41 protein-coding genes and 3 pseudogenes are annotated in these 46,268 nt (G+C 66.4%); 19 read left to right on the forward strand and 25 right to left on the reverse strand.

The annotated features are described in order from the left end of the window. From Q0Q02_RS15965 to Q0Q02_RS16010, 10 genes are all read right to left on the reverse strand, one after another. A partial coding sequence (locus Q0Q02_RS15965; protein ID WP_293810737.1) for an NAD(P)-binding domain-containing protein occupies positions 1 to 723 on the reverse strand: 723 nt, incomplete at its 3' end. A 2-nt stretch (positions 724 to 725) separates the two neighbouring features. Beyond that, entirely contained in the window at positions 726 to 1,961 is a 1,236-nt protein-coding gene (locus Q0Q02_RS15970) for an ATP-grasp domain-containing protein (protein WP_293810738.1), read from the reverse strand. Between the two features lie 532 nt (positions 1,962 to 2,493). After that, positions 2,494 to 4,872, reverse strand: coding sequence for a caspase family protein (locus Q0Q02_RS15975; RefSeq protein ID WP_293810739.1), 2,379 nt, complete (start codon positions 4,870 to 4,872; stop codon positions 2,494 to 2,496). Between the two features lie 155 nt (positions 4,873 to 5,027). After that, positions 5,028 to 6,047, reverse strand: coding sequence for a Gfo/Idh/MocA family oxidoreductase (locus tag Q0Q02_RS15980; protein WP_293810740.1), 1,020 nt, complete (start codon positions 6,045 to 6,047; stop codon positions 5,028 to 5,030). After that, on the reverse strand, positions 6,047 to 6,949 hold the full coding sequence (locus Q0Q02_RS15985) for a sugar phosphate isomerase/epimerase (protein WP_293810741.1): 903 nt from the start codon (positions 6,947 to 6,949) through the stop codon (positions 6,047 to 6,049). The genes Q0Q02_RS15980 and Q0Q02_RS15985 overlap by 1 nt, the downstream gene beginning before the upstream one ends. Beyond that, entirely contained in the window at positions 6,946 to 7,782 is an 837-nt protein-coding gene (locus tag Q0Q02_RS15990) for a carbohydrate ABC transporter permease (protein ID WP_293810742.1), read from the reverse strand. Before Q0Q02_RS15990 ends, Q0Q02_RS15985 begins: the two co-directional genes overlap by 4 nt. Beyond that, a complete protein-coding gene (locus Q0Q02_RS15995) occupies positions 7,779 to 8,678 on the reverse strand; it encodes a carbohydrate ABC transporter permease (protein WP_293810743.1) in 900 nt (299 codons plus the stop codon). Before Q0Q02_RS15995 ends, Q0Q02_RS15990 begins: the two co-directional genes overlap by 4 nt. 67 nt (positions 8,679 to 8,745) lie before the next feature. Then, positions 8,746 to 9,966 carry a sugar ABC transporter substrate-binding protein gene (locus Q0Q02_RS16000; RefSeq protein ID WP_293810744.1) on the reverse strand — a complete coding sequence of 407 codons (1,221 nt, stop codon included), beginning with the start codon at positions 9,964 to 9,966 and terminating at the stop codon, positions 8,746 to 8,748. A 23-nt stretch (positions 9,967 to 9,989) separates the two neighbouring features. Continuing rightward, positions 9,990 to 10,919: an alpha/beta hydrolase gene (locus Q0Q02_RS16005; RefSeq protein ID WP_293810745.1), complete on the reverse strand. Its 930-nt coding sequence runs from the start codon at positions 10,917 to 10,919 to the stop codon at positions 9,990 to 9,992. Beyond that, positions 10,916 to 11,560, reverse strand: a complete 645-nt coding sequence (locus tag Q0Q02_RS16010; protein ID WP_293810746.1) for a GntR family transcriptional regulator — start codon at positions 11,558 to 11,560, stop codon at positions 10,916 to 10,918. The genes Q0Q02_RS16005 and Q0Q02_RS16010 overlap by 4 nt, the downstream gene beginning before the upstream one ends. An 89-nt stretch (positions 11,561 to 11,649) precedes the next feature. Here Q0Q02_RS16010 and Q0Q02_RS16015 point away from each other — a divergent pair, with 89 nt between their 5' ends. Next, entirely contained in the window at positions 11,650 to 12,774 is a 1,125-nt protein-coding gene (locus Q0Q02_RS16015) for a mandelate racemase/muconate lactonizing enzyme family protein (RefSeq protein ID WP_293810747.1), read from the forward strand. Positions 12,775 to 12,796: 22 nt separating this feature from the next. Here the strand turns inward: Q0Q02_RS16015 and Q0Q02_RS16020 are convergent, their stop codons facing one another. Then, complete coding sequence (locus tag Q0Q02_RS16020; RefSeq protein ID WP_293810748.1) at positions 12,797 to 13,135, reverse strand: hypothetical protein; 339 nt, start codon at positions 13,133 to 13,135, stop codon at positions 12,797 to 12,799. A gap of 373 nt (positions 13,136 to 13,508) precedes the next feature. Here Q0Q02_RS16020 and Q0Q02_RS16025 point away from each other — a divergent pair, with 373 nt between their 5' ends. Then, complete coding sequence (locus tag Q0Q02_RS16025) at positions 13,509 to 13,934, forward strand: hypothetical protein (protein WP_293810749.1); 426 nt, start codon at positions 13,509 to 13,511, stop codon at positions 13,932 to 13,934. A gap of 211 nt (positions 13,935 to 14,145) precedes the next feature. Here the strand turns inward: Q0Q02_RS16025 and Q0Q02_RS16030 are convergent, their stop codons facing one another. The 3 genes from Q0Q02_RS16030 to Q0Q02_RS16040 all read right to left on the reverse strand — a co-directional run bounded on the left by Q0Q02_RS16030 (position 14,146) and on the right by Q0Q02_RS16040 (position 18,106). Then, positions 14,146 to 14,346: a hypothetical protein gene (locus tag Q0Q02_RS16030; RefSeq protein ID WP_293810750.1), complete on the reverse strand. Its 201-nt coding sequence runs from the start codon at positions 14,344 to 14,346 to the stop codon at positions 14,146 to 14,148. Between the two features lie 305 nt (positions 14,347 to 14,651). After that, entirely contained in the window at positions 14,652 to 16,502 is a 1,851-nt protein-coding gene (locus Q0Q02_RS16035; RefSeq protein ID WP_293810774.1) for a KUP/HAK/KT family potassium transporter, read from the reverse strand. A gap of 104 nt (positions 16,503 to 16,606) precedes the next feature. Beyond that, a complete protein-coding gene (locus Q0Q02_RS16040; protein WP_293810751.1) occupies positions 16,607 to 18,106 on the reverse strand; it encodes a PLP-dependent aminotransferase family protein in 1,500 nt (499 codons plus the stop codon). A 124-nt stretch (positions 18,107 to 18,230) separates the two neighbouring features. Between Q0Q02_RS16040 and Q0Q02_RS16045 the strand changes: the two genes are divergently transcribed. Beyond that, complete coding sequence (locus Q0Q02_RS16045; RefSeq protein ID WP_293810775.1) at positions 18,231 to 18,893, forward strand: GNAT family protein; 663 nt, start codon at positions 18,231 to 18,233, stop codon at positions 18,891 to 18,893. A gap of 52 nt (positions 18,894 to 18,945) precedes the next feature. Here Q0Q02_RS16045 and Q0Q02_RS16050 read toward each other — a convergent pair whose 3' ends face one another. Further along, a complete protein-coding gene (locus tag Q0Q02_RS16050) occupies positions 18,946 to 19,833 on the reverse strand; it encodes a DMT family transporter (RefSeq protein ID WP_293810752.1) in 888 nt (295 codons plus the stop codon). A 259-nt stretch (positions 19,834 to 20,092) separates the two neighbouring features. Here Q0Q02_RS16050 and Q0Q02_RS16055 point away from each other — a divergent pair, with 259 nt between their 5' ends. Beyond that, positions 20,093 to 21,673, forward strand: a complete 1,581-nt coding sequence (locus tag Q0Q02_RS16055) for an ABC transporter substrate-binding protein (protein WP_293810753.1) — start codon at positions 20,093 to 20,095, stop codon at positions 21,671 to 21,673. Beyond that, the gene (locus Q0Q02_RS16060; protein WP_293810754.1) at positions 21,670 to 23,178 is read left to right on the forward strand and encodes a M81 family metallopeptidase; all 1,509 of its coding nucleotides are present in this window, start codon (positions 21,670 to 21,672) and stop codon (positions 23,176 to 23,178) included. Before Q0Q02_RS16055 ends, Q0Q02_RS16060 begins: the two co-directional genes overlap by 4 nt. Before the next feature lie 168 nt (positions 23,179 to 23,346). Here Q0Q02_RS16060 and Q0Q02_RS16065 read toward each other — a convergent pair. Continuing rightward, a pseudogene (locus tag Q0Q02_RS16065) lies at positions 23,347 to 23,550 on the reverse strand (amidohydrolase family protein); the annotation flags it as partial. A gap of 47 nt (positions 23,551 to 23,597) precedes the next feature. Then, positions 23,598 to 24,614 (reverse strand): GlxA family transcriptional regulator, encoded by a 1,017-nt coding sequence (locus tag Q0Q02_RS16070; RefSeq protein WP_293810755.1) that lies wholly within the window; start codon positions 24,612 to 24,614, stop codon positions 23,598 to 23,600. A gap of 101 nt (positions 24,615 to 24,715) precedes the next feature. Between Q0Q02_RS16070 and Q0Q02_RS16075 the strand changes: the two genes are divergently transcribed. From Q0Q02_RS16075 to Q0Q02_RS16125, 11 genes are all read left to right on the forward strand, one after another. After that, positions 24,716 to 25,969: a sarcosine oxidase subunit beta family protein gene (locus tag Q0Q02_RS16075; protein WP_293810756.1), complete on the forward strand. Its 1,254-nt coding sequence runs from the start codon at positions 24,716 to 24,718 to the stop codon at positions 25,967 to 25,969. A 9-nt stretch (positions 25,970 to 25,978) separates the two neighbouring features. Then, complete coding sequence (locus tag Q0Q02_RS16080) at positions 25,979 to 26,281, forward strand: sarcosine oxidase subunit delta (RefSeq protein WP_293810757.1); 303 nt, start codon at positions 25,979 to 25,981, stop codon at positions 26,279 to 26,281. Continuing rightward, the gene (locus Q0Q02_RS16085) at positions 26,278 to 29,277 is read left to right on the forward strand and encodes a sarcosine oxidase subunit alpha (protein ID WP_293810758.1); all 3,000 of its coding nucleotides are present in this window, start codon (positions 26,278 to 26,280) and stop codon (positions 29,275 to 29,277) included. The genes Q0Q02_RS16080 and Q0Q02_RS16085 overlap by 4 nt, the downstream gene beginning before the upstream one ends. 11 nt (positions 29,278 to 29,288) lie before the next feature. Next, complete coding sequence (locus tag Q0Q02_RS16090) at positions 29,289 to 29,813, forward strand: sarcosine oxidase subunit gamma (RefSeq protein WP_293810759.1); 525 nt, start codon at positions 29,289 to 29,291, stop codon at positions 29,811 to 29,813. Positions 29,814 to 29,829: 16 nt separating this feature from the next. Further along, complete coding sequence (gene glyA, locus Q0Q02_RS16095) at positions 29,830 to 31,098, forward strand: serine hydroxymethyltransferase (protein ID WP_293810760.1); 1,269 nt, start codon at positions 29,830 to 29,832, stop codon at positions 31,096 to 31,098. Positions 31,099 to 31,172: 74 nt separating this feature from the next. Then, complete coding sequence (locus Q0Q02_RS16100) at positions 31,173 to 32,567, forward strand: L-serine ammonia-lyase (RefSeq protein WP_293810761.1); 1,395 nt, start codon at positions 31,173 to 31,175, stop codon at positions 32,565 to 32,567. Positions 32,568 to 32,569: 2 nt separating this feature from the next. Beyond that, on the forward strand, positions 32,570 to 33,427 hold the full coding sequence (gene purU, locus Q0Q02_RS16105) for a formyltetrahydrofolate deformylase (protein ID WP_293810762.1): 858 nt from the start codon (positions 32,570 to 32,572) through the stop codon (positions 33,425 to 33,427). A 634-nt stretch (positions 33,428 to 34,061) separates the two neighbouring features. Beyond that, complete coding sequence (locus tag Q0Q02_RS16110) at positions 34,062 to 35,081, forward strand: ABC transporter substrate-binding protein (protein WP_293810763.1); 1,020 nt, start codon at positions 34,062 to 34,064, stop codon at positions 35,079 to 35,081. Positions 35,082 to 35,106: 25 nt separating this feature from the next. After that, positions 35,107 to 36,228: an ABC transporter ATP-binding protein gene (locus Q0Q02_RS16115; protein WP_293810764.1), complete on the forward strand. Its 1,122-nt coding sequence runs from the start codon at positions 35,107 to 35,109 to the stop codon at positions 36,226 to 36,228. Between the two features lie 2 nt (positions 36,229 to 36,230). Then, positions 36,231 to 37,463, forward strand: coding sequence for an ABC transporter permease (locus Q0Q02_RS16120; RefSeq protein ID WP_293810765.1), 1,233 nt, complete (start codon positions 36,231 to 36,233; stop codon positions 37,461 to 37,463). Between the two features lie 4 nt (positions 37,464 to 37,467). Further along, entirely contained in the window at positions 37,468 to 38,277 is an 810-nt protein-coding gene (locus tag Q0Q02_RS16125; RefSeq protein WP_293810766.1) for an ABC transporter permease, read from the forward strand. 45 nt (positions 38,278 to 38,322) lie between these two features. Here Q0Q02_RS16125 and Q0Q02_RS16130 read toward each other — a convergent pair whose 3' ends face one another. The 3 genes from Q0Q02_RS16130 to Q0Q02_RS16140 form a co-directional block, all read right to left on the reverse strand. Further along, positions 38,323 to 39,219, reverse strand: coding sequence for a LysR substrate-binding domain-containing protein (locus Q0Q02_RS16130; protein ID WP_293810767.1), 897 nt, complete (start codon positions 39,217 to 39,219; stop codon positions 38,323 to 38,325). A 237-nt stretch (positions 39,220 to 39,456) separates the two neighbouring features. After that, positions 39,457 to 40,671, reverse strand: a complete 1,215-nt coding sequence (locus Q0Q02_RS16135) for a M24 family metallopeptidase (RefSeq protein ID WP_293810776.1) — start codon at positions 40,669 to 40,671, stop codon at positions 39,457 to 39,459. Positions 40,672 to 40,765: 94 nt separating this feature from the next. Next, a complete protein-coding gene (locus Q0Q02_RS16140) occupies positions 40,766 to 40,963 on the reverse strand; it encodes a hypothetical protein (protein ID WP_293810768.1) in 198 nt (65 codons plus the stop codon). A gap of 77 nt (positions 40,964 to 41,040) precedes the next feature. Between Q0Q02_RS16140 and Q0Q02_RS16145 the strand changes: the two are divergent. The 3 genes and pseudogenes from Q0Q02_RS16145 to Q0Q02_RS16155 form a co-directional block, all read left to right on the forward strand. After that, positions 41,041 to 41,260, forward strand: a pseudogene (locus Q0Q02_RS16145) (DDE-type integrase/transposase/recombinase); the annotation flags it as partial. A 32-nt stretch (positions 41,261 to 41,292) separates the two neighbouring features. Then, positions 41,293 to 41,598, forward strand: coding sequence for a hypothetical protein (locus Q0Q02_RS16150; RefSeq protein WP_293810769.1), 306 nt, complete (start codon positions 41,293 to 41,295; stop codon positions 41,596 to 41,598). Between the two features lie 23 nt (positions 41,599 to 41,621). Further along, positions 41,622 to 41,720, forward strand: a pseudogene (locus Q0Q02_RS16155) (transposase); the annotation flags it as partial. 20 nt (positions 41,721 to 41,740) lie between these two features. Here the strand turns inward: Q0Q02_RS16155 and Q0Q02_RS16160 are convergent. The 5 genes from Q0Q02_RS16160 to hutH form a co-directional block, all read right to left on the reverse strand. Next, the gene (locus tag Q0Q02_RS16160) at positions 41,741 to 42,553 is read right to left on the reverse strand and encodes a PhnD/SsuA/transferrin family substrate-binding protein (RefSeq protein ID WP_293810770.1); all 813 of its coding nucleotides are present in this window, start codon (positions 42,551 to 42,553) and stop codon (positions 41,741 to 41,743) included. Further along, positions 42,550 to 43,494 (reverse strand): ABC transporter ATP-binding protein, encoded by a 945-nt coding sequence (locus Q0Q02_RS16165; protein ID WP_293810771.1) that lies wholly within the window; start codon positions 43,492 to 43,494, stop codon positions 42,550 to 42,552. The genes Q0Q02_RS16160 and Q0Q02_RS16165 overlap by 4 nt, the downstream gene beginning before the upstream one ends. Continuing rightward, entirely contained in the window at positions 43,491 to 44,150 is a 660-nt protein-coding gene (locus Q0Q02_RS16170) for an ABC transporter permease (RefSeq protein ID WP_293810772.1), read from the reverse strand. The genes Q0Q02_RS16165 and Q0Q02_RS16170 overlap by 4 nt, the downstream gene beginning before the upstream one ends. Position 44,151: 1 nt before the next feature. Further along, positions 44,152 to 44,775: an ABC transporter permease gene (locus Q0Q02_RS16175; protein WP_293810777.1), complete on the reverse strand. Its 624-nt coding sequence runs from the start codon at positions 44,773 to 44,775 to the stop codon at positions 44,152 to 44,154. A 2-nt stretch (positions 44,776 to 44,777) separates the two neighbouring features. After that, positions 44,778 to 46,268 (reverse strand): aromatic amino acid lyase (gene hutH / locus Q0Q02_RS16180; protein ID WP_293810773.1); only part of this gene is annotated, 1,491 nt, incomplete at its 5' end.

Consider the following 46,268-nt stretch of genomic DNA (forward strand, 5'->3'; position numbering starts at 1 on the left):
TTGCGTCAGGGCCCAGGCCTTGGGGCTGCCGCCCAGCGCGGAGACCGGCCAGCGGATACGCTGCCAGAGCGTCGGCGTGCGGCTGCCGCGGGTCATCCACAGGGTCGACGGCTTGCGGATCAGCAAGCGCGGCGCCGCGCCGGCTTCATGGAGCAGTGCCGCGGCTTCGAGGGCGGACTGGCCGGAGCCGACGACCGCGACCTCGAGCCCCTGGAAGGCGGCGAAGCTGTCGACCTTGGCCGTATGCGTGGCGGCGGCACCGGGCAGGGTCCGCAAGGCGTGCGGCATCCTGGCGAAATTCGCCAGCCCGGTGGCGACGACGACATCGGATGCCTCGACCGCCTCGCCATTGCTGAGCGTCAGAAAATAACCGTCTCCCCATCGGGAGACGCTCGCGACGTCGACGGGCTCGATCCGTTCGACATGCCGTTCCTGGAACCAGAGGCCGTAGGCGACGAAATTCGCGATGGAGCAGGGCTCGAACGTCTCCAGGCCGCGCGGCTCGTTGTAGTCGGCGAAGGTCGAGCCCGGGTCCGGCGAGGAGATATTCGTCCCGAAGCAATAGGACTTGAGATAGCGTTGGGATCCCGCTCGGGCGATCTGGCTCCAGAAGGCCATGGGCTGTCCGAATATCCGGTGCGGGACATTGCGGGCCGCGAGATGGCTTGCGAGCGAAAGCCCGTAAGGCCCGCCGCCGATGATCGCCACGAGTTGCCTGCTCATCGTCACAGCCCGCGCGCAACGAGGGGAGAGGACGGCAGCATGGTCCGCACGAAGCGCGGCGCCGCCCGGAAGCCGAGATAGAGCTCGGACAGGACATGGATGATGCCCGGTAGCGGATCGCCGCGATCGAACGCGAAACGAACCATATGCGCGCGGTTCTGCTTCGCCCAGTTGCGCCAATACGTCAGATCCTTGAGGTGAGCTCGCATGCAGAGTGCCTGCGCCAGAAGGATCGCGTGCAGGGTGAAGCTGTCGCAGAAGACCACCTGTTCGGCCGGGTCCTCGTCCTGTGCCGTGGCCGCGAGCGTCCGCAGGGCATCGGCTTCTCCGAGCGCATCCAGATAGGCCAGCATCGGCAGGGGTAGCCCGCGGCGCAGATCGAGGCCGATCTGGTTGAACAGGCGCGGGTTGAAATCGATGACCGTCCAGGCGCCGTCGTGCAGGATGAATTCGATCTCGAACAGCCCGAAATAGCCGAGCTCGCGACACAGGCGATGGACCGCCAGCGACAGGGCGGGGTCGGCCGGGCGCGACTCGTAGCATACGCCGACGCCCACAGGCCGTGAGCGCTGGAGGATCTTGGTCGAGCGCCGGGTCACGAACACGTCGGTGCTGCGTCCGATGAAGCCCGAGATGGACACCACGCCTTCGCGCCCGATCTCGACGAATTTCTGGATCACCGGCCGCACCGCATCGGGTGCGCGCGGCGTCTCGTCGAAACGGTAGCGTTCGCGAGCCAGGAAGCGCGGATACTCCGTCGCGAGCTCGTCGGCAGATCGCACGACCACGCCCTTGTCGTTGCGCAGGCGATGGACATGGGTCCGCGGCTTGATCAGGACCGGATAGGGAAGCTGCGGCGCCAGTTCGGCGAGCTCGTCCAGGTTCCGGGGATCCCAGCTTGGCAGGACCGCGACACCGGCGCTCGTCGCGGCCTGTTCGAGCAGCGCCTTGTCGAGGATGCGCCTGATGGTGTCGACCGGCGGCTGGTACAGGCGGAAATAGCGCGCGAGGAGCGGCGCGTTGGTGGTGTAGAGCCAGACCAGTTCGTCGGATGTCGGTAGCAGTACCTGGCCGGGATCGGATTTTCCGATGGCGAGCAGCCGGTGGAGATAGCGCACGCTGTCGCTTTCGACCGGTCCGGCATGGCGGCGCCCGGTGCAGCGCGACCACCCGGCCGGACAAAAGGGATGATCGACGATGACATTGACGCCGACACCGTAGCCGGTGAGGTGTCGCATCGCCGCGATCGTTCCTCCGGAGGAGGCCGACCCCAACAGAACGGAGGGCTGTTTCAGTAGGGGGTGACGCATGCCCAGCCTCGTTTTTCGACACGTCCCTTCAGCCGCAGGCCACTCGCGCGCGTGGGCGGCTCCCCTTAAAAACGCGCACGATGCCGTTGCGGCACGGACGGCTCGAAAAAAAATGGTCGGCTAGGGCATCGGCCCGAAAAGTGGCACGCGGTTTTCGGGAAGAGCCGATGCTCCAGCGAGATACGATGGACCTCGCAGCCTGGGGCGCGTGGTGTCGAGCTTCGCCTCGGTCGCTACGATGCTGCGCTCTGCAAGAGGCAAGCGGGGGGATTTTCGAAGGGCGCCCAGCGGCAGGAACAGAGGTCGTCCTGCCGATCAAACGCGCAACCCGTTGCGTTTTGCAGGCCCACGCCGCGAAAGAGCGTACAGCCCTTCCGTCGACAGTTGGCTGGCGGCGTGCGGTTGATCGCACGCCGCCGAGCGACGACGAGAGGCAGGCCGTCTGCGTTGCTGCCTGAACTCAGCGGCAGAACGGCTGGCCGGGCGGGCAAGGCCGATGCTGCGGAGCGCGCGCCGGCTGCGGTGCAGCATGCGGGCGGGCCATCATCTGGCTGCGCTGCTGGGCCTGCATCGCACGTTGCTGTGCCTGTCGTTGCTGCTGGGCCTGCACCTGCATGGCCGCCCTTTGCTGAGCTTGCTGCTGGGCTTGCATCGCGCGCTGCTGAGCCTGTCGTTGCTGCTGGGCCTGCGCCTGCATGGCCGCCCTCTGCTGAGCCTGTTGCTGGGCTTGCATCGCACGCTGTTGAGACTGTCGCTGCTGTGCGGCCTGTGCCTGCATGGCTGCGCGCTGCTGGGCCGCGCGTTGCTGTTGCGCCTGAAGCGCTCCGGCCTGCTGCGCACGCTGTTGTGCAGCCCGCTGCGCTGCTGCCTGTCGCGCAGTCTCGGCGGCAGCGCCCTGCGGAGCCTGAGGCGCCATGCGTGGGCCAGCCGCGACCGGGCGGTTCGGCTGGGAGATGCCGGGCGGTGCGGCGAGACGTTGCGCGGGGGCGGCCGGCAAGGCGCCCGGCATCGGCAAGGGCTTCACGCCGGTCGGCACGGGGGCCGCAGGACCGCGCCCCGCCACCGGCAGGTTCGGTTGCGGCAACGGCCCGGGGCGCAACTGGCCGGGCCCGGCAGGCAATGCCGGCTGCCGGCCGGGCTGAAGCGCGGGCACTGATGGCGGATTGCCTTGCGGCGGACGCACCTGCTGCTGCCGGGCGCGCAAGACGGCGGCGGCGGGCAAGGCGGCTGCGGTTGCCGCAAGGGCCGCGGCTGCAGCCGGATGCTGCTGGATCAATTGCTGGGCACCCGCCACGAAGCCCGGCTGTCCGGGCTGGGAAACCGGGACTGCCGGGGCCTGAGGATTACCCATGAGTGCCGGCGGCAAGGGCGGCTCGGGCCGGCCCTGCGGGTTCGTCACCACCACGGATTGTGCGGTCGGGTTCACCACCACCGTGTTGTGGATGTTGGCGTTGATGATGTTGACCGGCGGCGGGACGACATAGCGCGGCCGTTCCACCCAGAGCGGAACCGGGTGATAGATCGGGATCGGCAGCACGAAGGCGGCGATGGGCGGGGGTGGCGGCGCCAGGTCGACATAGTAGACCGGCCGCGGCGGCAGGAACAGGGCCGGCACCGGCGGCGGCGGCAGGTCGTAGACCGGATCGGCGAAATAGACGACGGGGCGCTCGACATAGACGATCTCGTCGGGCGGGGGCGGCGGCACGTCGTAGGAGAGGGCGGCAAAGGCGGCCGGAGGCTCGAAGGCGGCGGCGAAATGCGTCAGCCTGCGGCGCGCATCGCCGGCATGGGGACCGCGCGGATAGCGCCGCAGATAGGACCAATAGGCGTCCGGGGTATCGGCGACGGCGCTTTCGCGCCAGACGATCGCCTCGCGCCGGGCGGCCAGGATCGCGCGGACGCGCTTCGCCAGCGGGTCGCCCGGATAGGCGGCGAGGAAGTCCTCATAGCCGCGCATGCTGTCGCGGGCGAGCGCCGCGAGATAGGCGTCGCGCGCGTCGAAATCACGGATCGGCTTGTCGCGCAGGTCGAGGAAACGGCTCTGCGCCGGCGGGGCGGCGTTCGTGCGCTCGAAGAACAGGAAGGGCGCCTGGACCTTCGATGCCTGCCAGGGAATCCCGGCGCCGCCGGTCAGTTCGCTGGTGCGCAGCCGCACGCGCTCGAACAGGTCGTCGAGCGGCAGGCCGCCCTCCTTGATCATCTCCGACAAGGCCGTGGCATAGGCGCTGTAATCCTTGCCCTCCGGCGCGATGGTGCCGGGTGCGGCATTGAAGGCGATCAGCGCGCCCGGATCAGGCTGCATCAGGGCAAGCCCGCCGGCGAGCGGCTGGCCCGAGCGGGCGAAGGGGTTGGCGCGGCCTGCGTCGAGCACGATGATCCGCGCCTTGAGCGGGAGCGTCGCCAGCGGCTTGACGAGATCGGTCAGGCGGATGGCGGCCAGCGGCACGTCGGCATCGCGCGTGATGCGGGCATCGACGGGGGCGAGATAGTTCTCGCCTTCGAACTGCAGCCCGTGCCCGGCATAATAGACGAAGGCGACCGTGTCGGGTCCCGAAGCCGCGGCCTTGTCGAGGAATTCGCGGAAGGTGGAACGCAGCGTCGTGGTGTCGAGGTCGCGCGCGCCGACGACGTCGAAACCGGCGGCCTGCAGTGTCTGTGCGATCAGGCCGGCATCGTTGGCCGGCGTCGCCAGGGCTCCCTCCGGATAGGCGCCGTTGCCGATCACGAGCGCGATTCGCTTCTCGGAGGATTGTGCCTGAGCGGGCTGTCCGCTCAGCAGCGCAGCCGCAAGGACAAGACCGCAGACGACACGCCAGAGCACCATGGAAACCTCACGCAATAAGGCCGCTCGTCGCAGAATCAGCCTTCCAGCCTGAACGGAGATTGAATGAAATTCGTTGAAACCACGAGTGGCTGGGACCTCAATCGGGGTTGAACGTCACTGCCGATACCAGAACCCGAGCCGGTTGCTTCGCTTGATCTCCGGAGCCTGGATCACCGGCGCCGATCGGTCTCGGCGGACGCGACGGCCTGTTCGAGGAGTGCGAGCGCGCGCGCGCCGGCAACGGCATCAGGGACGTCGAGCTTCTCGCCACGGGCGGCCCGGACAAAATCGCCGAGGATCGCGTGATAGCCCTTGTGGTCCTCGTTGGCGGCGACCGTGAAATTGGGCTCCCAGACCAATGTATCCTCAATATCCACCAGGGTGGCGTCGCCGCGCGACACCTTGAACGGCGGAGCTCGGAAATAGCGGACCTCGTGCAGGTTTCGCACCTCGACGCGGCGATGGTCGCCCATCACCTGCCACCATTCCATCGGCGTGCCGCGCGACTGATGCGTGCCCATCACGAGCGTTCCGATGCCGCCGTTGCGGAAGCGGAAATCGACATGGAGGAGCAGCTTGCCGGGCTCCAGCTCGTGCCGGCGCGCGCTGACCGTCGCAACCTCGCCCATCAGATGTGGGATCAGGTCGAAATAATGCACACAGTGATGCAGGTAGAAGCCGGTGTAGTCGACGTCTTTGGCGAAGTAGGTCGGCGCGGTCATGTACTGGCCAAGGAAGCTCGCCGTTTCCCCGAATTCCGGCGCATGGATCACGTTGGCGGCGATGCGGTTGGCGGTGGAATAGCGCTTCATGAAGCCGACGACGACGGGAATGCCGCGAGCCTTGGCGGCATCGGCCAGCTCCTGTGCCTGCTGCGACGTCGCCGCCGGCGGCTTCTCGATGAAGAGCGGCAATCCGCGGGCGATTGTCGCGAGGCCGACCTCGTAATGCTGCTGCGGCCCCATGGCGAGGCCGACGGCGTCGATATCCGAGCGGGCGAGCAGGGCGCGCCAGTCGCCCAGCTGGTTCTCGGGCGTGACGCCGTAGCGCCGACCGGTCGCGGCGAGGTTTTCCGGTGAGATGTCGCAGATCGCCTGCAGGACGACGTCGTGCCGGGTGACCTGCGGCAGCAGCATCTCGTTGGCATGCGTGCCGCAGCCGATCCAGCCGAGGCGAAGAGGGGATGTCATCACGCGATTCCCTTCGTCGTCGCGAGCCGTTCGGCGAAGGCGAGCGTCGCCCTGAGGTAGTCGATGCTGGCCGTGAGTTCGGCATCCTCGTTGCGGGAGGGGGCACGCCATTGCGCCAGCGTCACGCCCGCCGCCTCGTCGTCGCGGCGGAACGGTTCCAGCACGATCGGGCCCTTGTAGCCGCTTGCGGCAAGCGCGCGGGCGATCGCCGGCCAGTCGATATGGCCGGAGCCGACGAAGCCGCGGTTGTTCTCGTTCGCCTGGAAATGCACGAGCCGCGACCCGGCCAGCCGGATGGAGGCGGCGAGATCGTATTCCTCCATGTTCATGTGGAAGGTGTCGAGCATCACGCCGACGGCCGGCGAAGCGACGGCCTCGACATAATCCAGCGCGTGCCGGCAGGTGTTGCACATGTCGGTTTCGAAACGGTTCAGCGGCTCGACACCGAGGACGACGCCTTTGTCGGCGGCGCGTTTCGCTGCCTGCGTCAGGCCGCGCACGACGGCCTCGACCCGGCGGCGACGCTCGGCCGGCTCGACCGGATGCGGCGCCCGGCCGGCGAAGACGAGCGGCGCGCCGTAAAGCGGCCCGCCGACGATGCCCGCCCCCAGCGCGGCGGCGATGTCGACGCATTGCTCGAGATAGGCGATGCCGGCTTGATGCGCGGCCGGATCGGCGCTGGCGAGATCGCGGGTCAGATTCACCCGCGCCGCGAGCACGATCGAAAGGCCGGCATCGGCTGCGGCGGCCTTCGTCTCGGCGAGGTCGAGTTCGCCCGGCTCCGGCACCAGCAATTCGACCACATCGGCGCCAGCCTGCTTCATGCGCTGGAAGGTCGGGAAATGCTCGCGCCCAAAGGGGCGCGCATAGAACATCGAGATCACCCCGATCGCATTGGTCATGATTTGACTGCTCCTGCCGTCAGGCCGCCGACGAGGCGCTTCTGCACAAAAAGGAAAAGAATGGTAACGGGAAGCGCGATGATCGTTCCGCCCGCGGTGAGGATGCCCCACTGCACCGTGAATTCGCCGATGAACAATTGCAGGGCGACGGTCACCGGCCTGACCGTCTCGCCCGAGAGCATCATCGCGAACAGATATTCGTTCCACGAGGTGATGAAGACGTAGATCGCCGTGGTGACGATGCCCGGCATCACCAGTGGCAGCACGACCAGCCGGATCGTCTGCAGGCGCGATGCGCCATCGATCGTCGCGGCTTCGTCGAGATCCCTGGGGATCGCGTTGAAGTAGCTGACCAGCATCCAGATCGAGAACGGGATCGAGAAGGTCGAATGGCCGATGATGACGCCGAGAAAGGTGTCGATCAGCCCGAGCGTCCGCATCAGCACGAAGAGCGGGATGATCAGCAGCACGATCGGGAACATGTTGATGACGAGGAAGCCGGTCATCAGCGTGCGTCGCCCGGCGAAGCGGAAGCGCGAGAACGAATAGGCCGCCGGAACGCTGGTCGCGAGCCCGAGCAGCACGGCGCCGCAGGCGATGATCAGGCTGTTCAGCAGATTGACCGGAAAGCTCGTGCGTTGGATCAGCGTCCGGTAATGCTCGAAGGTGGTGCTGCTCGGCAGGTAGCGCACCGGAAACTGCGAGAGGTCCGCATTCGGCTTGATCGAGGTCAGCAGCATCCAGGCGAAGGGCGCGAGCGCGAAGGCGAGCACCAGCAGCACGGGGATCTCGACCTGGATCAGATTGCGGATGAAGGAGCGACGCCGGATCATCTCTCCATCTCCCCGGCCTGTCGGCGGACATAGAGCCAGACGATGCCGAGCAGGATCGCAGTCAGCATCAGCGAAAGCGAGGCGGCATAGCCGAATTCCATGCCGGTATAGGCGCGCAGGAAGGCATAGAGCGGCAGCGTATGCGTGGCATAGCCCGGCCCGCCTCCGGTCATCACCAGGATGACGTCGAGCGAATTGGCGACCCAGATGATGCGCAGCAGCACGGCCGTGGCGACGATGCCGGCGATCGAGGGCAGGGTGACGTGGAGGAACTGGCGCCAGGTGCTCGCGCCGTCGATCTCGGCTGCCTCGTAGAGCTCGCCCGGCACGGTCTGTAACCCCGCCAGGATGGTGACGGTGAAGAACGGAAAGCCCTGCCAGACCAGCGCCAGCATGATGCAGGCGAGCGCCGTCGAAGGCTGGGCGAGCCAGGGATGAGGCGCCGAGATCAGGCCGAGGCGCAGCAGGATGTCGTTGAAGACGCCGAGATTGAAATCGTAGATCCAGGTCCACATCAGGCCGATGATCACGCTGGGCAGAGCCCAGGGGATGATGACGAGCGCGCGCGCCAGCCCGCGCCACCAGAAGCTCTGGTTGAGCAGGAGCGCCGCGCCGAGGCCGAGCAGGAGCTGGAGCGAGACGACGCCCGCGACCCAGATCGCCGAATTGAGCAGGGCTATCCAGAAGACCTCGTCCGAGAGGGCGGTCGCGAAGTTCCGCAGGCCGACGAAACGGAAATTGTCGGGGTCGTAGAGAACGTAGTCGTGCAGGCTGTACCAGGCCGTTTGCAGGACCGGGAACAGGATGACCAGCGCCGTCACCAGCAGTGCCGGCAGCAGAAAACCGTATGGGGTCGCGGCGCGAACCGTGGCGCTGGTCGCCGTTGCCTTGTTCATGGCATCGTCCCTTGGATCGATGGGCAGCGCCGGGGGGGCACCCGGCGCCGCGCGATGCGATCCGGCCTCAGCCGTAGAAGGTCTGCTCGACCGCCTTCATGAGGTCGTCAGGGTTCATCCCGCCGGTCAGCGCCCGCTGCAGATTGGTCGGCAGGACGCGGCCGACGAAATCCGGCGTCTTCACATGGTCCGGCAAGGGCTTGGCGATGGGCAGGGAGGCATCGCTCGCCTCGACGAAGCGCTTGGGATGCACGGTCCAGCTCTTCGCATCCGAGATGGTGATCGGCAATTGGCCGCTGAGCTTGGCCTGCTCGGCATTGTTCTCGGCGCTCGACAGGAAGCTGATCCAGCGGAAGGCCGCTTCCTTGTTCTTGCTTCCCGCGAAGATCGCGTTGGATTCGTCGCCGAAATAGGTCCAGCCGCCGCCGTCCGGCCCGCGCGGCACCGGCACGGCCGAAACCTTGTCGCCGAGCGCGCCGACGACCTCGGCAACCGAGCCGATATGGTGGATCGCCATGCCGGTCCGGCCGGCCTTGAAGGCGTCGACGATCTGGCGGAAGGCGTCGGTCGGTGCCGAGGGCGGCACGACCTTGTGCTTCACGGCGAGGTCGACGAACCAGCGATTGGCAGCGAGCGCCTTCTCCGTGACCATGCCGCCCTTGTCGAAGCTGGCACCGCCACCCAACACGAACGGGCCCCAGTTGTCATGGCAGCCGGCGCCGCCGCGCATGCCGTAGCCATAGATGCCGTCCTTGGTCAGGGCCTGCGCGGCCGTCAGGAAATCACCGAAAGTCTTGGGCGGCTGGAGCCCGGCCTGCTGAAGCAGGTCCTGCCGGTAGTAGAGATAGATCACCACGTAGTGCAGGGGCATGTAGTACTGCTTGCCATCAGGCGAGCGGTTGATTGTCCAGACGTCCTCGGCGATGTCGCCGCGACCCTTCCAGCCGGCGAGGAAGCCGTCCAGCGGCTCCAGCGCCTTCATCTGTCCGAAGCGCGAGAGATAGGACAGGCGCACCATGGCGCAGTCCGGCTGGTTGCCGGCGACCAGGGCCGAGAAGATGCGGTTGATGTAGTCGGTGCCGCCGCCCCATGGGATCGGCTCGGCCTGGATCTTGATGTCCGGGTTCTCCGCCTCGAATTTCGCGACGAGGCTGGCCGGCGTGTTCTGCGGATTGTCGTAATGGTACCACCAGCGCACCGTCGCCTTGCCCTGGGCGATGGCTGGTCTGGCGGCTTCGAAGGAGAGCGCGGCCGCTCCCGCGAGTTTCATGAAAGTCCTGCGTTCCATGACGTTTCACTCCCCTGATGTTTTTATAGTCTTTCGGTGATGTAGGCCGCCGCGGCGTCGATCATGGCCTGGGCCGGGGCGAGCTTGCGGCTCATCCGCAGGCAGCCATGGACGACGCCCGCCACATGGTCGTAACGGAAGGCGACGCCTGCCGCCGCGAGACGATCGGCCAGGCGGATGGTGTCGTCGGCCAGCGGATCGAGCCCGCACGCCGAGAGGTAGAGCGACGGCAATCCGGCAAGGTCGGCATGCAGCGGCGTGGCGAGGGACGGCGGCGCGTCGAAGGCGGCGCCGAGATAGTTGCGCCAGTACCAGCGCATGTTCGCCGTGGTCAGGATGTAGCCTTCCCCGAACCGCGCATGGCTGCCGGTGTCGAAATCGGGGGCATAGCAGCCATAGAACAGGGCCGCCGTCGCGGGGAGGGCAAGCCCGGCGTCGCGGCGCTGGATCATCGCCGCGAGCGCGAGCGTCGCGCCGGCCGAGTCTCCCGCAAGCGCCCAACGCCGCGTGTCGACATCGGCGCCGAGTTCGCCGCTGAGCCCGAAGGCGATGGCGCCGAGCGTATCCTCCAGCGGGATCGGATAGGGATGTTCCGGCGCGAGGCGATAGTCGAAGCCGAAGACGGCGCAGCCGGAGGCCGCCGCGAGGGTCCGCATCGTGCCGTCATGGGTGTCGACCGAGCCGAAGGTCCAGCCGCCGCCATGGACATAGACGATGAGAGGCAGGGCGGTTCCGGGCTTCGGATGATAGAGCCGCCCGCGCAGCGAGGCGCCGTCGACCGGCACGGCAATCTCGCGCACTGGCATATCGGGCGCGCCTTCGTTCCAGGCGATGGAGGCGGCGTCGGAGGTGGCGCGGGCCTCCGCGATCGGCAAGGCCTTGAGGTCGACGCCGGGCGTCGCCGCGAAAACGGCGAGGATCCGGGCCATTTGCGGGTGGATGAAAGCGCTCATGCCGCCACCTCGTCGCCACCCTGAATGACGATCGTATCGATGTGGGAGCCGAGCGCCGCGGCGAGCCCAGCTCCATCGCCGGCCGCAAGGCGCTCGTAGAGAACATCGTGGCGTCGTGCCGTCTCGGTCAGGGGGCGGCGATGCTCCGGCGCCCAGAGCTTGAAGCGGTTCGAGTGCATGATGCAGCGTGCGAGGATCTGCCCGAGGGCATCGAGGCCGGAGAGGCGGAACAGGGCAAGGTGAAAATCCTTGTCGGCTTCGATGACGCGGTACTCGTCGCCCTCCGCGGCGGCGTCCTTCATCGCGGCCAGGATGCCGCGCAGGTCGTCGAGCGCCGGGCCGTCGGCATTGTGCACGGCCTTCAGTGCGCCGCGCGTCTCGATGCGGCGGCGCAGGGCCAGCATTTCATCGGCTTCCTCGGCCGTCAGCCGCGTCACGATCGTTCGCCGCCCCGAGCGGACGACGAGGCCGTCCTCCTGCAGGCGCAGCAAGGCCTCGCGGATCGGCCCCTGGCTGCAGCCGATCTCATGGGCGAGGCCGAGCTCCGTCAGCACCGTCTCGGGCGTCAGCTCATTGAGGATGATCCGCCGCTTGACGATGCCATAGACCAGATCGGAGGGGCGGCTGAGCTTCGGGATCAAGGCGGGCGCCTCGCTGGACAAGGTCTGTTGATGTGAATATCGATATCATTATTGATAATGATGTCAATTCGGGTGCCGGGAGGAAGAGGATGCGTCACAGGATCGGGAAGATCGACGTTCACCTCGTCTCAGCGCCCGTCCTCGGCGGCTTCGCCGATGCGACGCGCAAGGTCGAGACGATCGGCTTCGTGATCGTCCGCATCACGACGGATCAGGGGCTGGAGGGGATCGGCGTCACCTATCACGAGGTCGGAGGCGAGGCGACCTGCGAGCTGATCAACCGCAACATGACGCCGAGGTTGATCGGTCGCGACCCGCTCGAAACCGAGGCGATCTGGCAGGAATTCTTCCACTACCTGCGCGGTGTCGGCCGCAAGGGCCTGATGTATTGCGCGCTGAGCGCGGTCGACATCGCTCTGTGGGACCTCAAGGGCAAGATCGTCGATCTCCCCGTCTACAGGCTGCTCGGCGGCGACCGGACCAAGGTGCCGGTCTATGCCAGCGGCGGCTGGACCTCCTATTCCGACGATCAGCTCGTCGACGAGATCAAGGGCATGGTCGCGCGCGGCTTCACGACCGTGAAGTTCAAGGTCGGTTTCGATGGCGGCCGCAATCCGAGGCGCGACGCCGAGCGCGTCCGCAAGGTCCGCGAGGCGGTCGGCCCGGACATCAACCTGATGGTCGACGCAAACAACTCCTTCGATGCGGCGACGGCGGTGCAGCTCGCCAATCGCATTCGCGAATACGACATCTTCCTGTTCGAGGAGCCTGTCTTCGCCGACGACATCCCCGGCCTCGCCCGCTTCAAGCGCGGCACCGACATACCACTGGCGACCGGCGAGCACGAATACACCAAGTTCGGGGTCAGGGACCTGCTCATGCACGACGCCGCGGATATCGTGCAGGTCGATGGCGCGCGGGCCGGCGGCTATACCGAGATGCTGAAATGCGCGGCGCTCACCCAGGCCTGGAACGTCAAGTTCGCGCCGCACGCGATGGAGAACCTCCACCTGCATCTGGTTGCGGCCGTCCCGAACGCGCTCTTCCTCGAACGCCTGCTGATGTTTGAGGACATCACCGCCCAGGTCTTCGACGGCGCGCCTTTGCCGATCGACGGCCATATGCACGTGCCCGACCTGCCGGGCCTGGGTCTCAAGCTCAACATGGATTTCATCCGCGAGCGGGACGAGACCTCGCCGGCGAGCCATGCCTGACGCCATCCCCTGACGCGTACGCTCAAGGGGACGAGCCGAAGCGGCGCAGGATGCGCTCGCACAGCATCGCGGCGCCGGCTCCGGCCGCCGCGCCGGCCGTCTTGATGATGGCATCATGCGGCCTGCCGTGGCGGGTCGCTTCCAGGGTCTGCAGCCATTCGAGTCCGAGCGCGATCGCGATGATGGCGCCCAGCACGATGAGGCGCCGGCGCGGATAGGCGAAGCCCAGCGATGCGCTCGCCGTGAAATACGCCAGGAAGCGCTCGCCATCCGGTCGGATGCCGGCAACATGCGGTCGCAATTCGATGGGAGACAACGTCGCGAAGACGATCGCTCCGACAGCGGCCCAGCCCAGGATCAAGGCTGCGCGGCGAAGTTTTTCAAGCAATATGGCCAAGGCGGCAGCCCGATGGTCGACGCAGGTGCGAGATGTGGCCCGTCATGGTTGCGGCGTGGCCACGTCGGCGCAGGGTAGACGGCGCTGCCTTGCCCGAGAATAGCGATTTGTCCCCCTCGGCGGGTTTCTCCCCGTCGGAAGCATCAAATCGTGAAGGTTCCAACGCGGATTGGATGCATGGCGCCATTCGGGCCGGCCTTGGGCAGCTATTCCGTGCCCGCGGATTGAGTGGGATTCTCAGGCTGGATACCGCGCTGAGCCGCAGTTCGACCGCTCGGGCGCCCCCAGGGCGGCGATTGGCACGCGGGATGCTCGATCCGTATCGAAGTAACCTCGGATGGCGATTGATATGGGCTGGATCCCCGCTATGTGCCTAGAGAAAAAGGAGCGCCCTCCTTCCGCCGGACGTCACCGGCCGGGTTTGCGACGCCACCGCCGCAGGCGGCTCGCATTGCTGCTTGTTCTGGTTGCGCAGCCGCTTTCGCAAGCTGCCCGGGCCACCGACTGGCGCTATTGCTATGCGGGATCCGATGCCGACCGGCGCTTCTATGCATCCCAGCCGTTCGCCACCTCGAAACCGTTGGAGGCGATCGAACGGCAATGGTTCCTCTGGCTCGGGCGCCAGGGGATCAGGTTCGAAACGACGGCGTGCCCCCGCGGAAGCGATCGTACTGCGATCGAGGATTCGATGAGATCGGCGGCTCGCTACAATCAAGGGTTCGGCAAACGAACGGTTGATCTCGATTGGACGCCCGAAACGTGAGGAGCGGCGGGCGAACGAAAGCATGAGCCGATCGGCGCCGGTCGCTCGAAGGATATCGGCTGCGCACTCCTCCTGGCATGCGATCCCACCAGTGCCCAGCGAGACCTTTCCGGGTCTTGTGGGTGGCTCTTGGCTCGGACCGCGCGGCTGGGTCGACTCGGGGCGAGACCCATTCCGATGGCCGCGGAGCGGCCATCGTCGCTCTGCCGGCTCAGGCGGCCTCGGCGACAACCAGTCCCAGCTCGACCAGAATGGCGCGCGGGCACAGGCAACCCGCCTCGTTGGGGGCCGGTCCCCAGGCGCCCTGCCATTCGAGATGGCCCTGCTGCCAGGCCTCGACGATGGCCCGCCACTGCTTGCGCAGGTCGGAGGATTTTCGACGGCGAACCGAGCCGCTGTTCCGCTTCGCCATGTCAGTCTCTCAATTCTGCTGCGGCGCATCAATGATTGTGCAACGCAGCATAATATGGGGATGACCGGGCCGGCGGCTACCCTTGTTTCGACAGGGCGAGCATGCGTGCGGAAGCATGGCAGGAACGCAATCGATCCCCACACGCGGGCTGCCCCTGATCGAGGGCGGCTGGTGGCGTTGGTCGACGACGTCATCTCCAGCGGCGCATCGAAGGCTGTTTCGCGAAACCGCTGCTCGAACGGGGGCGGATGGCCTCCGGTCCGGCCAGGCGCAATGACGCGAGGTTCCGTTGCGATCAGCGCGCCCTAGATCTCGATCTCGACGCCGACCTCGACGACCTGGGTGGCGGGAATATGGAAATGCGCGGCGGAACGCTCGGCGTTGCGCTGCATGAAGGCGAACAGATGTTCGCGCCAGACCGCCATGCCCTCGATCTCCTCGCGCGGGATGATCGTCTCGCGGCCGATATAATAGGAGAGCTCGTTGAGCTGCACGCCGGGCAGCATGCCGCGCTCGACGCCGCAGCGCAGCCCGTCGGGAAAGCGTGGCGTCTCCATGAAGCCGAAATGCAGGATCACCCGCGTCATACCCGGCGCCAGCTCGACGAGCTCCATGCGCTGATCGTCCGGGACGCGCGGCACCTCCTCCGGTTTGCCTGTGACGAGGAAGATCTGCTCGTGCAGCGCGTGATTGTGGCGCACGAAATGCGAGAGCGAGAGCGGAACGCCGCGCGCCGCCGAGGCGAGGAAGGCGGCCGTGCCCGGCAGGCGCATCGGCGGCTTCGTCGCCAGCATGGACAGGAAGTCCTTCTCGGATTCGCGTTGGCGATTGCGCGCCGCCTCCACCAGGGCGAGGCCGCGCCGCCAGGTCAGCATGATGACGGTCAGCACCAGCGCCATCAGCAGCGGATACCAGCCGCCATCCGCCAGCTTCACGAGATTGGCGGAAAAGAAGATCAGGTCGATCAGCAGGAAGAAGCCGTTCACCGCCAGCACCGCCGGCAGGCTGTAACCCCATTTCAGCGCGATCAGCGCGGCGAGGCAGGTGGTGATCGCCATCAGCAGCGAGACGGCCACGCCATAGGCGCCGGCCAGCGCATCGGAGGAGCGGAACATGAAGACCGAGATCAGGGTCGCCGCGCAGAGCATCCAGTTGACGATCGGGATGTAGATCTGCCCCTTCTGGTCGTCGGCGGTATGCGTGACATGGACCGAGGGGAACAGGCCGAGCTGCATCGCCTGCTGGGTGAGCGAGAAGGCGCCGGTGATGACCGACTGCGCGGCGATCACGGCGGCGGCGGTGGCGAAGACGATCAGCGGGTAATGCGCCCAGCCCGGGGCGAGCTGGTAAAACGGGTTGTCGACGGCGCCGGGATCGGTCAGGAGCAGCCCGCCCTGGCCGAAATAGTTCAGCATCAGGCCTGGCAATACGATGCTGAACCAGGCCAGGCGGATCGGCTGCGGGCCGAAATGGCCCATGTCGGCATACATCGCCTCGCCGCCGGTGACGGCGAGAAATGTGGCGCCGAGCACGACGAAGCCGACGAGCGGCGAGGTATGCGTGATGAAGTAGAGGGCGGCGAAGGGATTGATCGCGGCGAGGATGCCGGGCGCCATCAGGATGCCCCTGATGCCCAACAGCGCGAGCGCGATGAACCAGAGCAGCATGATCGGCCCGAAGAGCTGGCCGATGAAGCGCGTGCCTTTCCGTTGAACGAGGAAGATGCCGAGGAGGATCACGGTGGTGATCGGCACCACGGCCGGAGCCAGGATCGGCGCGTCGAGCTTGAGCCCTTCCACGGCCGAGAGCACCGTGATCGCCGGGGTGATCGCGCCGTCGCCATAGAGCAGGGCGGCGCCGACGAGCCCGAGCACCAGAATGTACGCGCGCGGCGTTCCCGGTTTGGCGTGGCGGGCCTTGAGCAGGGCGATCATCGCCATGATGCCGCCTTCGCCGCGGTTGCCGGCGCGCATGATCAAAAGCGCGTATTTGATCGAGATGACGAGGATCAACGCCCACAGGATCATCGAGACGCAGCCGATGACGGCTCGCGGATCCAGCGCGCCGTGGCCGCTCGCCGCGCGGACCGCTTCCTTCAGCGCATAGAGCGGGCTCGTGCCGATATCACCATAGACGACGCCGAGCGCGCCCAGCATGGCGAGGCCGACCGGGGAGCGAGGTCCGTGATGAGCTTGTGGCCCATCATGGGTCTCGATGGCTGCTACCTTGGACAAAGGCCGCCCCCCTTTTCTTCTCTTGGTTACTCTCGGGGTAAGCCATGAACGGTGCCGGCCGCAAGTGCTTCCGGAGAGGCCGGTCCGGTGCTCCAGCCGCCGCCGGATTTCAGAAGCTGGGCGAGCCGCGCCACATCGGCCTCGACATGGGCCGGTACGACGCGCGCGATGCCGAAAACCAGCCCCGGCCGCGCCGGCCCGAGATGGAAGCGCGACATCGGCTGCATCGCGAAGCCATTCGCCAGCAGGCGTTGGGCGATCGCCCCGTCGTCGACATCCGGGTCGCGGAACCAGGTCGCCAGCTGGAGCCCGCCGGCGGCCCCTTCCCCGATTTGCAATATGTCACTGCAATGGCGCTGGAGCGCCGCGACGCTCGCCGCCATTCGCGCGGCGTAGAGCGACTTCATCTTCCGGACATAGCCGCGCAGGCGGCCGTCCCGCATGAAATCGGCCAGGGCTGCCTGGATATGGATCGGCACGACGGCACCCTGTAGCTGCAAGGCGGCCGAGACCTTTTCCAGCAGCCGCGGCGGGACGATCGCATAGGCGACGCGCACTCCGGGAGCGAAGATCTTGGAGAAGGTGCCGAGATAGGCGACGAGGCCGTTGCGGTCGATGCCCTGCAATGCCGCGATCGGTCGCGAGCCGTATTGAAACTCGCTGTCGTAATCGTCCTCGATCACCACAGCGCCATGCGCTTGCGCGACGTCCAGCAAGGCGAGCCGCCGTTGCAGGCTCATGGTCGCGCCCGTCGGATATTGATGCGAGGGCGTCACATAGATCAGCCGGGGCGGGGGGCCTGCTGCCCTTGCGACATCGACCCCGGCCTCGTCACCGGGCACCGGCACGATGCTGGCACCGGCGGCGCGCAGCAGCGCCTGTGCCGTGGGATAGCCCGGCTCCTCCATCCAGGCGACATTGCTCCTGGCGTCCCCGGACCGCATCAGCACATGAAACATGAGGTTGATGGCGGCGCGAGTCGAGGGCACGACCATCACCTGCTCCGGTCGCGCAAAGATGCCCCGCGTCTTGGCGACATGGTCGAGGATCGCCTCTCGCAACGCCGGCAGGCCATCCGCTTCGCCATAGCCGAGGTCGTGGATGCGCAGCGAACGTGCGCGCGCGCCCAGATAGCGCGCCCAGCTCGCATGCGGGAAATCGGCGAGATCGGGAATGCCGGGCGCGAAGAGCCTCGCAGGCTCGGGCGGATCGGGCGGTTTGGCTGGGCTAGCCATAGGCTCGGGCGCGTGTGGGAGCAGCCCCGTGCCGATCGCGGCGACACGCGTGGCCGAACCTGCCTGCGCCAGCAGGTAGCCGTCGGCCTTCAGGCGCTCATAGGCCTGGATCACGGTCGAGCGGGCGATGCCGAGCGCCGTTGCCAGATGGCGCGAGGACGGCAGGCGTTGCCCGGCCGGCATCGTGCCGTCGAGGATGCGGTCCCGGAAGCCGCGATAGAGCTGTCCTTCCAGGTCGCCGGCCGTCCGGTCCAGCGGCTGCCAGGCGAAGGTCCTTGCCGGGATCGTCATATCGCGAACTGGTTTGGTCAGATTGAAAGAAGTGGCAGTGTACATCACACCGCTGAACCGGCCAACGATGGGCGGCTGCGGCTTTAGCCGCATCTGCAACCACGTATGGCATCAGGGCATCGTCATGGACCTGTCGGACTGGAAGGGTGTTCCGCGCCCCGGGCGGATCGTGCTGGAAGGGCGTTATGCGCGGCTCGAACCGCTCGATCCGGTGAAGCACGGCGAGGACCTGCTCGCCTCGGCCCGCGAGCCCGGCGCCGATGATCGCTTCCGCTATCTGTTCGAGGAGGCGCCCGCCGACAGGGCGGCGCTGAATACCTGGCTCGATAAAGCCGCGACCTCCGCCGACCCGCTCTTCTTCGCCGTCATCGACAAGCGCACCGGCCGGGCTGAGGGCCGGCAGGCGCTGATGCGGATCGATGCGGTGCACGGCGTCATCGAGATCGGCAACATCCTGTGGGGCCCGGCGATCGCGCGCAGCCGTGTCGCGACGGAGGCGCTCTACCTCTTCGCGCACTACGCCTTCGATACGCTGGGCTATCGGCGCTTCGAATGGAAATGCAACAATCACAACGAGCCATCGAAGCGCGCGGCGCAGCGCTTCGGCTTCACGTTCGAGGGCGTCTTCCGCCAGCACATGGTGCAAAAGGGCAAGAACCGCGACACTGCCTGGTTCGCGATGGTCGATGCCGACTGGCCGCGCCTGAAAGCCGGTTACGACGCCTGGCTCGCGCCCGGGAATTTCGACGAAAATGGCCAGCAGCGCGCCCGGCTCGATTTTGCCTGATGGATGATGACAGCCTTGCGCAGGGCCGCAGCTGCGCTTCCGGTGAAGAAGCTCAGGCCTTGTCGCGTCGGAGCTCGGAGAGGGTGTACCAGACGACCGCCGCGAAGATCACCGCGCCACCGACGATGGTCGCAAGGGGCGGTGGCTCCGCGAAGAGGAGCCAGACCCAGACGGGCGTCATGACGACTTCGGTCGTGCCGATCAAGGCCGATTCCGCCGGCGGCAGGTGCCGCGCGCCGATGATGAAGAGCACCAGCGCGATCGAGAAATTGGTCGCTCCGAAGGCCGCCAGCACGACGAGGTTGTGGGCGTCGAGCGAGCTCCAGGAGCCGAACGGCGCGAAGAGCAGGAAGGTGAGCACCGCGCTGATGAAGATCGGCGGCATCGCCGGCAGGTCCGGATCCAGCCGCGGGATGACGATGACGAAGGCGAATGTCACCGTCATCAGCAGGGCGAGCAGGTCGCCGATGATGCGCCCCGCGCCCAGCGAGGCCGAGATGATGATCCCGACGCCGACGAGGCAGGCGAGCCCCGCCACCATCGTCCGCAGGACGATGCGCTCCTTGAGGAGCAGCCAGCCGAGAACGGCGGCGATGAAAGGGGCGGTCGCGTAGATCACCGCGACATTGGCGACGCTGGTCGTGTAATAGGCGCCGATGAAGGCGGCCTGGCTGATCGTCTGGAACGCGATCAGCGCCAGCCCGGTCGGCCCGAACGCCTTTTTCCAGCCTTGGCGCGTCCCGGCGCCGCCGAAGATCGTCATCGGCACGATCAGGAAGATCGCGGCGAACAGCGCTCGCCAGGCGATGGCGGTCAGGGCATCCGTCGTCAGCAGGCGCGCATAGATGCCGCTGGCGCTCCAGGCAACGGTCGCGGCGAAGACGAGCAGGACGCCACGGGAATGGGCGGTCGGGGAAGACGTTCTGGTGGTCAAAGTCACACGCGCAGCAAGGATTGGGCAGCACTGCTCGCATATCGAGTTTCCTCGCGGAACATCGCCCCGCGAATAGCGATATGTTGGCAGGAACATGCCGGCCCTCTCGCGTGGGCGACTTCGCGTGGGCGAAGGGGCGCCCCTGCGCCCAGCGCCGGCCAGACCGCTTGCGCCGGTCAATTCCGGCATCCTAGGATCGCGGCATTGGGCTTGCAGTGACGCTGCCTTTGCAGCTTTTCCATCTCCTCGGGCGAGGGATCACGGCATGAAGCGTCGGACGTTTCTGGGTGTTGCTGCGGGTGCTGCGGTCTCCGCTGTGGCCAAGCCTGCTGTCGCGCAGCGGGCGAAGGTGCTGAAATTCATCCCGGAATCGGATGTCGCGATCATCGACCCGGTCTGGACGACCGCGACGGTCACGCGCAATCACGGCTATCTCGTCTTCGACACGCTCTACGGCCAGAACGCCAATTACGGTTTCGAGCCGCAGATGGTCGCCGGCCATACGATCGAGGATGACGGCAAGCTCTGGCGATTGACGTTGCGCGAAGGCCTGCGCTTCCACGATGGCGAACCGGTCCGGGCGCAGGACGTGGTGCCGAGCATTCGCCGCTTCTCGGCCCGCGATGCCTTCGGCCGCGCCCTGATGGATGTGACGGACGAACTCTCGGTCGAATCCGACCGTGTCGTAAAATTCCGGTTGAAGCGTCCCTTCCCGTTGCTGCCGGCGGCGCTCGGCAAGACCGGCACCTCGATGCCCTGCATCATGCCGGAGCGCTTCGCCGTCACCGACCCCAACAAGCAGGTCACCGAGATGATCGGCAGCGGGCCGTTCCGCTTCAAGGCCGATGAACGGATTCCCGGCGCGCTGACAGTCTATGAGCGCTTCGACGGCTATGTTCCGCGCGCCGACGGCTCCGCCACCTTCACCGCCGGCCCGAAGCACGTCCATTTCGACCGGATCGAGTGGCGCATCATTCCCGACCCGCAGACGGCGGCGAACGCGCTCGCCAATGGCGAGGTCGACTGGTGGCAGAACCCGACGCCCGATCTTCAGGGCACGCTGAGGGGCAAGCCCGGCCTCAAGCTGGAGGTGCTGGACCCGGCCGGCGGCATCGGCTGCCTGCGCTTCAACACGCTGCATCCGCCCTTCGACAATCCGGCCATCCGCCGGGCGCTGCTCGGCGCCATCGACCAGAGCGAATGCATGACGGCGGTCGCCGGCGACGAGCGCTCGCTCTGGAAGGACCATGTCGGCGTCTTCAGCCCGGACACGCCGATGGCGACGACGGCGGGCACCGAGGTCCTCGTCGGCAAGCGCGATTTCGCTGCCGTCAAGCGCGCCCTGGAAGCCGCCGGCTACAAGGGCGAGCGCGTCGTGCTGCTCGACCCGACCGACTATCCCTCGACCCATGCGCTCGCGGCCGTGGCGGCCGACGCCTTGCAGAAATCTGGCGTGAATGTCGAATTGGTCTCGACCGACTGGGGCACGGTCGTCCAGCGCCGTGCGAGCCGCCAGCCGATCGACAAGGGCGGCTGGAGCATCTTCTTCACCTATCTGAATGGCACCAATAATTTCGATCCGGCGAGCCAGCTCGGCATCCGCGGCAATGGCGATCAGGCCTGGTTCGGCTGGCCGAAATCCCCGCGCCTCGAAGAGCTTAGGCTCGACTGGTTCGCCGCCAGGGATCTCGCGACGCAGAAGGCGATCTGCGCCGAGATCCAGAAGCAGTTCTTCATCGACGTGCCCTATATCCCGCTCGGCGCCTATTACGAAAAGACGGCCTATCGCGGGATATCGGGCATGCGTATCGGTTTCGCTCAGTTCTACGACGTCAGGCCGCTGTGACACATTCCAAGCTTCGTATCGCCGTTCTCCAGTTCGCTCATGAGACGGTGACATTCCTCCCCAACGACACGACGCGGGAGGACTTCATCTATCCGGGCTCTCCGGCTTCCGGCGAGGACCTGCTCGCCACCGACCCGAAGGGCTATATGGGCGGCTTCGTGCAGGTCATCAGCGAATTCGAGGATGTCGAGCTCGTCGGCATCACCTCTCCGCTCTGGCCGCGTACCGGGACGGGCTCGGGCTGGGTCACCGAGGATGCCTACGAGCATTTCATGGGCATCATGATCGCAGAGCTGAAGGCGCAGCCGCAGCTCGAGGGCGTCTATCTCGCGCTTCATGGCGCGCTCGCGGTGCGCGGGGTGCCAAAGCCGGAAGCCGATATCGCCCGGCGCGTCCGCGAGGTTGTCGGCGACAAGGTCTTCATCACCGCGACCTTCGATCCGCATGGCAACGAGGACGAGGCCTTCCTCGAACAGGCCGACATGGCGTTCTGCGTGAAGTACTTCCCGCATTACGACATGCATCTGCAGGGCGAGCGCGCGGCGCGCATGCTGGTCCGGGCGATCCGCGGCAGCTTCAAGCCGGTGCATCGCACCCTTCGCATTCCGATCATCGCGCCGACCGTGGTGATGTGGACCGGCGCCTCGCCCTGGTCCGACCTCATCCAGCGCGCGCTGATCTGGGAGGCGCGCGAGCCCGACGTCTTCATCAACGTCTTCTTCGGCTTTCCCTGGTCCGACGTTCCCGATGCCGGCATGTCGCTGCAGGTGCTGACCAACAATGATCCGGCCCTCGCAGAGCGCGTCATCCGCGATATGGCGGAATGGATCTGGCGGCGGCGCCAGGCGCTGCTGGACACCGTCAGGATCTACAAGACGAAGGAGGCGGTCGACGAGGCCCGCGCAGCGGTGGCGGAAGGCAAGGGCCCTGTCCTGCTCGCCGATTACAGCGACCGCTCGGGCTATGCGACCTGGCTCCTCCAGGAGATCATCGCGCAGAAGCTCGAACGCACGCTGGTCGCGACGATCGCCTCTCCCGAGGCGGTGCGTTCCGTCATCGAGTCCGGCGCCAAGCCGGGCGATGCCTTCGACGGGGAAATCGGCGGCCTCTTCGATGAATCGGCGGGAGCGCCGATCCGCATCTCGGGAACGCTGCGCTCCGTGGGGCCGGCGACGACCGCGCGCGGCAACGGCAAGGACTGGATCTGCGTCGAATTCGGCAAGGGCAACCTGCTGGTTCTCAGCCCCTATCTCGTCCAGATCGTCGAGCCTTCGGAACTCTGGCAGCTCGGGCTCGAACCGAAGGATTTCGATGTGATCGCGATCAAGTCGCGCGTCCATTTCCGCCGTGGCTTCGACGATAGCGGCTTCACGCCCACCATCCTGCTGGTCGAGCCGCCCGAGCCTTTCATGGGCACCGTCCATCTCGACGCGCTGCCTTACGAGAACCTCGCCTTGAAGGACTATTATCCCTATGGCAGCCCGCGCTTTTCGCCGGAGGGCTGAGCCCACCGTCGCATGCGGGAGGCCCAATATGCGACCGCTCCGTGAAAATCCTCATCGATCTTCGTGAGGAGCTGATCCAGTTTCATGGCGTCTGGAGCGTCGGACTGGAAGACCGTTCCATCGCTTCCGCGGTAGCCGTCGCACTTCAGATCGCCCTTGGGGTCAGACGGCATCGATGCTCACCGCCCGCAGCGCGGCCTCGACCGGGATGCGCTCCTCCGGGAAGAACACCTCGCCGCCCTCGTTCATCACGCGCGTCACGGCATCCTCGACGCAGCGCAGCGGTTCGATCGGCGTGACGTTCCAGTCGGAATGCAGCGAGATCCGTAGATTCGCGGCGAGCGTCGAGGCGCACGGATCATCGAGACGGGAGCTACGCTGACCACTATCGCCGGCGATCTCGTACGGCCTGCAAATCCCTACAGTTCCGATGCTTTGCGCTTCGGAATCTCGGCCTGTTCAGGCGCAGTTGGCGTTGTCCAAACCATTTTTCGAAAGGCGTCCGGGGTCATTCCCTCAGCTGCCCTGAACACGCGGATGAGATGGGGCAGGTCGCAGAAGCCGGTATCCGCCGCAACCTGGGTCGCCGATCGCCTTGTCGTCCTTAGCAGATGCTTCGCCTGTTCGACCCGGATCAGCCGGTCGGCTTCGAGCGGCGTCATGGCCAGGGCCTCGCGGAAATGCCGTTCGAGTTTGCGCCGGCTCACCTCAAGCAAAGTGACCACCCGCGCTACGGAAAGCGGCGCGTCGATCGATTGCTGCATCAGGAGCAGAGCCTTTCGCACCAATGGATCATCGGCAACGAGTGCTAGCGGCATGCCCGGTTGAGGCTCCTCGGCCGCCATCGCCTCGTCGATGATCATGATGTGCAGGCTCTTCGCCGCACGGGCGCGTCCGAGATGGCGCTCTACAATGAAGGCGGCGAGATGGGCGGAGGAGACACCGCCCGAACAGGTCAGCCGGTCGCGATCGACCACGAAGATCTGGTCCGAGACCGGCTTGAGCCTGTCGAACCTTTCGAGGAAATCCGCGTGGTGGAACCAGCTGACGCAGGCGCGGTAGCCCTGCATCAGGTCGGCCCGGTGCAGGATGAAGGTGCCTGTGCAGACGCCGACCAGCGGGACGCCTGCCGCCGCGGCCTGCTTGAGGAAGTCGACCGTGTCCGGGTGCAGGTTCTCGATCTCGTCGACCAGACCACCGACGACCACGAGATAGTCGAACCGTGCGGGGTCGCCGAGGCGTTCCTCCGGCTGGACGGTCACGCCGCAGCTCGAGGCGATCGCTTCCATCGTCGGCGACAGGACACGCCAGGCGCACAGGATGGGGCGTGACCGGTCGCCTTCGTCCGCCGACAGGCGCAGCACGTCGACGAAGTTCGCGAAGGCGCAGAGTGTGAACCGACGCGCCAGGATGAAACCCACTCTGAGCTTCGCCATGCAACCTCCGTGGCGTCAACATACAGCACATCTGCCGGATTCATACAGCACTCGATTACAGGAATCCGGCATGCATAGCCGGAAGAGTTCGGGAGGCCGGGATGACGCACTTCTCTTTCGCCCAGGTCATCAAGGGCGCGCTGAGCGGCCAGAAGAATTGGACGCCCCAGTGGCCGGACGCTGAGCCCAAGGCCGCCTATGACGTGATCATCGTCGGCGCCGGCGGGCACGGCCTCGGCGCGGCCTATTACCTGGCGAAGGAGCATGGGATCACCAATGTCGCGGTGATCGACAAGGGCTGGCTCGGCGGCGGCAATACCGGCCGCAACACCACGATCATCCGCTCGAACTATCTCTACGACGAGAGCGCGCGCCTCTACGACCACGCCCTCGATCTCTGGGAGAATCTCTCCCAGGACCTGAACTACAACGTCATGTACTCCAAGCGCGGCGTGATGATGCTGGCGCACAACGTCCATGATGTGCAGTCCTTCCAGCGCCACGTCCATTCGAACCGCCTGAACGGCGTCGACAACCAATGGCTGACGGCGCAGGAGGCGCAGCGCTTCTGCCCGCCGCTCGATATATCGCCTTCGGCGCGCTATCCGGTCGTCGGCGCGGCCCTGCAGCGCCGCGCCGGCACCGCACGGCACGACGCCGTCGCCTGGGGCTATGCCCGCGGCGCGGCGGCGCGGGGCATCGACATCATCCAGAACTGCCCGGTGACCGCGATCCGCCGCGGCCCGGACGGGCGGGTCATCGGCGTCGAGACGCCGAAGGGCTTCATCGCTGCGAAGAAGGTCGCGGTCTCCGCCGCCGGCCACACCTCGGTCGTGATGGAGACCGCCGGCGTACGCCTGCCGCTCGAATCCTACCCGCTGCAGGCGCTGGTCTCCGAGCCGGTGAAGCCGATCTTCCCCTGCGTCGTGATGTCGAATTCGGTGCACGCCTATATCAGCCAGTCCGACAAGGGCGAGCTCGTCATCGGCTCCGGCACCGACCAGTATGTCAGCTATTCACAGCGCGGCGGCCTGCCGCTGATCGAACACACGCTGGCGTCGATCTGCGAGATCTTCCCGATCTTCCGGCGCATGCGGATGCTGCGCAAATGGGGCGGCATCGTCGACGTGACGCCGGATCGCTCGCCGATCATCGGGCTGACGCCGGTCCCTGGCCTCTATGTCAACTGCGGCTGGGGCACCGGCGGGTTCAAGGCGACGCCGGGCTCGGCGCATGTCTTCGCGCACACCATCGCCCGCAATCAGCCGCACGCGATCAACGCCCCGTTCACGCTCGAACGCTTCACCACCGGCCGGCTGATCGACGAAGCGGCCGCCGCCGCTGTCGCGCACTGAGGTCCCGCCATGCTGCTGATCCGTTGCCCCTATTGCGAGCAGGACCTGCCCGAGCTCGAATTCGCCTATGCCGGCGAAGCCCATATCGCCCGGCCGCAGGACCCGTCGCAGCTCACCGATGAGGAATGGCGCGACTTCCTCTTCATCCGCTCGAACCCGCGCGGCGTCCATTTCGAGCGTTGGCGCCACGTCAACGGCTGCGCCCGCTTCTTCAACGCGGCGCGCGAGACCGTCTCCGACCGCTTCCTCTGCACCTACAAGGCGGGCGAGGCCCGTCGTGACATCTCCGCTCTGACGGGAGGCGCCGAATGACCAGTTACCGCCTTGCGAACCGCGGCCGCGTCGATCACCGCAAGCCCGTCCGCTTCACCTTCGACGGCAAGCGCTATCAGGGGCTCGCCGGCGATACCCTCGCCTCGGCGTTGCTCGCCAATGGCGTCCACCTCATGGGCCGTTCCTTCAAGTACCATCGCCCCCGCGGCGTGGTCTCCGCCGGTTCCGACGAGCCGAATGCGCTGATGGGCACAAGCCGCGGCCTCGGCCGCTTCGAGCCGAACACCCGCGCGACGATCCAGGAACTCCGCGACGGTCTCGAAGCGACCAGCCAGAACCGCTGGCCCTCGCTCGCCTTCGATGTCGGGTCCATCAATGACCGGATGGGCTCGCTGTTCTCGGCCGGCTTCTACTACAAGACCTTCATGTGGCCCCGAGCCTTCTGGGACCGCGTCTACGAGCCGGTCATCCGCAATGCCGCCGGCCTCGGCATCTCCCCGACCGAGCCCGACGCCGATCGCTACGCCAGCCGCTTCGCCCATACCGACGTGCTCGTCATCGGCGCAGGTCCCGCCGGCCTTGCCGCGGCGCTCGCCGCCAGCCGTTCCGGCGCCTCCGTCATGCTCGTCGACGAGACGGCAGAGCCCGGTGGCAGCCTCCTCTCCGAGCCCTCGGTGACGATCGAGGGCAAGCTGGCCTGGGACTGGCTGTCCGCCACCCTCGCCGAGCTGGCCGCGCTGCCGAACGTCACCATCATGACCCGGACGACGGCGATCGGCTACTACCACCAGAACCTCGTCGGCCTGGCGCAGCGCCTGACCGACCACCTCGCGACACCGCCCGCCGATGCCCCGCGCGAGCGGATGTGGAAGGTCCGCGCCGGCCAGGTCGTGCTCGCCCAGGGCGCGCTTGAGAAACCCCTTGCCTTCGACGGCAACGACCGCCCCGGCGTGATGCTGGCCGGTGCCGCCCAGACCTATCTGCATCGCTACGGCGTCAAGGTCGGCGATCGGCCGGCCATCGTCACCACCCACGACTCGGCCTGGTTCGCGGCCTTCGATCTCGCGGAGGCCGGCGCCAAGCCCGCCGTCATCGTCGACATCCGCGCGAGCGTCGATCCGGTCCTCACGGTCCGTGCGCGTTCCGTCGGTATCGAGGTTCTGCTCGGCCACAGCGTCACCGGCACCTCGGGCCGCCTGCGGGTGAAGTCGCTGCGCGTCAGCCGGCTGGAGAAAGGCGGCGCGGGCACCGCCCGCAAGATCGCCTGCGACTCCGTGCTCATGTGCGGCGGCTGGACTCCCAGCCTGCATCTCTTCAGCCATACCAAGGGCAGCCTCACCTGGGACATCGAGCTCAAGGCGTTCCTGCCGGGCAAGAAGACCGAAGCCGTCCACATCGCGGGCGCTGGCCGCGGCCTCTGGGGCATCGCCGCCGTGCTCGACGACGGCGCCAATGCGGGCACCGAGGCCGCCCGCGCCGCCGGCCGGAACGTGACGGCGCAGAGCTATGCCGTCACCGTCGACCGCACCGGCTCCGGCGTCACGGTCAAGGAGCTCCCGACCGACCGCGATCCGGCCGCCGCCAAGGCGTTCATCGATTTCCAGAACGACGTCACCGCCAAGGACATCCGCCTTGCGGTCCGCGAAGGCATGCGCTCGATCGAGCACGTCAAGCGCTACACCACCAACGGCATGGCGACCGACCAGGGCAAGATGTCGAACATCAATGGCCTGATGATCGCTGCCGACGCCCTCGGCAAACAGCCGCCGCAGGTCGGCCTCACCACCTTCCGCCCGCCTTACACGCCGACCACCTTCGGCACCTTCGCCGGCTACCACCAGGACGCGACCTTCGAGGCCACGCGCAAGACGCCAATCGACCCCTGGGCCCAGGCGCATGGCGCCGCCTTTGAGCCTGTCGCCCTCTGGCGCCGCGCCTGGTACTTCCCGAAGGCGGGCGAAGACATGCACGCCGCCGTCGCCCGTGAGTGCCGCGCGGCCCGCAGCTCTGTCGGCATTTTCGATGCCTCGACGCTCGGTAAGATCGAGGTCGTCGGGCCGGACGCCGTCACCTTCATGGAGCGCATGTATACGAATCCCTGGGCGAAGCTCGGGGTCGGGCGCTGCCGCTACGGCCTGCTGCTCGGCGAGGACGGCTTCATCCGCGACGACGGCGTCATCGGCCGCCTGGCGCAGGACCGCTTCCACGTTACCACCACCACCGGTGGCGCCGCCCGCGTCCTCAACATGATGGAGGACTACCTCCAGACCGAATGGCCCGACCTCAAGGTGTGGCTCACCTCGACCACCGAACAATGGGCCGTCATCGCCCTGCAGGGTCCGAACGCGCGCAAGCTGATCGAGCCCTTCGTCGAGGGACTCGACATCTCCGAGGCCGCCTTCCCGCATATGTCGGCCGCAACCTGCACCGTCGCCGGCTTCCGGGCCCGGCTGTTCCGGGTGTCCTTCACTGGTGAGCTCGGCTTCGAAATCAACGTGCCCGCCCGCCATGGCCGCGCCCTTTGGGAGAAGCTCTGGCAGGCCGGCCAGTCCTACGGCATCACCCCCTACGGCACCGAGACCATGCATGTGCTGCGGGCCGAAAAGGGCTACATCATCGTCGGCCAGGATACCGATGGCACGCTGACGCCGGATGATGCCGGCCTGAACTGGGCGATCGGCAAGGCCAAGCCCGACTTCGTCGGCAAGCGCTCGCTCTCGCGCCCCGACATGGTGGCGAGGGGCCGCAAGCAGCTCGTCGGCCTTTTGACCGACGATCCGAAGGTCGTGCTGCAGGAAGGCGCCCAGATCGTCGCCGACCCGAACGAGCCCAAGCCAATGACCATGCTCGGCCATGTGACGTCCTCCTATTGGAGCGAGGCGCTCGGCCGCTCGATCGCGATGGCGGTGGTCGCCGATGGCCGCGCCCGCGACGGAGAGACGCTGCACATTCCCATGCCGGACCGGACGATCACCGCCCGTGTGGTCAAGAGCACCGTCTTCTACGATCCCGAAGGCACCCGCCTCAGCGCATAAGAGGAAACGCCATGACCGTCATGACCGCCTCGTTCGCCGCGGCAACGATCACCGAGCTGCCGCCAAGCGCCCGGTTTTCGCTACGCACCACCGATCCCATTGCCGCCAGCGCCAGCCTCGGCCTCGAACTCCCGACGAAGGTCGGCGCGCGCGCCGCCGCTGGCGCCCGCACCGCACTGTGCCTCGGCCCCGACGAATGGCTCATCGAGGCGCCGGAGGCGGAGACGCCTGCCCTCATCGCGACCTTCTCCAATCTTGAGGCCCGCCTGCCACTCAGCGCCGTCGAAGTCTCGGATCGCGAGATCACCCTCGCGCTCTCCGGCCCCGCCGTCCTCGACCTGCTTGCCACTGGCTGCCCGCGCGACCTTGCGAAGCTCGCGGTCGGCTCCGGCTGCCGCACGCTCTTCGACACCGTGCAGGTGGTCCTGACCCGCGAGGCCGAGGACCGGTTTCACCTGACGGTCTGGCGCTCCTTCGCGCCCCACCTTCGCGCCCTTCTCGACATTGCCGCCCGCGAACTCGCCGCCGGCCTTTGAACATCAGGGAAACCCCATGCTCGATATCGCCGCCTCCCGCCTCTCCGACGAGGCCGTCGCCGCCGCCATCGGCCGTGAGCTCGGTCGCCAGCAGAACCAGATCGAACTGATCGCCTCGGAGAACATCGTCTCCCGTGACGTCCTGATCGCCCAAGGCTCGGTCCTGACCAACAAATATGCCGAGGGCTATCCCGGAAAACGCTATTACGGCGGCTGCGAATATGTCGACGAGGTCGAGATCGTCGCGATCGAACGCGTCAAGCAGCTCTTCGGTGCGGCCTATGCCAATGTCCAGCCGCATTCAGGTGCCCAGGCCAACCAGGCCGTGTTCCTCGCGCTGCTGCAGCCGGGCGACCGCATCATGGGCATGTCGCTCGCTCATGGCGGACACCTGACCCATGGCTCGCCGGTCACCATGTCCGGCAAATGGTTCGATGTCGTCGACTATCAGGTCCGCGAGGCCGACCAACTGATCGATATGGAGGCCGTCCGCGCCCGTGCGCTCGAAACCCGGCCGAAGCTCATTGTCGCCGGCGCTTCGGCCTATCCGCGCCAGATCGATTTCGCTGGTTTCCGGGCCATCGCCGACGAGGTCGGGGCCTGGCTGATGGTTGACATGGCTCACTATGCCGGCCTGATCGCCGCAGGTCTCTATCCCAATCCGGTGCCCCACGCCCACGTCACGACCTCGACCACCCACAAGACCCTACGTGGGCCGCGCGGAGGCCTGATCCTGACAAACGACGCGGAACTGGCGAAGAAGCTCAACTCCGCCGTGTTTCCGGGCAACCAGGGCGGCCCGCTGATGCATGTCATCGCCGCCAAGGCGGTGGCCTTCGGCGAGGCGCTGCAGCCGTCCTTCCGCGACTATGCCTACCGCGTCATCGCCAACGCCCGGGCGCTGGCCGCGGCGCTGAAGGCCGGTGGCCTCGACATCGTCTCCGGCGGCACCGATTCTCACATGGTGCTCGTGGACCTGCGCCCGAAGGGGGTGAAGGGTCGCGATGCCGAGAGGGCGTTGGAGCGCGCCGGCCTCACCTGCAACAAGAACGCCATTCCGTTCGACCCGGAGAAGCCGTTCGTCACCTCCGGCGTCCGCCTCGGAACCTCCGCCGGCACTACCCGCGGCTTCGGCGAGGCTGAATTCGCCCGCATCGGCGCGCTTGCTCTCAAGGTGGTGGATGCACTCGCTGCCGCCGGGCCCGAAGGCGATGCGGCCGTCGAGGCCGAGGTGCTGGCCGAGGTCCACGGACTCTGTGCCGCCCATCCGATCTACGTTGACTGACGGAGTGCCGGCCACCTTCATCTCGCCCGAGAGCGGTGCACGCCGCTCCCGCGATCCGCACCTTTGAGAGCCCGATGTTCCTGAGCGTCTTCGATATCTTCAAGATCGGCGTCGGCCCTTCGAGCTCGCACACCATGGGCCCGATGCTCGCCGCAGCCCGCTTCCTCGACGCCCTCCGCGAGGACAAGGGCCGCAAGCCCGGCTGCCGTGTCCCCGTTCGGATCGAGGCATCGCTGCACGGCAGCCTTGCCTTCACGGGCAAGGGCCACGCCACCGACCGCGCCGTCGTCCTCGGTCTTCTCGGCTACCGGCCGGAAACTCTCGATCCCGAGGAAGCCGAATGCCGCGTGACCGCTCTTAAAGTCGCACGCAGCATCGACATCCCGGGTCTCGGTCCGCTCGCCTTCGATCCGGACAAGGACGTCGTCTTCGACTACGGCCCGCCATTGCCCGGCCATGCCAACGGCATGGTCCTGCGCAGCTTCGATGCTGTCGGCAATCTCTACCTGTCCGAGATCTATTATTCGATCGGCGGCGGCTTCGTCCTGACCGAACGCGAACTCGGAAATACGGGCCTGAAGGGGAGCGACGCCGAGGTCAGCCGGCCCTATCCCTTCGCCACCGCTGCCGAGATGCTGGCCATGGGCGAGGCTTCCGGTCTTGGCATCGCCGCGATGAAGCGCGCGAACGAAGCGGCTGGCGGCGATTCCGCGCTCGATGCAGGTCTCGATCGCCTATGGGTGGTGATGAACGCTTGCATCGACCGCGGCCTCGCCACCGACGGCACGCTGCCCGGCGGCCTCAAGGTCCGACGCCGCGCCCGCGCCATCCATCAGACGCTGCTTGCCGAGCGCGGCAGCAATGCCGTCCAGCCGCATGCCGTCAATGACTGGCTGTCGGTCTACGCGATGGCGGTGAACGAGGAGAATGCGGCGGGCGGCCGTGTCGTGACCGCGCCGACCAACGGCGCCGCCGGCGTCGTGCCCGCGGTGATCCGCTATTACCGCGACCATTGCGTCGGCGCCTCTCACGACGGCATCCGCGACTTCCTGCTGACCGCCGCCGCCGTTGGCGGAATCATCAAGACCAATGCCTCGATCTCCGGCGCCGAGGTGGGCTGCCAGGGAGAAGTCGGTTCCGCGGCAGCGATGGCGGCTGCCGGCCTCTGTGCCGCGCTGGGCGGCTCCAATGCGCAGATTGAGAACGCCGCCGAGATCGCGCTCGAACATCATCTCGGCATGACCTGCGATCCGGCGCGTGGCCTCGTGCAGGTTCCATGCATCGAGCGCAATGGGCTCGGCGCCATCAAGGCCGTCGCGGCCGCTTCACTCGCGCTCCGTGGCGACGGCATCCATGTCGTCCCCCTCGACGCCTGCATCGAGACCATGCACCAGACCGGCCTCGATATGAGCGTGAAGTACAAGGAGACTTCGACCGGTGGTCTCGCCGTCAACTTGCCGGGGTGCTGAACATGTCGGATAGCTCCTTCATCCTCACGCTCACCAGCGCTCCCTTGCCGGGAATCATCGCTGCCGTCGGCACTACCATCGCCGAGCTCGATGGCAACATCATCGAAACGAACCAGCACTGGGACCGGGGCACAGATCGCTTTTTCCTGCGCGTCGCCTTTGTCGGGCCAGCCCGTCTGACCGGGCAGGCGGTGGAACAGGCGCTTGGTCCGGCCGTCGCGCGGTTCGGTCTCGAGTTCCGGATTGCCGACGCTTCCCACCGACCGTGCATCGTCGCCATGGTCTCGAAGTTCGACCATGCGCTTCTGCATCTGCTGTATCAGATCCGCGTTGGCTGGCTGCAGGCCGAGGTCGCCGCCATCGTCTCGAACCACGAAGGGGCCCGCACGATCGCCGAGGCGGCGGGCATCCGCTTTGTCCATCTGCCGATCACGCCGGCGACCAAACCAGCGCAGGAGGCCGCCCTGCTGGCGCTCCTCGACGAGACTGGTGCCGAGGCCGTCATTCTCGCCCGTTACATGCAGGTTCTGTCCGACGACCTCTCACGCAGGCTTTCGGGCCGCGCCATCAACATCCATCACTCGTTCCTGCCTGCCTTCAAGGGAGCCAAGCCCTATCATCAGGCGTACGAGCGTGGGGTCAAACAGATCGGCGCCACCGCCCATTATGTCACCGGCGACCTCGATGAAGGTCCGATCATTGAGCAGGACGTCGCCCGGGTCAGCCACGCGGATACCGCCGAGGATCTCGTCGCGATCGGCCGCGATGTCGAATCGCGCGTTCTCGCCCGCGCCGTCAAACTCCATCTCGAACGGCGGGTGATGCTCAGCGGCAGTAGGACCGTCATCTTCGGGAAATAGGCGCTCCAAACACGGCATAGGCAACGCATCCGGGCTCAGCTTGCAAGGAGAGCTGCTGGTCGGCGCGAGAGGCGAAGGGTTCCCGCGTATGAGCATGCCCGGAGGGAGGCGCCGCCTAGGATCCGGGCTCAATTGAGCCAGTATGTGCATGTGGTGGCGAATAAGGCGGCTGAGAGGTGGTTCCGGGCGAGCTTGTCGTAGCGTGTTGAAGCGGAGTCGTCAGTTTTCGATGACGATGCTCGTTTTGGTCCGGGTATGGAATATCTTGCTTTCGAGAAATTTATTGCAAAGCGTAGCGTTAAACAAGGTAGTAAGCCTGTTAGATTAGGGGCTTTTGGTACAATATAAGCGGCCTTAGCGCTGATCGCTCCGAACTATATCTGAGCGGTATTTACGTTGTGCTCCGGCCGTTGCTTGTTGGCTCTGTGTTGTTTCTGGCCATCATCAGCTTGCAGGGCCGCCGATAGTGATTCCTCATGGAGCCATGCGATGTACTTATTTGCCGCGATCTCCACCGTAAATTACCGTCCAAACGTGGCCGGGGACTTCAGAAAACCAAACTAAGGCCGGACGTTTCAACCGAAAAATGGGAGTGGTGAAAATGGGATATCGCGCTGCCGGGCGAATGCTCGCCATGTCATTATTCGCGCTTGCGCCGCTCTGCACGAAGCCGGCTCTGGCACAAGATGCCCTATCGGTCATGAGCTTCGGCGGCGCATACCAAGAAGCGCAGCGCAAGGCGTTGTTCGAGCCTTACGCCACCGCCACCCGCATCAAGGTCAGCGAGCAGGAATACGGTGGCGAAATCGCCAAGATCAAGGCCATGATCGAGTCCGGCAACACCACCGTCGATGTCGTCGACGTTGACGCGCCTACCCTCCTGCAGGGCTGCGACGAGGGCATCTTCGAGAAGATCAACTGGTCGGCCGTCGGCCCGAAGGCGGACTGGATCAGTGGCACGACTTCCGACTGCGGCGTCGGCACCATCGTCTATGCGACGACGCTCGCCTATGACGGGGCCAGGCTGACCAATGGTCCGACCACGATCAAGGACCTGTTCGACACGCAGAAATATCCCGGCAAGCGCGGCTTGTGGAAGAATCCGGCAACCAATCTCGAATTCGCTCTGCTCGCTGACGGCGTGCCGCCCTCGGAGGTTTATAAGACGCTGGCGACGCCCCAAGGCGTCAATCGGGCCTTTGCCAAGCTCGACACGATCAAGGGGAGTATCGTGTGGTGGGAAGCGGGCGCGCAGGCGCCGCAGCTGCTAGCGTCGGGCGAGGTCGTCATGACCACTGCCTGGAATGGCCGCGTCTACAACGCCAACAAGGAAGGCAAGGACTTCCGCATCGTCTGGGACAACCAGATCCTCGATTCCAATTTCTGGGTGATCCCGAAAGGTGCCAAGAACTCGGCCGCCTCGCTCGCCTTCATCAAATATGCGGTCGAACCCAAGGTCCTGGCCGGCCTGACCAAGTACATTCCCTACGGCCCGGTGCGGAAGTCGTCCGCCGAATTCGTGGCGCCGAAGGACGCCAAAAACCTGCCCACCAGCCCCGAGAACCTGACGGCGTCGCTGACGCTGGACAATGCCTTCTGGGCCGATAACGGCGACGAGCTCCGCAAGCGGTTTACGACCTGGCTCGCTCAGTAAAACGAACGTGTGGAGGAGCGCGTCCGTGAATTTTTCTCAAAAAGTCTCTGTTGTGGCAGATGTTCCGGCCGATGCTCTCGTTCGCTTCGAGGGCGTGAAGAAGTCCTATGACGGCATCAACTTCGTCGTGAAGGACCTCAATCTCAACGTTCGCCGCGGCGAATTCCTAACCATGCTGGGGCCTTCGGGCTCCGGCAAGACTACCACGCTCATGATGCTCGGCGGCTTCGAGCGCCCGACCCTTGGCCACATCACGCTCGACGGCAAGCCCGTCGAGCGTCTGCCGCCGGAAAAGCGCAACATCGGTTTCGTGTTCCAGAACTACGCCTTGTTCCCCCACATGACGGTGGCCGAGAACGTGGCATTTCCGCTCCGCTATCGCGGCATTAAGGGAGCTGCGGCACAGCAGAAGGTGCAGGAGGCGCTCGGCCGCGTCAGCCTCGATGCCTTGGGCAACCGCCGCCCGGCCCAGCTCTCCGGCGGCCAGCAGCAGCGCGTCGCCCTGGCGCGGGCGCTCGTATTCGAGCCGTCTCTGGTGCTGATGGACGAGCCGCTCGGGGCGCTCGACAAGCAGTTGCGCGAGCGTATGCAGATCGAGATCAAGCAGCTGCAGACCTCGCTCGGCATCACCATGGTCTACGTCACCCACGACCAATCGGAGGCGCTGACCATGTCGGACCGCATCGCGGTGTTTCACGACGGACGTATCCAACAGTTGGCCGACCCCGAAACGCTCTACAACGAACCCGCGAACCGTTTCGTCGCCTCCTTCATCGGTGAAAACAATACCGTGCCCTGTACCCGGCTTGGCGCCGAGGGCGATGTCGCCGTGATCCGCATGGGCGACGGATCGACCTTCCGCGCCGCCGGGACGGATGCCGTCGGCGCCGACGGCAAGGTGACGATGTCGGTTCGGCCCGAAAACATCGGGCTTGCCGCCGCGGGCGACCGCCCCCACGTCAACCGCTTCGCTGGCAAGGTGCGCGAGGTCTTTTTCCTGGGTGACCATATGCGGCTGACGGTAGAAGCCCTCGGCGGTCAGCTCGTGACTGCCCGGATTCCGGCCAGCCGGTCGCGATCCTTCGCATCGGGGGACGATGTCGTGCTCGAATGCTGCGTGTCGTCGTGCCGCTTGCTGGAGGCATGACCGTGAGTGTCGTGGATATCGACCGCATTGACGTCTTCATGGCCGTCCGCCGGGCCGAGCGGCCGGCGCGGCGCGCGGCTTTCTCGCTCGCGCTGCCGCTGATCGCCTTCCTGGTGCTCGCCTTCCTCGCACCGATTCTCTACTTGCTGGTCACGGCCGTGGCCAATCCCGAAACCCGCGCGGTGCTGCCGCGCACGCTGGCTGCCCTGGAGAGCTGGCACGGGGTGTCACCGCCGGACGAGCCGGTCTATGCCGCCCTCGCCGCCGATCTCAAGGCCGCCAAGGACGGCAGCACCGCCGCCCTTCTCGGCAAGAGGCTGAACTATGAGATCTCCGGCATGCGCAGCCGCGTGCTCTCCGCTGCCCGGATGGTCGATCAGTTCGAGGTCGGCCCCTACAAGGAGAAGTTCGTCGCGTTGCACAAGGATTGGGCCTCACCCGATGTCTGGGCCGTCATCAAGCGCAATGGCGCATCGCTGACGCCCTACTATCTCCTCACCGCGCTCGATCTTCGGCAGGCCCCGGACGGGACGCTGGAGCGAGCGGCCGGCGACCAGGCGATCTTCCTCAACGTTCTCGGGCGAACCTTGTTCGTGGCGGGCTTGGTCACACTGTTCACGCTTCTTCTCGGCTATCCCGTCGCCTATGTGCTGACCATCGCGCCCAAGGCGATCGCCGGCATCATGATGCTGCTGGTGCTGCTGCCGCTATGGACCTCGCTGCTCGTGCGCACCACGGCATGGGTCGTGCTGCTGCAGTCGAACGGCGTCATCAACGATCTCCTCATGGCGCTGCACCTGACCAGCGAGAAGATGCAGCTCATCTTCACCCGGATCGGGACGGTCACGGCGATGACGCACATCCAACTGCCGTTCACCATCCTGCCGATCTACAGCGTGATGCGCTCGATCCCGACGACCCAGCTTCGCGCGGCACGCTCGCTAGGGGCTGGGCCGTCCTCGGCGTTCTGGCGTGTCTATGCGCCGCAGACGCTGCCCGGCGTGGTGGCCGGCTGCCTGATGACCTTCATCCTGTCGCTGGGCTATTACATCACGCCGGCGCTGGTCGGCGGACCGCGCGACCAGATGGTCTCGAATTTCATCTCCGTCTACATCAACCGCGACCTCAACTGGGGCCTGGCCGCCGGCCTCGGCGGGGTGCTGCTGGTCGTGACGCTCGCCATCTACCTGCTATTCCTGCGCCTGGTCGGCGCCGACAAGATCAAGTTGGGGTGACGACATGTGGCTGCCTTCTTATGCAACGCCGTCTGAGCGCCTGGCGCGCACCCTGGTGGTGGCTCTGGCGGTCGCCGTTCTCCTGTTCCTGATCGCGCCGTTGTTCATCATCGTGCCGCTGTCCTTCTCCAGGGATCCGTTCTTCACCCTGCCGGTGCGGGAATATTCGCTGCGCTGGTATGAGGACTTCTTCGGCAACGCGCGCTGGATGAACTCGATCGTCAACAGTGCCATTGCGGCGGTGCTGACGACGGTGCTGGCGACGACGCTCGGCACGCTGGCGGCGCTCGGCATTTCGCGCCCCGATTTTCCGGCGCGGCGCCTGGTCATGGCGCTGCTGATCTCGCCGATGATCGTGCCGGTCGTCATTGTCGCGGTCGGCAGCTATCTCTTCTTCGGCCAGTTCGGGCTGACTAATACGCGGCTGGGCCTGGTGCTCGCTCACACGGCTCTGGCGACGCCTTTTGTCGTCATCACAGTGACGGCGACGCTGTCGACCTACGACACCAACCTGACACGGGCCGCGCTCAGCTCCGGCGCCCCGCCGGCCTCCGCATTTTTCCGGGTGACGCTGCCCAACATCATGCCGGGCGTGGTGTCCGGGGCGATCTTCGCTTTCGCCACGTCGTTCGACGAGGTGGTGGTGGCGCTGTTCATGACGGCGGCCGAGCAGCGCACGCTGCCGGTGCAGATGTTCTCCGGCATACGCGACCAGATCAACCCGACCATCATGGCCGCCGCCACGCTGCTCCTGGCCTTGTCGATCGTGCTGTTCGCCGTCCTGACCCTGCTGACGCGCCAGCGAAGGGCGTGACGAACAGGGCAGGCCAGTGGTCAAGGTGAGGCGGTCGCCCCGGCCTCAACCGGCTCTGGCGGTTCCCTGTTCCGCGACGAACATGTCGGCGAAGCGCGCTGCAAAGCTGCGAGCAACGGCCGAGCGCTGGCAGTCGGGGCCGACATAAATGCCGACCACGACGTCCGCGAGGCGCGGCAGGTGGCTGGCGGGCTCGACGATGCTCAGGGCCGAGGGAACGATGCGGCGTGCCAGCACCGTCATGCCGAAGCCGGCCCCCACGGCTGCTTCCAGCCCGGACAAGCTGGGGCTCGTATAGACGAGCTCGAAGCTGCGCCCGTCACGCTGCAATGCCGTCAGCATGTTGCGCCGGTAGAGGCAGCCTTCGGGATAGCAGACGATTCGCAGCGGCCCCTTCGTGCCGGCATCCGCCGACTGGCCGGTCGGCGCGCTGGCGCCGCCGACCCAGGCCAGCGGTTCCTTCCAGGTCACGAAGGCCCCTTCCGAAGGACCGTCCGGCGTCATCGCGACGACGATGTCGTACTGACCCTTGCGCATCCCCTCCAGCAGATTGTGGGAGAGGTCGCAGACCACATCAAAGGTGATGTCGGCGCCGTCGCGGGCGAAGCTCGCCATCAGCTTCGGCAGGAAGTGATCGGCGTAATCGTTCGGGATGCCGAGCCTCAGCTTACCCTTGCTGTCGCGGTTGGTCAGTTTCAGCATCATCTCGTCGTTGAGCGCCAGGATCCGGCGGGCATAGCCGGCCACCAGTTCGCCCTGCTCGCTGAGCTGGGATCCGCCGTCTTTGGTAAACAGGGAAATACCCAGAAGTCCCTGCAGCCGTTTTATCTGCAGGCTGATGGCCGGCTGGGTGCGGCCAAGCTGTTCGCCGGCTCGGGTGTAGCCGCGCAGGTCTATGACCGTTACGAAGGCACGAAGGAGATCGGTCGGAATGCTGCGCATCCACAAGCCTCTGACGCATATGAGCGCTTATCGGGCGTTGCCGATCCCTTCGCGCCGCAGAGATGCCCAATCTTCCGGCGTCTACGCCGTACTGGACTGAAAGCCGCTACACGGCGCTCCAAGGAATTGCGCGTGTTTCCAAGGAATTATGCGTGGCCTCATATGAGCATTATCGTCGCACGAGCGCAAGCGGACCTCGGCGTCTGACCAAGGCCCGCGTTACCTCGTGATCGGCCCTTAGGCCTTGATGATGTTGTGTTCCGGCCCGAACGGGAATTTGGTGATGTTTTCGGCCCCGTCCTCGGTGATGACCAGGATGTCGTGCTCGCGATAGCCGCCGGCGCCCGGCATGCCCTCCGGCAGCGTCACCATCGGCTCCATCGACACCACCATGCCGGGTTGCAGCACCGTGTTGATGTCTTCGCGCAGCTCCACGCCGGCCTCGCGGCCATAGTAGTGCGACAGGACACCGAAGGAATGGCCGTAGCCAAAAGAGCGATAGCCCAGGAGGTTGTGACTCCGGTAGATATCGTTCAGCTCCGTCGCCACGTCGCCGCAGCGCACACCGGGCCTGAGCAGTTCGAGGCCGCGCCGGTGGACCTGGCAATTGACCTCCCAGATGCGCAAATGCTCATCGCTGACGTGGTCGAGGAAGAGCGTGCGCTCGAGAGCGGTGTAGTAGCCGGCGATCATCGGGAAACAGTTGAGCGACAGGATGTCGCCTTTCTGGACCTGGCGCGATGTCACCGGGTTGTGGGCGCCGTCGGTGTTGATGCCCGACTGGAACCACACCCAGGTATCCATCAGTTCGACATGCGGGAACGTCTTGGCGATGTGGCGCACCATGGTCTGCGTGCCGGCGAGCGCGATCTCGTATTCCGGAACGCCTTCGCGGATGGCATCGCGGATCGCTTCGCCGCCGATGTCGGCGGTCCGGGCGCCCTCCTTGATCAGCGCGATCTCCTCGGCCGACTTGATCGTGCGCAGCCACATGGTCGGGGCGCCGATGTCGACGAACTCCACGGCCGGGAAGGCGTCCTGCAGGAGCCGGCGCAGATCGAGATTGACATGGTCGAACTCGATGCCGAGACGCCTGGCCCCGGGCAGCAGCTGCTGTAGCGCATGGAAATAGTTGTCGCGCTGCCAGTCAGTGTAGGTGATGTTGTCGCCGAAGGTCCGGCGCCAGGGCTGGCCCGCATCGATCCCGGCCGAAACCGATACGGCCTTGTCGGCCGTCACCACGAAGGCGTACCGGCGCCCGAAGTAGCAGTACAGGAAGTCCGAAAAATAGCAGATGTTGTGGTACGAGGTCAGGATGGCGCCGTCGAGCTTCAGCTCGTCCAGAATTTTGCGCAGCCCATCCTGGCGGCAGCTCATCTCGGTTGCGCTGAAGGTCGGAACGACCTTCTGGCCATTATGCATGTTCTGCAGCCGCAGCAGCTCGTTCGGCATGCCTGTCCTATGAACGTTCACGTTTTCCTCCGCGCCGAAACAAGAAGTTCTGAAGTCGATGCGGACTATAGGAAGCCGTCGTAGGCGCTGGAAATTAGAAGTCGATATCCGTCAATTTGGGTTCGTAATCCGCACGCCGCTCCTCCCGCGCTCGCGCCGGGAACTCGGCGGTGAGAGCGGCGATGCGGTGATCGAGAGCTTTTTCAAGCGCACTGGACAGGATGAAGGCGAACGCGCTGGTCGAAGGGGCCGGCCTGCCCAGATTGTCCGGCGTCAGGGCCGATTGGATCATTCAGGGCTGAGTGCGAACGGAGGATTTCTGGTTCATCGTAGCTTTTGAGGAGCGCAGATGAGACAGGGATCCGAGACCGGCGTGTCGTCGGCTGGGCAACCAGCGACAGGCTCCACAAGGAACTGGCGTTGTTGCCCTGCGCCGGGCCATTGCCGTGCGGCGTCCGGCCGCCGGGCTGATCCACCACGCAGATCGCGGCAGCCAATGCTGCTCCCTCGACTACCACGCGGAGTTGAGGAAGCACGGCGTCCTGATCTCGACGTCGGGCGCGGGAACTGCTTTGATGGCGAGATTATCCGGGCAGCCTGAAGATCGCCCGCGATACCGCGTTGAAGGCCCGCACCCAGGTGATGGTCACGCTCAAGACTCTCATCGTCAATGCGCCCCAGATACTGCGCGAAGAGTTCATCGCCATCACCGGCCCGATGACGCTGATCCGGGCGTTGGCGGCCTTGCGTCCCGGTCCCATCTCCTCGACAACGGCTTCGGCCACGACGGCGCTGCGCATGCTGGCTCGGCGATGGCTCGCTCTCGACGCTGAAATCCGTAAACTCGACGATGTGCTCGAGAGGTTGGTTTGCCACCAAGCGCCGGCCCTGATGGCCGCGCCACCGGCACGATCGCGGAGATGTTGATCGTTCTCGGCGACAATCCCGAACGGATCCGATCGGAGGCCGCCTTCGCAAAACTCTGCGGCGTCTGCCCCATCCCGGCATCCAGCGGCAAGACCACGCGCCACCGCCTCAACCGAGGCGGCCACCACCGCGAACCCGTGGATCATTGCGGCGTTTCATATCCGGCCGCAAGTGCCTCCGCATCCCAGGTGCCGAGAAGATCATACGATGGCTCAGAGACGGGGCTGAAACCTCTGAGAAGCAGACGCTCCCGGACTGCCGCAAGTCCGGACGCCTCTTCCACGGCCAGAAAAGCCGCGCGCAGCGCTTCTATGACCTGCGGCGGGCAGGAACGCGACGCGACGAAAAACGGGATCGGGGCCGGCGCCGTGGTCGCGACGACGCGCAAGCCGTGGGCGGGATCGTCCGGTGCGGCGCGCATGAGGTCGAAGGCATAGGAATCGAGCGGACCGGCATCGATCGCGCCGGACAGGAGCGCCGCGACCACGCCGCGCGGCGTATGCAGCGGACCGACGCTTTCCGCGTAGAGCGCGGGCCGGCTCGCAGTACGATAGCCGAGCAGATGGTGGCGCAGGGCATTGAAGCCGGACTGCGATTCCTCCAGCGTGTAGCCGATGCGATGGCCGAACGTATCCTCCAGCGTCCGGAAGGGGCTGTCGGCGCGCACGACGATATCGGTCATGTAGCGCGGAAGACCTTCGTAGCGCGGTGGGGCCGGCACGGGACAGGCGATCGGCACCGGCTTCGGCTCGGCCCGCGACCAGGGTCGGCCGCACATGAACGCGGCTCCCAGATCGGATCGCGTCCAGAGCGCCGTCATCGGCAGGCGCGTGGGATGCTGGATCGTCTCCAGATCGACGCCGCTCTTCCGGGCGACCCAGGCGAAAAGCTCGGCCCAGGCGGCCGAGGCGTCGGCGGTCACCGCATACATGCGGGCATTGGCCACCCAGCTCATGCCGCCGCATCCGCTCCATCGAGAATGGCGTCGCGGGTGACATGGCCGAGGACGGCGCCGTCGGCGCCGTGCACGTTCACGCTGCGGGCACCGGAACCGATCAGGCGCGCCAGTGCTTCACGCACGGAAGCGCCGCTGGCTATCGCTGGAGCATCCGCGACGGAGCCGGGCCGCATCAGCGCATCGACGCTGCGCAGGCTCAGGCGCTTGAGCGCGCGATCGGGGCCGACGAAGGCCTCGACGAACGAATCCGCGGGAGCTGCGAGAATCTCGTCCGGCGTCGCGTACTGGATGAGGCGCCCGTCGCGCATGATCGCGACGCGGTCGCCCATCTTCATGGCTTCGTCGAGATCATGCGTGACCATGACGATGGTCTTGCGCACGCGCTTGAGGATCTCCTTGAATTCGTCCTGGAGCCGCTCGCGCGCGATCGGGTCGATCGCGCCGAAAGGCTCGTCCATCAGCATGACCGGCGGATCGGCGGCCAGGGCGCGCGCCACGCCGACACGCTGGCGCTGCCCGCCCGAGAGGCGATGCGGCATCATGCTGCGGAAGCGCTCCGGCTCGAGCCCGACCAGCGCCAGCAGCTCGTCGATGCGCTCCTCGGTCTTGCCCTTCGTCCAGCCCAGCAGGCGCGGCACCGTGGCGATGTTCTCCGCCACCGTCATATGCGGAAACAGGCCGATCTGCTGGATGACGTAGCCGATGCGGCGCCGCAGCGTCACCGGATCGAGCCGGGTGACGTCCTGCCCCTCGATGAAGATGCGGCCGGCGCTCGGCTCGATCATGCGGTTGATCATCCGCATCGTGGTGGTCTTCCCGCAGCCCGAGGGACCGATGAGCGCGGTCGTGGTGCCCTCCGGCATCTCGATGGTCACATCGTCCACCGAGGGCTTGCCGGCGGCGCCGAAGCGCTTGGTGATGCCTTCCAGCCTGATCATCGTGCATTGCCTCCCTCGCGCACGTCCCTGAACAGGCGCCGCTCCGCAAAACCCAGCAGGATTTCGACGCCCATTGCGAGGACGGCGATCGGAATCGCTCCCGCGAGGAGGCGCTGCTGGTCCATGACCGCGATCCCGGCCGTGATGAAGTCTCCGAGGCCGCCGCCGCCGATGAAGGAGGCCAGCGTCGCCCCCGATATCACCTGGATGGCGGCCGTCCGCATGCCCGCGAAGATCGCCGGGGCGGCCAGCGGAATCTGGACCTTGCGCAGGATCTGGCCGCGCGTCATGCCCATGCCCGCAGCCGCATCGACGAGATCGGCGTCGACTTCCCGCAGGCCGACATAGGTGTTGAGCAGGATCGGCGGCAGAGCCAGCACCACCAGCGCGACGACGGACGGCACGAGGCCGATGCCGAGCAGCGGCAGGGCAGCGGCGAGGATCGCGAGGCTCGGGATGGTGCGGAGCGTGTTGACGATGTTGATGACGAGCGCGGCCAGCCGCTCACGCCCCAGAACGGAGATGGCAAGCGGAATGCCGATCACCAGCGCGAGACCGAGCGACCAGACGCTCATCTCCGCATGCTGGATCAAGGCGGTCCGCATCAAGTCCCAATGGGCGGCGACCCAGGCGAAGGTTCCGGCGATCAGCGACATCTCAGGCCACCCGTCCAAGACGCAGGCGCCGCTCGAGGCGCGTCAGGGCAAAATCGGCACTGACCGCCATGGCGGAAGCGAGCAGGCCGCCGGTGAGGATCTTCTCGGGATAGCGCTGGTCGATGCCGGCGAAGATGATCGTGCCGAGCCCGCCGGCATTGATATAGGCTGCGACCGTCGCGATGCCGATGACGGTGATGGTGGCGATGCGGACACCGGAGACGATGAGCGGCGTTGCCAGCGGCAACTCGATCCGCAGCAGGCGCCGCCAGGGATCGTAGCCCATGCCCGTCGCCGCATCGAGCACCTCGGGCGGCACCGACCTGATGCCGAGCGCCACGTTGCGAACGAGGGCCAGCAGGCAATAGGAGACGAGCCCGACGATCGCCGGCTTGAAGCCGAGCCCGAGGAAGGGGATGAGCAACGCGAACAGCGCCAGGCTCGGAATCACGAAGATGGCGCCGGTCAGAAAGACCACGACGGCATAGACCGCGGGCCGGCGCGCGCTGTAGACGCCCAGAACCAGCGATATGGCCAGCGCGATCGCAACCGAGACGACGACGAGCGTCACATGCTCCCACAGCGCCTGGGCGATATCGGGCAGATGTGTCGGAACCCAGCGCAGCATCACTTCGCCTCCTCGCGGATCCCGCCGAAGACATCGAACGCACCGGCCGCGATCATCGCGTCCAGCGTTTCGATATCGGGTGTCGCGGGCCTGTCCTCGGTCAGCATGGCGACAGCGCTCCGCACGGCAGCCCGGACGCCGGCCGTGCCCCGGCCGAGCGCGATGCCATCCCGCAGGTCGACGGCCTGGGCCGCGACCATCAGCTCCACGGCGATCAGCAGCCGCAACCGGGCGACGATGTCGGCGGTCTTCTCGACCACGGCCGTCGCCATCGTGGCGTAGTCCTCGACGCGGTCGGCGACGGGCAGGACGAAGACGGGCATCGGATTGGCCTTGTGCTGGATCTCCGCGACCAGCGCCGCGACCGTCTTCTGCACCGTGGCATAGCCGTTGCGGCCGTTCTGGATCGGGCTGAGAAAGCGCGGCAGCTCGCTGGAGGCCGGCGACATCAGCTTCATGATCCGCTCGCCGACCATGGCCGCGACCCGGGCGAGGGCAAGGCCAAGCATCTCGAAGGCGAGGGTCAGATGGGTGGTGTCGAAATTGGCGTTGGGCAGGGAATACCCCTCCGCGAAGATCGCCGGGTTGTCGTCGCTGCTGTTGATCTCCGCATCGACGATCTCGCCGGCTGAATCCAGCGCTGCGACCGCCGCCCCCATGACCGGGGCTATGCAGCGGAAGCTCAATGGATCCTGCAGGCGGCGGGCCATGCCGGGCTGGACGAGGGCGCCGTGCTCGAACAGGGCGCGCATCGCCGCCGCAACCGCCTCCTGTCCTGGCAGGGGCCGCAGCGCCAGCGCTGCTTCCGACAGCGGATTCAGCGAGCAGCGATAGGCTTCGAAGGAGAGGGCGCCGGCCGCGACGGCGGCTGAGAGCACCCGCCGTGCATCGGCGACGCAGAGCACCGCAAGACCGACCGAAGCGGCATTGGAAGACACCAGCGCGAGGCCGTCCTTGCCGACGAGATGGAACGGGGACAGACCGGCACGCTCCAGCGCGACGGCCCCCGGCACGGTCTCGCCTGCCACAGTCGCGAAACCCTGCCCGGTGAGGACGGCTGCGATCGCGGCCAGCGGCGCGAGGTCGCCTTCCCCGATCGAGCCTGTCATCGGCACGACCGGCTGCACGTCGCGCTCGACCAGCCTGACAAGGCCGCGCGCTGTCGCGAGGCTCGCGCCGGAACAGCCCCGGGCGAGCCGGGCAGCCCGTGTCGTCATGATGGCGCGCAACTCCCGGCGCGAACCGGCCCGGCCGACGCCGACGCAACGCGCCAGCGGCACGCGCATCTGCACGTCGTCATCCGCCCGCAACGCCGTGTCGACGGCGGCGCCCAGTCCGGTCGTAACGCCGTAGATGCGTTCGCCCGCGGCGCTGAGCATGGCAAGCGCGCTCGCCGAGGCCTCGATACGGGCCTCAGCCGCTTCGGAGAAGGCGATGGCGTGCTGACCATCGGCGACACCGGCGATATCGCCGATGGTCAGGCGGGCTGT

Source organism: uncultured Allobosea sp., from assembly GCF_945956895.1.
Classification (GTDB): Bacteria; Pseudomonadota; Alphaproteobacteria; order Rhizobiales; family Beijerinckiaceae; genus Allobosea.

Excerpts from the sequence above, each read along its gene's own strand:
- Q0Q02_RS16130 (WP_293810767.1), bottom strand. The coding sequence starts at position 39,219 with ATGCGCAGCATTCCGACCGATCTCCTTCGTGCCTTCGTAACGGTCATA.
- Q0Q02_RS16015 (WP_293810747.1), top strand. The coding sequence starts at position 11,650 with ATGCGTCACAGGATCGGGAAGATCGACGTTCACCTCGTCTCAGCGCCC.
- Q0Q02_RS15995 (WP_293810743.1), bottom strand. The coding sequence starts at position 8,678 with ATGAACAAGGCAACGGCGACCAGCGCCACGGTTCGCGCCGCGACCCCA.
- Q0Q02_RS16055 (WP_293810753.1), top strand. The coding sequence starts at position 20,093 with ATGAAGCGTCGGACGTTTCTGGGTGTTGCTGCGGGTGCTGCGGTCTCC.
- Q0Q02_RS16160 (WP_293810770.1), bottom strand. The coding sequence starts at position 42,553 with ATGAGCTGGGTGGCCAATGCCCGCATGTATGCGGTGACCGCCGACGCC.
- Q0Q02_RS15990 (WP_293810742.1), bottom strand. The coding sequence starts at position 7,782 with ATGATCCGGCGTCGCTCCTTCATCCGCAATCTGATCCAGGTCGAGATC.
- Q0Q02_RS15980 (WP_293810740.1), bottom strand. The coding sequence starts at position 6,047 with ATGACATCCCCTCTTCGCCTCGGCTGGATCGGCTGCGGCACGCATGCC.
- Q0Q02_RS16125 (WP_293810766.1), top strand. The coding sequence starts at position 37,468 with ATGTGGCTGCCTTCTTATGCAACGCCGTCTGAGCGCCTGGCGCGCACC.
- Q0Q02_RS16030 (WP_293810750.1), bottom strand. The coding sequence starts at position 14,346 with ATGGCGAAGCGGAACAGCGGCTCGGTTCGCCGTCGAAAATCCTCCGAC.
- glyA (WP_293810760.1), top strand. The coding sequence starts at position 29,830 with ATGCTCGATATCGCCGCCTCCCGCCTCTCCGACGAGGCCGTCGCCGCC.
- Q0Q02_RS16075 (WP_293810756.1), top strand. The coding sequence starts at position 24,716 with ATGACGCACTTCTCTTTCGCCCAGGTCATCAAGGGCGCGCTGAGCGGC.
- Q0Q02_RS16005 (WP_293810745.1), bottom strand. The coding sequence starts at position 10,919 with ATGAGCGCTTTCATCCACCCGCAAATGGCCCGGATCCTCGCCGTTTTC.
- Q0Q02_RS16135 (WP_293810776.1), bottom strand. The coding sequence starts at position 40,671 with ATGCCGAACGAGCTGCTGCGGCTGCAGAACATGCATAATGGCCAGAAG.
- Q0Q02_RS16085 (WP_293810758.1), top strand. The coding sequence starts at position 26,278 with ATGACCAGTTACCGCCTTGCGAACCGCGGCCGCGTCGATCACCGCAAG.
- Q0Q02_RS16170 (WP_293810772.1), bottom strand. The coding sequence starts at position 44,150 with ATGTCGCTGATCGCCGGAACCTTCGCCTGGGTCGCCGCCCATTGGGAC.
- Q0Q02_RS16025 (WP_293810749.1), top strand. The coding sequence starts at position 13,509 with ATGGCGATTGATATGGGCTGGATCCCCGCTATGTGCCTAGAGAAAAAG.
- Q0Q02_RS16035 (WP_293810774.1), bottom strand. The coding sequence starts at position 16,502 with ATGCTGGGCGCGCTCGGCGTCGTCTATGGTGATATCGGCACGAGCCCG.
- Q0Q02_RS16000 (WP_293810744.1), bottom strand. The coding sequence starts at position 9,966 with ATGGAACGCAGGACTTTCATGAAACTCGCGGGAGCGGCCGCGCTCTCC.
- Q0Q02_RS16165 (WP_293810771.1), bottom strand. The coding sequence starts at position 43,494 with ATGATCAGGCTGGAAGGCATCACCAAGCGCTTCGGCGCCGCCGGCAAG.
- purU (WP_293810762.1), top strand. The coding sequence starts at position 32,570 with ATGTCGGATAGCTCCTTCATCCTCACGCTCACCAGCGCTCCCTTGCCG.
- Q0Q02_RS16090 (WP_293810759.1), top strand. The coding sequence starts at position 29,289 with ATGACCGTCATGACCGCCTCGTTCGCCGCGGCAACGATCACCGAGCTG.
- Q0Q02_RS15985 (WP_293810741.1), bottom strand. The coding sequence starts at position 6,949 with ATGACCAATGCGATCGGGGTGATCTCGATGTTCTATGCGCGCCCCTTT.
- Q0Q02_RS16040 (WP_293810751.1), bottom strand. The coding sequence starts at position 18,106 with ATGACGATCCCGGCAAGGACCTTCGCCTGGCAGCCGCTGGACCGGACG.
- Q0Q02_RS16045 (WP_293810775.1), top strand. The coding sequence starts at position 18,231 with ATGGACCTGTCGGACTGGAAGGGTGTTCCGCGCCCCGGGCGGATCGTG.
- Q0Q02_RS16100 (WP_293810761.1), top strand. The coding sequence starts at position 31,173 with ATGTTCCTGAGCGTCTTCGATATCTTCAAGATCGGCGTCGGCCCTTCG.
- Q0Q02_RS16110 (WP_293810763.1), top strand. The coding sequence starts at position 34,062 with ATGTCATTATTCGCGCTTGCGCCGCTCTGCACGAAGCCGGCTCTGGCA.
- Q0Q02_RS16080 (WP_293810757.1), top strand. The coding sequence starts at position 25,979 with ATGCTGCTGATCCGTTGCCCCTATTGCGAGCAGGACCTGCCCGAGCTC.
- Q0Q02_RS16140 (WP_293810768.1), bottom strand. The coding sequence starts at position 40,963 with ATGATCCAATCGGCCCTGACGCCGGACAATCTGGGCAGGCCGGCCCCT.
- Q0Q02_RS16070 (WP_293810755.1), bottom strand. The coding sequence starts at position 24,614 with ATGGCGAAGCTCAGAGTGGGTTTCATCCTGGCGCGTCGGTTCACACTC.
- Q0Q02_RS15970 (WP_293810738.1), bottom strand. The coding sequence starts at position 1,961 with ATGCGACACCTCACCGGCTACGGTGTCGGCGTCAATGTCATCGTCGAT.